The sequence below is a fragment of the Rhizobium sp. WYCCWR10014 genome (assembly GCF_001657485.1).
Classification (GTDB): Bacteria; Pseudomonadota; Alphaproteobacteria; order Rhizobiales; family Rhizobiaceae; genus Rhizobium.
Genome location: NZ_LXFU01000041.1, coordinates 167,587 through 222,283 on the forward strand (window position 1 = coordinate 167,587; position 54,697 = coordinate 222,283).

The 54,697-nt window shown below is 62.3% G+C and carries 56 protein-coding genes, 1 pseudogene and 1 other annotated feature (1 of these 58 cut by a window edge); of the genes and pseudogenes, 32 read left to right on the top strand and 25 right to left on the bottom strand.

Features of this window, described 5'->3' with window-relative positions:
• The first annotated feature begins 146 nt into the window (after positions 1-146).
• Positions 147-202, top strand: a sequence feature (sul1 is cis-regulatory element that is thought to sense ions involved in sulfur or methionine metabolism; They are found in Alphaproteobacteria).
• Positions 203-272: 70 nt separating this feature from the next.
• The gene (locus A6U98_RS22690) at positions 273-1,739 is read left to right on the top strand and encodes a SulP family inorganic anion transporter (protein WP_064652934.1); all 1,467 of its coding nucleotides are present in this window, start codon (positions 273-275) and stop codon (positions 1,737-1,739) included.
• 74 nt (positions 1,740-1,813) lie between these two features.
• On the opposite strand, the gene A6U98_RS22695 is transcribed toward A6U98_RS22690, so the two are convergent.
• Complete coding sequence (locus A6U98_RS22695) at positions 1,814-2,731, bottom strand: LysR family transcriptional regulator (protein ID WP_064652936.1); 918 nt, start codon at positions 2,729-2,731, stop codon at positions 1,814-1,816.
• A 100-nt stretch (positions 2,732-2,831) separates the two neighbouring features.
• On the opposite strand from A6U98_RS22695, the gene A6U98_RS22700 reads away from it, so the two are divergent.
• Complete coding sequence (locus A6U98_RS22700) at positions 2,832-3,713, top strand: NmrA/HSCARG family protein (protein ID WP_064652938.1); 882 nt, start codon at positions 2,832-2,834, stop codon at positions 3,711-3,713.
• A gap of 88 nt (positions 3,714-3,801) precedes the next feature.
• Here the strand turns inward: A6U98_RS22700 and A6U98_RS22705 are convergent, their stop codons facing one another.
• Entirely contained in the window at positions 3,802-4,881 is a 1,080-nt protein-coding gene (locus tag A6U98_RS22705) for a helix-turn-helix domain-containing protein (protein ID WP_064652940.1), read from the bottom strand.
• Positions 4,882-4,979: 98 nt separating this feature from the next.
• On the opposite strand from A6U98_RS22705, the gene A6U98_RS22710 reads away from it, so the two are divergent.
• The gene (locus A6U98_RS22710; RefSeq protein ID WP_064652942.1) at positions 4,980-6,029 is read left to right on the top strand and encodes a class I SAM-dependent methyltransferase; all 1,050 of its coding nucleotides are present in this window, start codon (positions 4,980-4,982) and stop codon (positions 6,027-6,029) included.
• A 92-nt stretch (positions 6,030-6,121) separates the two neighbouring features.
• Here A6U98_RS22710 and A6U98_RS22715 read toward each other — a convergent pair whose 3' ends face one another.
• Positions 6,122-6,859 (bottom strand): SDR family oxidoreductase, encoded by a 738-nt coding sequence (locus A6U98_RS22715; RefSeq protein ID WP_064652943.1) that lies wholly within the window; start codon positions 6,857-6,859, stop codon positions 6,122-6,124.
• A 93-nt stretch (positions 6,860-6,952) separates the two neighbouring features.
• Here A6U98_RS22715 and A6U98_RS22720 point away from each other — a divergent pair, with 93 nt between their 5' ends.
• The 6 genes from A6U98_RS22720 to A6U98_RS22745 all read left to right on the top strand — a co-directional run bounded on the left by A6U98_RS22720 (position 6,953) and on the right by A6U98_RS22745 (position 13,964).
• The gene (locus tag A6U98_RS22720; protein WP_064652945.1) at positions 6,953-7,861 is read left to right on the top strand and encodes an AraC family transcriptional regulator; all 909 of its coding nucleotides are present in this window, start codon (positions 6,953-6,955) and stop codon (positions 7,859-7,861) included.
• An 81-nt stretch (positions 7,862-7,942) separates the two neighbouring features.
• The gene (locus A6U98_RS22725) at positions 7,943-8,752 is read left to right on the top strand and encodes a class I SAM-dependent methyltransferase (RefSeq protein ID WP_064652947.1); all 810 of its coding nucleotides are present in this window, start codon (positions 7,943-7,945) and stop codon (positions 8,750-8,752) included.
• A 437-nt stretch (positions 8,753-9,189) separates the two neighbouring features.
• Positions 9,190-10,440 (top strand): MFS transporter, encoded by a 1,251-nt coding sequence (locus tag A6U98_RS22730; protein ID WP_064652949.1) that lies wholly within the window; start codon positions 9,190-9,192, stop codon positions 10,438-10,440.
• 269 nt (positions 10,441-10,709) lie between these two features.
• On the top strand, positions 10,710-11,057 hold the full coding sequence (locus tag A6U98_RS22735; protein ID WP_011652456.1) for a DMT family protein: 348 nt from the start codon (positions 10,710-10,712) through the stop codon (positions 11,055-11,057).
• 211 nt (positions 11,058-11,268) lie between these two features.
• Positions 11,269-12,780, top strand: a complete 1,512-nt coding sequence (locus A6U98_RS22740; protein WP_064652951.1) for a DUF1800 domain-containing protein — start codon at positions 11,269-11,271, stop codon at positions 12,778-12,780.
• 11 nt (positions 12,781-12,791) lie between these two features.
• A complete protein-coding gene (locus A6U98_RS22745; RefSeq protein WP_064652953.1) occupies positions 12,792-13,964 on the top strand; it encodes a DUF1501 domain-containing protein in 1,173 nt (390 codons plus the stop codon).
• Between the two features lie 224 nt (positions 13,965-14,188).
• Here A6U98_RS22745 and A6U98_RS22750 read toward each other — a convergent pair whose 3' ends face one another.
• The gene (locus A6U98_RS22750) at positions 14,189-15,178 is read right to left on the bottom strand and encodes an aldo/keto reductase (RefSeq protein WP_064653086.1); all 990 of its coding nucleotides are present in this window, start codon (positions 15,176-15,178) and stop codon (positions 14,189-14,191) included.
• A gap of 156 nt (positions 15,179-15,334) precedes the next feature.
• On the opposite strand from A6U98_RS22750, the gene A6U98_RS22755 reads away from it, so the two are divergent.
• From A6U98_RS22755 to A6U98_RS22775, 5 genes are all read left to right on the top strand, one after another.
• On the top strand, positions 15,335-16,234 hold the full coding sequence (locus A6U98_RS22755; RefSeq protein WP_064652955.1) for a LysR family transcriptional regulator: 900 nt from the start codon (positions 15,335-15,337) through the stop codon (positions 16,232-16,234).
• A gap of 141 nt (positions 16,235-16,375) precedes the next feature.
• Positions 16,376-17,464, top strand: coding sequence for an alpha/beta fold hydrolase (locus tag A6U98_RS22760; protein ID WP_064652956.1), 1,089 nt, complete (start codon positions 16,376-16,378; stop codon positions 17,462-17,464).
• A gap of 49 nt (positions 17,465-17,513) precedes the next feature.
• The gene (locus A6U98_RS22765; protein WP_197496428.1) at positions 17,514-17,906 is read left to right on the top strand and encodes a carboxymuconolactone decarboxylase family protein; all 393 of its coding nucleotides are present in this window, start codon (positions 17,514-17,516) and stop codon (positions 17,904-17,906) included.
• 70 nt (positions 17,907-17,976) lie between these two features.
• Complete coding sequence (locus A6U98_RS22770; protein WP_064652960.1) at positions 17,977-18,459, top strand: cytochrome P460 family protein; 483 nt, start codon at positions 17,977-17,979, stop codon at positions 18,457-18,459.
• Between the two features lie 33 nt (positions 18,460-18,492).
• Positions 18,493-19,191 (top strand): DUF4405 domain-containing protein, encoded by a 699-nt coding sequence (locus tag A6U98_RS22775; RefSeq protein WP_064652962.1) that lies wholly within the window; start codon positions 18,493-18,495, stop codon positions 19,189-19,191.
• Between the two features lie 120 nt (positions 19,192-19,311).
• Here the strand turns inward: A6U98_RS22775 and A6U98_RS22780 are convergent, their stop codons facing one another.
• Positions 19,312-19,899 (bottom strand): hypothetical protein, encoded by a 588-nt coding sequence (locus A6U98_RS22780; RefSeq protein WP_018447223.1) that lies wholly within the window; start codon positions 19,897-19,899, stop codon positions 19,312-19,314.
• A 19-nt stretch (positions 19,900-19,918) separates the two neighbouring features.
• On the bottom strand, positions 19,919-20,305 hold the full coding sequence (locus A6U98_RS22785) for an acyl-CoA thioesterase (RefSeq protein WP_003540707.1): 387 nt from the start codon (positions 20,303-20,305) through the stop codon (positions 19,919-19,921).
• Between the two features lie 289 nt (positions 20,306-20,594).
• Between A6U98_RS22785 and A6U98_RS22790 the strand changes: the two genes are divergently transcribed.
• The 3 genes from A6U98_RS22790 (at position 20,595) to A6U98_RS22800 (ending at position 24,352) form a co-directional block, all read left to right on the top strand.
• Positions 20,595-22,415 carry a methyl-accepting chemotaxis protein gene (locus tag A6U98_RS22790; RefSeq protein WP_064653087.1) on the top strand — a complete coding sequence of 607 codons (1,821 nt, stop codon included), beginning with the start codon at positions 20,595-20,597 and terminating at the stop codon, positions 22,413-22,415.
• A gap of 151 nt (positions 22,416-22,566) precedes the next feature.
• Positions 22,567-23,877 carry an extensin family protein gene (locus A6U98_RS22795; RefSeq protein ID WP_064652964.1) on the top strand — a complete coding sequence of 437 codons (1,311 nt, stop codon included), beginning with the start codon at positions 22,567-22,569 and terminating at the stop codon, positions 23,875-23,877.
• A 127-nt stretch (positions 23,878-24,004) separates the two neighbouring features.
• The gene (locus A6U98_RS22800; protein WP_012757920.1) at positions 24,005-24,352 is read left to right on the top strand and encodes a hypothetical protein; all 348 of its coding nucleotides are present in this window, start codon (positions 24,005-24,007) and stop codon (positions 24,350-24,352) included.
• A 17-nt stretch (positions 24,353-24,369) separates the two neighbouring features.
• Here the strand turns inward: A6U98_RS22800 and A6U98_RS22805 are convergent, their stop codons facing one another.
• Positions 24,370-25,167 (bottom strand): methyltransferase domain-containing protein, encoded by a 798-nt coding sequence (locus tag A6U98_RS22805; RefSeq protein ID WP_064652966.1) that lies wholly within the window; start codon positions 25,165-25,167, stop codon positions 24,370-24,372.
• Positions 25,168-25,448: 281 nt separating this feature from the next.
• Here A6U98_RS22805 and A6U98_RS22810 point away from each other — a divergent pair, with 281 nt between their 5' ends.
• From A6U98_RS22810 to A6U98_RS22820, 3 genes are all read left to right on the top strand, one after another.
• Entirely contained in the window at positions 25,449-25,844 is a 396-nt protein-coding gene (locus tag A6U98_RS22810; RefSeq protein ID WP_064652967.1) for an Ohr family peroxiredoxin, read from the top strand.
• Between the two features lie 118 nt (positions 25,845-25,962).
• Positions 25,963-27,030, top strand: coding sequence for a DUF3095 family protein (locus A6U98_RS22815; RefSeq protein WP_064652969.1), 1,068 nt, complete (start codon positions 25,963-25,965; stop codon positions 27,028-27,030).
• Between the two features lie 128 nt (positions 27,031-27,158).
• Positions 27,159-28,457 (top strand): epoxide hydrolase family protein, encoded by a 1,299-nt coding sequence (locus A6U98_RS22820; protein ID WP_064652971.1) that lies wholly within the window; start codon positions 27,159-27,161, stop codon positions 28,455-28,457.
• A 60-nt stretch (positions 28,458-28,517) separates the two neighbouring features.
• Here A6U98_RS22820 and A6U98_RS22825 read toward each other — a convergent pair.
• The 3 genes and pseudogenes from A6U98_RS22825 to A6U98_RS22835 all read right to left on the bottom strand — a co-directional run bounded on the left by A6U98_RS22825 (position 28,518) and on the right by A6U98_RS22835 (position 30,624).
• Positions 28,518-28,913, bottom strand: a pseudogene (locus tag A6U98_RS22825) (NUDIX domain-containing protein).
• Positions 28,914-28,945: 32 nt separating this feature from the next.
• The gene (locus tag A6U98_RS22830; RefSeq protein WP_064652973.1) at positions 28,946-29,419 is read right to left on the bottom strand and encodes a MarR family transcriptional regulator; all 474 of its coding nucleotides are present in this window, start codon (positions 29,417-29,419) and stop codon (positions 28,946-28,948) included.
• A 149-nt stretch (positions 29,420-29,568) separates the two neighbouring features.
• Positions 29,569-30,624, bottom strand: coding sequence for a helix-turn-helix domain-containing protein (locus tag A6U98_RS22835; RefSeq protein WP_064653090.1), 1,056 nt, complete (start codon positions 30,622-30,624; stop codon positions 29,569-29,571).
• 163 nt (positions 30,625-30,787) lie between these two features.
• On the opposite strand from A6U98_RS22835, the gene A6U98_RS22840 reads away from it, so the two are divergent.
• The 6 genes from A6U98_RS22840 to A6U98_RS22865 all read left to right on the top strand — a co-directional run bounded on the left by A6U98_RS22840 (position 30,788) and on the right by A6U98_RS22865 (position 36,392).
• Positions 30,788-31,666, top strand: a complete 879-nt coding sequence (locus A6U98_RS22840) for an ABC transporter substrate-binding protein (protein ID WP_064652976.1) — start codon at positions 30,788-30,790, stop codon at positions 31,664-31,666.
• 181 nt (positions 31,667-31,847) lie between these two features.
• Entirely contained in the window at positions 31,848-32,600 is a 753-nt protein-coding gene (locus tag A6U98_RS22845) for an amino acid ABC transporter ATP-binding protein (protein ID WP_064652978.1), read from the top strand.
• 7 nt (positions 32,601-32,607) lie between these two features.
• Positions 32,608-33,267, top strand: coding sequence for an amino acid ABC transporter permease (locus A6U98_RS22850; RefSeq protein ID WP_064652980.1), 660 nt, complete (start codon positions 32,608-32,610; stop codon positions 33,265-33,267).
• Complete coding sequence (locus tag A6U98_RS22855) at positions 33,264-33,926, top strand: amino acid ABC transporter permease (RefSeq protein WP_064652982.1); 663 nt, start codon at positions 33,264-33,266, stop codon at positions 33,924-33,926. The genes A6U98_RS22850 and A6U98_RS22855 overlap by 4 nt, the downstream gene beginning before the upstream one ends.
• 23 nt (positions 33,927-33,949) lie before the next feature.
• Complete coding sequence (locus tag A6U98_RS22860) at positions 33,950-35,179, top strand: Atu1372/SO_1960 family protein (RefSeq protein WP_064652984.1); 1,230 nt, start codon at positions 33,950-33,952, stop codon at positions 35,177-35,179.
• Position 35,180: 1 nt separating this feature from the next.
• Entirely contained in the window at positions 35,181-36,392 is a 1,212-nt protein-coding gene (locus A6U98_RS22865; protein WP_064652985.1) for an FAD-dependent oxidoreductase, read from the top strand.
• 188 nt (positions 36,393-36,580) lie between these two features.
• Here A6U98_RS22865 and A6U98_RS22870 read toward each other — a convergent pair whose 3' ends face one another.
• Positions 36,581-37,351 carry a siderophore-interacting protein gene (locus A6U98_RS22870; protein WP_064652987.1) on the bottom strand — a complete coding sequence of 257 codons (771 nt, stop codon included), beginning with the start codon at positions 37,349-37,351 and terminating at the stop codon, positions 36,581-36,583.
• Positions 37,352-37,612: 261 nt separating this feature from the next.
• Between A6U98_RS22870 and A6U98_RS22875 the strand changes: the two genes are divergently transcribed.
• On the top strand, positions 37,613-38,224 hold the full coding sequence (locus A6U98_RS22875) for a DUF1442 domain-containing protein (protein WP_064652989.1): 612 nt from the start codon (positions 37,613-37,615) through the stop codon (positions 38,222-38,224).
• A 122-nt stretch (positions 38,225-38,346) separates the two neighbouring features.
• On the top strand, positions 38,347-38,742 hold the full coding sequence (locus tag A6U98_RS22880) for a Rap1a/Tai family immunity protein (RefSeq protein WP_064652991.1): 396 nt from the start codon (positions 38,347-38,349) through the stop codon (positions 38,740-38,742).
• Positions 38,743-38,747: 5 nt separating this feature from the next.
• On the opposite strand, the gene A6U98_RS22885 is transcribed toward A6U98_RS22880, so the two are convergent.
• On the bottom strand, positions 38,748-39,440 hold the full coding sequence (locus tag A6U98_RS22885; RefSeq protein WP_064652993.1) for a GntR family transcriptional regulator: 693 nt from the start codon (positions 39,438-39,440) through the stop codon (positions 38,748-38,750).
• A 370-nt stretch (positions 39,441-39,810) separates the two neighbouring features.
• Between A6U98_RS22885 and A6U98_RS22890 the strand changes: the two genes are divergently transcribed.
• On the top strand, positions 39,811-40,593 hold the full coding sequence (locus tag A6U98_RS22890) for an alpha/beta hydrolase (protein WP_064652995.1): 783 nt from the start codon (positions 39,811-39,813) through the stop codon (positions 40,591-40,593).
• 66 nt (positions 40,594-40,659) lie between these two features.
• On the opposite strand, the gene A6U98_RS22895 is transcribed toward A6U98_RS22890, so the two are convergent.
• Both A6U98_RS22895 and A6U98_RS22900 read right to left on the bottom strand, forming a co-directional pair.
• A complete protein-coding gene (locus A6U98_RS22895) occupies positions 40,660-42,177 on the bottom strand; it encodes an epoxide hydrolase family protein (protein ID WP_156667879.1) in 1,518 nt (505 codons plus the stop codon).
• A gap of 42 nt (positions 42,178-42,219) precedes the next feature.
• A complete protein-coding gene (locus A6U98_RS22900) occupies positions 42,220-42,891 on the bottom strand; it encodes a TetR/AcrR family transcriptional regulator (RefSeq protein ID WP_064652997.1) in 672 nt (223 codons plus the stop codon).
• Positions 42,892-42,984: 93 nt separating this feature from the next.
• Here A6U98_RS22900 and A6U98_RS22905 point away from each other — a divergent pair, with 93 nt between their 5' ends.
• The 3 genes from A6U98_RS22905 to A6U98_RS22915 all read left to right on the top strand — a co-directional run bounded on the left by A6U98_RS22905 (position 42,985) and on the right by A6U98_RS22915 (position 45,373).
• The gene (locus A6U98_RS22905) at positions 42,985-43,605 is read left to right on the top strand and encodes an NAD(P)H-dependent oxidoreductase (protein WP_064652999.1); all 621 of its coding nucleotides are present in this window, start codon (positions 42,985-42,987) and stop codon (positions 43,603-43,605) included.
• An 83-nt stretch (positions 43,606-43,688) separates the two neighbouring features.
• Entirely contained in the window at positions 43,689-44,648 is a 960-nt protein-coding gene (locus A6U98_RS22910) for an acetylxylan esterase (RefSeq protein ID WP_064653094.1), read from the top strand.
• Positions 44,645-45,373, top strand: a complete 729-nt coding sequence (locus A6U98_RS22915; protein ID WP_064653001.1) for an alpha/beta hydrolase-fold protein — start codon at positions 44,645-44,647, stop codon at positions 45,371-45,373. The genes A6U98_RS22910 and A6U98_RS22915 overlap by 4 nt, the downstream gene beginning before the upstream one ends.
• A gap of 14 nt (positions 45,374-45,387) precedes the next feature.
• Here the strand turns inward: A6U98_RS22915 and dhaK are convergent, their stop codons facing one another.
• The 11 genes in view from dhaK to A6U98_RS22970 are tightly spaced (at most 54 nt apart) and all read right to left on the bottom strand, a layout consistent with a single transcriptional unit that may run on beyond the window.
• On the bottom strand, positions 45,388-46,380 hold the full coding sequence (dhaK, locus tag A6U98_RS22920) for a dihydroxyacetone kinase subunit DhaK (protein WP_064653002.1): 993 nt from the start codon (positions 46,378-46,380) through the stop codon (positions 45,388-45,390).
• A gap of 54 nt (positions 46,381-46,434) precedes the next feature.
• Positions 46,435-46,845: a hypothetical protein gene (locus A6U98_RS22925; RefSeq protein WP_064653004.1), complete on the bottom strand. Its 411-nt coding sequence runs from the start codon at positions 46,843-46,845 to the stop codon at positions 46,435-46,437.
• Between the two features lies 1 nt (position 46,846).
• Complete coding sequence (locus A6U98_RS22930) at positions 46,847-48,454, bottom strand: putative PEP-binding protein (RefSeq protein ID WP_064653006.1); 1,608 nt, start codon at positions 48,452-48,454, stop codon at positions 46,847-46,849.
• A complete protein-coding gene (locus A6U98_RS22935; RefSeq protein ID WP_017960902.1) occupies positions 48,438-48,782 on the bottom strand; it encodes an HPr family phosphocarrier protein in 345 nt (114 codons plus the stop codon). The genes A6U98_RS22930 and A6U98_RS22935 overlap by 17 nt, the downstream gene beginning before the upstream one ends.
• On the bottom strand, positions 48,782-49,180 hold the full coding sequence (gene dhaM / locus A6U98_RS22940) for a dihydroxyacetone kinase phosphoryl donor subunit DhaM (protein ID WP_064653008.1): 399 nt from the start codon (positions 49,178-49,180) through the stop codon (positions 48,782-48,784). The genes A6U98_RS22935 and dhaM overlap by 1 nt, the downstream gene beginning before the upstream one ends.
• The gene (gene dhaL / locus A6U98_RS22945; protein ID WP_064653010.1) at positions 49,177-49,797 is read right to left on the bottom strand and encodes a dihydroxyacetone kinase subunit DhaL; all 621 of its coding nucleotides are present in this window, start codon (positions 49,795-49,797) and stop codon (positions 49,177-49,179) included. Before dhaL ends, dhaM begins: the two co-directional genes overlap by 4 nt.
• Before the next feature lie 46 nt (positions 49,798-49,843).
• Complete coding sequence (locus tag A6U98_RS22950) at positions 49,844-51,487, bottom strand: dihydroxyacetone kinase subunit DhaK (RefSeq protein ID WP_064653012.1); 1,644 nt, start codon at positions 51,485-51,487, stop codon at positions 49,844-49,846.
• A 53-nt stretch (positions 51,488-51,540) separates the two neighbouring features.
• Entirely contained in the window at positions 51,541-52,548 is a 1,008-nt protein-coding gene (locus A6U98_RS22955) for an ABC transporter ATP-binding protein (protein WP_064653014.1), read from the bottom strand.
• On the bottom strand, positions 52,541-53,638 hold the full coding sequence (locus A6U98_RS22960) for an ABC transporter ATP-binding protein (RefSeq protein ID WP_064653016.1): 1,098 nt from the start codon (positions 53,636-53,638) through the stop codon (positions 52,541-52,543). The genes A6U98_RS22955 and A6U98_RS22960 overlap by 8 nt, the downstream gene beginning before the upstream one ends.
• A gap of 3 nt (positions 53,639-53,641) precedes the next feature.
• A complete protein-coding gene (locus A6U98_RS22965; RefSeq protein ID WP_003560267.1) occupies positions 53,642-53,854 on the bottom strand; it encodes a hypothetical protein in 213 nt (70 codons plus the stop codon).
• Positions 53,851-54,697 carry the 3' portion of a carbohydrate ABC transporter permease gene (locus tag A6U98_RS22970; protein ID WP_064653018.1) on the bottom strand. 107 nt of this gene lie beyond the right edge of the window, so only the last 847 of its 954 coding nucleotides appear in the window; its start codon lies off the right edge, out of view; its stop codon occupies positions 53,851-53,853. Before A6U98_RS22970 ends, A6U98_RS22965 begins: the two co-directional genes overlap by 4 nt.

A 54,697-nucleotide genomic window follows, 5' to 3' on the forward strand; every position in this document is an offset into this window, starting at 1 on the left:
GGGCTTCCGGTTCCTCAGCGCCGAAGCGAGGGGGTGAGCAGAGTGCCGTCCGGTGAGAGGCATTCGGCTCGTGCGTTGTCGCTTTCGTCCTTCGCAATTGAATGTTGCGCTGCAGTAAAGATCTCGTCTATACCGCAGGCATTCACCACGGACCCGGTGAGACCCCGGGTGGCTCTTCTGGCCGCCGATCCGCCAGACAACGCAAAACCTGCATGCCATTATGCGACCTCTCGACCGAGCGGGTCCGGCTATGCTTTGCGAGAATCCATCCTATGCTGCTTTCTTCCATCCGTCGTGATTGGTCCGCCAATCCCATGCGCGAAATGCTTGCCGGAGCGGTGGCGACCTTCGCGCTGATCCCCGAGGTGATCGCCTTCTCCTTCGTGGCAGGAGTGGACCCAGAGGTCGGGCTGTTCGCCTCTTTCGTGATCGGTATCGTCATTGCCTTTACCGGCGGACGCCCGGCGATGATCTCGGCCGCCGCCGGATCGGTGGCGCTGGTCGCGGCACCGCTGGTGCATGCCCACGGCTTGCCCTATCTCTTTGCGGCCGGGCTGCTGGCGGGGCTGCTGCAGATCACTTTCGGCCTGCTGCGGCTTGGCGTGCTGATGCGTTTCGTGTCGAAATCCGTCCGCACCGGCTTCGTCAATGCACTCGCCATCCTGATCTTTGCCGCGCAGATGCCGCATATTATCGGTGCCGGCTGGATGGAATATGCCGTGCTGATTGCCGGGCTCGTCATCATTTACCTCACGCCCCGCATCACCACGGCGATCCCGTCGCCGCTGATCTGCATCCTGATCCTGACCGTCGCTTCGCTGGCGCTCGGGCTTCCCGTTCTCACCGTCGCCGACCTTGGCAAGCTACCGGATTCGCTGCCTGTTTTCGGCTGGCCGGCGGTGCCGCTGACGCTGGAAACGCTTCGGATCATCGCCGGACCTGCATTTGCCATCGCTATGGTCGGGCTGCTGGAATCGATGATGACAGCGAGCGTCGTCGACGATCTCACGGATACCCCCAGCTCGAAGAACCGTGAATGCACCGGTCTCGGCCTCGCCAACGCGGCCGCCAGCCTGTTCGGCGGCATCGCCGGCTGCGGCATGATCGGCCAGACGGTGAGCAATGTGAAATATGGCGGCCGCGGCCGGCTCTCGACGCTGTTTGCCGGCGCGTTTCTGCTGATCCTGATGGTGCTCCTGAAGCCTTGGGTCTCCGAAGTTCCGGTCGCCGCGCTGGTGGCGATCATGGTCATGGTATCGATCGATACGTTCGACTGGTCGTCGCTTCGAGCTGTCATCATCCATCCCAGGATGTCGAGCGCCGTCATGGTGGCGACCGTCCTCGTCACCGTCTTCACCGCCAATCTGGCTCTCGGGGTGACGGTCGGCGTGCTGCTCAGCGGGGTGTTCTTCACCTTCAAGGTCGCCCGTCTGCTGCGTGTAGACGTGGCGCCCGACCAAGCCGCCGGGCGGCTGACCTATCGCGTGTCCGGCCAGGTGTTCTTTGCCTCCGCCGACGTCTTCGTCGAAGCCTTCGACGTTCAGGACGCGGTCGGCAAGTCCGTGCTGATCGACGTGTCCGAAGCGCATTTCTGGGATATCACCGCCGTTGCCGCACTCGACAAGGTCGTCCAACGGTTCGGAGCGCACGGCATCGCGGTGGAGGTCGCGGGCCTCAACCAGGCGAGTGCGACGTTGATCGGAAGCCTCGACAGCAAGGTGGTGCTGAAAGAGGTGTGACGGCGCGAGAGCGGGCGGATTTCCTGGAGCATGATGCCGAAAGAGCAGTTTTCGGACGACATTCTGTTCTAGCGCTAGACGATTGCGAAATCATCGCCCCCGCCGGTTCCTGTGGCGTTCAGCCGTCTGACGGCCAGTTCAATGAATGACTTGACCAAAGGCGGCAGGTGTCGGCTGCTGGGATAGACGACATGCAAGCCGCCGGCAGGGGTCGTATAGCCGTCGAGAACGCGGCCCAGCCGCCCGTCCTTGATGCAGGCTTCGGCAAATCGGTGCGGCAATTGGGCGATGCCATGGCCGGCGATCGCGGCGGCCATCACCGCCTGCATCTCGTTGGCGGCGAAGCGGCCCGAAACCGCGACCGTTTCCTGACCGTTCGGACCTTCCAGCACCCATTGCGTATGGGCGGCCTGGCCGGCGATGACGCAGTCGTGGCGGACGAGATCTTCAGGCGCAGCGGGCGGGCCGCAGCGGGAGAGATAATCCGGGCTTGCGCAGAGAAGGCGGTGCATCGAGCCGAGTTTGCGGGCGACCAAGGTAGAATCTTCGAGGACGCCGGTGCGGAAGGCGAGGTCTATACCGCTTTCGACGAGGTTCAGCCTGTCGTCGGTCAAGCGCAGTTCGACCCTCGTCTTCGGGTAGGTCGAAAGAAATTCGAAGATCGCATCCTGGAGGAAGTGGCCACCGAAGCCGACCGGCGCCGATATACGGATCGTGCCGGCAGGTTCCGCACGCGCTTCCGCAAGCCGCTGGTTGGCTCCCTCGATCGTGCGCAGCGCCTGGCTGCCTTCTTCGTAGTAGAGACGCCCTGCGGCCGTCAGGTTGAGGCTGCGGGTGGTGCGCTGCAGCAGCCGTACACCGAGTTCGCGTTCCAGCGCGGCGATGCGGCGGCTGACCGTCGTCTTCGGCATGCCGAGCAAGCGCGCGGCGGCGGTGAAGCTGCCCGCTTCGACGACGCGGGCGAAGATCATGATATCGTTGAGATCGAGCATTATATCCTGGGATGGCACGATGTTTTCCAATTATATGCCATTATGGTTCAATGTGACAGGCCCTAACTTTGCTGCATCAGTCACAATAAGGAGCAGGCAGATGAGCAACATACGAAGCGTACTGGTCACAGGCGCCACCGGCCAGCAAGGCGGCGCGGTTGTACGCGCGTTGATGACGCGGGGACACCGCGTCAAGGCGATCACCCGCCGGCCCGAGAGCGACAGCGCAAAGCGGCTGACCGCGGCAGGAGTCCAGGTCGTCGCCGGTGATCTTGACGACGCGGCATCCGTGGCAGCGGCGGCAGAGGGCGTCGACGCGATGTTCCTGATGGGCAACAGCTACGAGGCCGGAACGGACGCGGAAACCCGTCAGGGCATTGCCGCCGCTGATGCGGCAAAGGCCGCCGGCATCGGCCACCTGATCTATTCCTCCGTCGCCGATGCCGACAAGAAGACCGGCATTCCGCATTTCGACAGCAAGTATCTGGTCGAGAAGCACGTGGCTGGCCTCGGCATCCCTTACACGATCAGCGCACCCGTCGCTTTCATGGAGAACACCGTGGCGCCCTGGGCGATCGACGGGCTGCGCCAGGGCGTCTATGCCGCAGCGCTGCCGCCCGCCCGCGTGCTGCAACAGATCACCATCGATGACATCGGCGCTTTCGTCGCGACCTTGGCCGAGAGGCGTGAGCAGGTGTTCGGCAAGCGTTTCGATATTGCCGGCGACGAATTGTCGGGCGAGCAACAGGCGAAGATCCTATCCGAGGTGGTCGGCCGCCCAATCACTTACCGGGAATTGCCGATCGCGGCGATACGGCAGCAGAGCGAGGATACGGCGCTGATGTTCGAATGGTTCGATCGTACCGGCTACGACGCCGATATCGCCGCCCTGCGCCGCGATTTTCCTGAGGTCGGCTGGCACAGCTATGCCGACTGGGCGAAGGGCTTCAACTGGAGTGTGCTCGACAAGACGGCCGGTTAAGGCGCAGCGACGTCATCGAGTGGTGACATCCTAATGGAGGCGGGCCGGTCGCGTCCGCTTCCCGATCTCGTCGAGCGAGGCATCGTGTTTAGGCCCGCGCTGCCGGCGCCACTGCCTGTAGCGCCGCCTCGACATTGGCGGGCAGCCGGAAGCGGCGGCGGTATTCGCCGGGCGTCAGGCCTGCCAGCTTGCGGAACAGACGGCGGAACGAGGCGAGGTCGGAATAGCCGACTTCAAGGGCGATCTCCTCGATCGGCCCATCCTCCATCTCGAGCATTTGCTTGGCTTCCTCGACGCGGAGCCACTGGACATATTCGAGCGGCGAATAACCCGTCGCCTTCCTGAAGCGGCGGTCGAATGACCGCTTCGGCAGGCCGGAAAGCTTGAGCAGCTCGGCGACGATATCCGCGGACTGGTAGTGCAGGGGGGCATATTCCTGACATTTCTTCACCACGGCGTCGCCGTGATCGGCATTGGCGATCATCGAGGCGTAGGGAAGCTGGCCATCGCGATGCCATTGATAGAGGAAGATCTTCGATATGCGGATGGCTTCGGCCGTTCCGGCATGCCGGGCGATGAGGAAGAGCGTCAGGTCCTGCCAGGATGATGCGCCGCCGGCGCAGACGATGGAATGACCAGCGCCGGCCTGCACCAGGATGCGCTCTTCCTTAAGTTCCACATTCGGAAACTGGCTGCGAAACAGCGGCGCGTACATCCAGTGCGTCGTTGCCGACTGCCCTTCCAGCAGCCCCGCTTCGGCGAGCACGATCGAGCCGCCACAGGCCGCCAGTAGCCGCGCGCCGCGCCGATGCATCTCGACAATCCAGTTCAGCAGTCGCCGGTCGAGTGCCCGGATGGTTTCGGGCGTGTCGACAAGCACGTTCGGAACGAGGACGTAATCGGTCTCTTCGATGTCTTCGATCGTTTCCTGCGGCATGATCGTCACGCCTGTTATCAGCCTCAACGGACCGGGCTCGGCGGCGACCAGGCGTGGCGCGAACATCACCTCGCTCGTCGGCTCGTTCGAGCTGCTCTTCCAGTTGGCGCCGGCGATCCACAGCGTGTCGAAGATGCCGTACATGATCGAGGGGTCGCACTCCGGAAATGCGACGATGCTGACCCGCAAGGGGCGCTTCACATCGGCGGAATGTGGCTCTATCGGCTTCATAGCGGCCATCCTGCCTCTGCTGCGAACCATTGGCAACACGTAAAAGGCGCTTCGAAACGGGTGGCATGTCGCTGCCTGATGGAGAGGGTATCGCATCCATGGAACTGAATATCGAGAAATTGCAGACGCTGCTCGGCGTCATGGTGAATGAGCTCGGGGCGGCGCAGAATTCCGCCCTGGTCATCATCGGCGAGGAGTTGGGTCTTTATCGCAAGATGGCGGAGAGGGGAGCGATCTCATCGATCGAACTTGCCGAAGCGACCAATACAAAAGAACGCTACGTCAGGGAATGGCTCGCCGCCCAGGCAGCGTCGGGATTTGTCGACTTTGACGCGGCGACCGGTCGGTTCACGCTATCGCCGGAACAGGCGGCGGTCTTTGCCGTCGAGGATAGCCCGGTCAACATGATCGGAGGCTTTGTCGCCCTCGACGCCATCTATGCCGATCGCGCCAAGCTCACCCATGCCTTCCGCCATGGCGGCGGCGTTTCGTGGACGGACCGGTGCAACTGCATGTTCTGCGGCACCGACCGTTTCTTCCGGCCGGGCTACAAAGCCAATCTCGTCGACAGCTGGCTTCCGTCGCTGGAAAGCGTCGTCGAGAAGCTCGAGCGCGGCGCGCGGGTTGCCGATATCGGCTGCGGCTTCGGCTCGTCGACCCTGCTGATGGCCAGGGCGTTTCCGAAGTCGCAGTTTACAGGCATCGACTTCCACGCCCATTCGATCGAGCATGCGAGCGGCCACGCAAAGGGCATGAGCAATGTCCGGTTCGAGACGGCGCGGGCGCAGGATTTCGGGGGGGCGGGCTTCGACCTCGTCACCATCTTCGATGCGCTACACGACATGGGCGACCCGGTCGGCGCCGTCAGACATATCGCCAAGGCTCTGAAGCCGGAGGGCACGCTGATGTTGGTCGAGCCGATGGCGGGCGACAGCCTGGCCGAAAACCTCAACCCCGTCGGCCGCGTCTTCTATGCCGCCTCCGCCAACACCTGCGTCCCGGCCTCGCTCGGCCAGGAGGTGGGCGCCGCTCTCGGTGCGCAGGCCGGCCAGGCGAAGCTGACCGAGGTGCTCAAGGCGGGCGGCTTCTCGAAGGTGCGGCGCGCGACGGAGACCCCGTTCAACATGGTGCTGGAGGCTCGGCTCTGACGTCTGCGGAGGCAATTCGAGACGCGGGTGGCGGATGGCCACCCAACGCGCTTGAGATGCGTCCGACTTTTTCAACCGCCGTCGCCCACGCCTCACGCCTGAGCCGTCGGCCGCACCACGATGTCGCTGATATCCACATCGGCGGGTTGCTCGATGGCGAAGGCGATGGCGCGGGCAATGGCATCGGGTGAAATTGCCATCTCGTCCATACGTTTAGCCATTTCGGCCTTGATCCCTGCGTTTGTCATGGAGTCGGCGAAATCAGTCCTGATGAATCCCGGAGAAATGTTGGTGACGCGCAAATGTTCGCCGGCCTCCAGCCGCAGGCCTTCGGCGATGGTGCGCATGGCATTTTTCGTGCCGGCATAGACGGCCATGGTCGGCTTGATGATGAGGCCGGCGGTCGAGAGCGTGTTGACGAAGTGGCCGGAACCCTGCCGGCGGAACACCGGCAAGGCCGCGGCAATGCCATAGAGCGGCCCCCTGATGTTGACGTCGATCATCTCCTCCCAATCCTCGACCCGCAACTCGTCGAGAGGCGAGATCGGCCCGATGCCGGCATTGTTGATGAGGACGTCGATCCTGCCATAGGTGTCGGAGGCAAGCGCGACGAGGGCTGTGAGATCGTCGCGCTTCTTGACGTCCATGGCGAGGCAGACGGCCTCGCCGCCCTTGTCGGTGATGCGTCGCGCCAGCGCTTGCAGCCGATCGGCGCGGCGGGCGCCGAGCACGATCCTTGCGCCGCGCTCGGCCAGGAGCAGTGCGGTAGCTTCGCCGATGCCGCTGCTTGCTCCGGTGATGGCAATAACCTTATCCTTGATATCAGGCATCTTCGTTCTCCTTTGTGTGCTGAGGATTGCAGGCGTTGCCTGGAGAATCTATGCTGTGGGCTCCATGATTTCGTCGAGATCGTCCAGGTTCCCATGATCGATCCTTTATCCGATGTGTTTTCGCTACTCGAGATAGAGCGCGCGCGCTGCACGCGTTTCGAGGTCGGCGGGCAATGGGCGTTTCGTTTTCCGGCCAAGCCCGCGCTCAAGTTCGTCGCGGTCCTCCGTGGCGCCTGCTCGATCGTTCTGCCTGACGAGCCGCCGTTTGCGCTTGTTGCCGGCGACACCTTCCTGCTGGCCAATGCGCCCGCCTATGTGATCGCCAACGATCTCGACCGCGAGCCGGAGGACGGGATCGCCTTCTTCGACTGGGAGCATTCCAATATCGCTCGCCACGGTGGCGACGAGACGGCGCTGATCGGCGGCAGCTTCGTCATCGAGGGCGGCAATGCCCGGCTGCTGCTCGATGCGCTGCCGCCGTTCATTCATATCCCGGCCAGCGACCGCGGGGCAGCGATCCTCAGCGCCACGCTCGCGACCCTCGACGACGAACTTGGGGCCGGGCAGATGGGCTCGACGCTGATGACGCAGCGCATGGGCGACATCCTGCTCGTGCAGGCGCTGCGGGCCTATGTGGGCGGGGGTGCTGCCGAAACGGGATGGATCGGTGCGCTGACAAATCCGCAGATCGGCGCGGCGATCAGCCTGATCCACAACAGCCCCGGCCATCGCTGGACGGTCGAGGCGCTGGCGACCCGGATCGGCATGTCGCGCTCCGCCTTTGCGCAACGTTTCAAGGAACTGGTCGGCGTTGCACCCCTCGACTATCTCACGCGCTGGCGCATGCATCGCGCCCGCGAAGCCCTGCGCCGGGAGGATGTCTCGGTCGCCGGCCTTGCCGCGGCACTCGGATATTCCTCCGAAAGCGCCTTCGGAAACGCATTCAAGCGTGTGTTCGGGCGCGCACCGAAGCGCTACTGGTCGGACGCGAAGGTCGGGTGAGAAGGCTGTTCCGCTTGCGAGGGTTGCTGGGGAATCCTATTGTTCGTCGGCAGACCATCGTCCTTGAAGGGGGAGACTTCAATGCCGTCGAGTTTCAATGTCGAAAGTGCCGATGGTTATGAACGGCTGATGGGGCGCTGGAGCAGGAAGCTGGCGCCGATGCTGGTCGATTTCGCCGGTCTCGCGGATGGCGATCGCGTCCTCGATGTCGGCTGCGGCACCGGCAGCCTTGCATTCACGCTGGCGGAAACGCCGGGTCTGCAGGAGATCGTCGCCATCGACTATTCGCCTGTCTTCGTTGAGGCGGCAATGCGGCGCAACACTGATCCGCGCGTATCGATCCAGCAGGCCGATGCCTGCGCGCTTCCCTTCGAGGATAATCGCTTCGACAGGGCGATGTCGCTGCTCGTACTGCATTTCGTGCCGGAGGCGGGAAAGGCGGTGTCCGAGATGCGCCGTGTGGTGCGCCCGGGCGGCGTGGTCGCGGCCGCCGTCTGGGACCATTATGGCGGCATGTCCTTCATGCGGATGATGTGGGATACGGTGGCGGTTCTCGACGAAAACGCTCTACCCCTGCGCCGCAAATATTGTTTCCAGCCGATGATGCGGCCGGGAGAAATGCAGGAGAGCTTCATCGCGCAAGGCCTGGCTGACGTCGAGGAGACTTCGCTGCTGATCCGGATGGAATATCTTTCCTTCGAGGATTACTGGGATCCGATCGCCGCCGGCGAAGGACCGCTCGGTAAATATGTTGCCGGTCTGGACCCGGCGAAGCGAAAGGCGGTCGATGCCGCGGTCAGGGCCGCTTACGAGGCTGGCGAGCCGAATGGGCCGCGGTCGTTTGCGTCGGTAGCGTGGGCGTGTCGGGGCAGGGTGCCGGGCAAGAGCTAGGCATAGCGTTTTCGCTGTGGCTGCCTGTGGTGCCTATGGCGGCAACATCCAAGGGAGCCTCATCCTGAGGCGCCCCGTAGGGGCCTCGAAGGACGAGGCGGGTGCTTCGACTTCAAATAGACACAAGGAGCAGCGTTGCAGCGTGTCCTTCGAGGTTTCGCCCTGTGGGCTCCGCTCCTCAGGATAAGGGAAGTTGGAGGATGCCGCGCCCGAGGGCAGGGCGCTGGACGGTCGTATGCCTGCGACAAGGAGCCGCGTGGGACGCCACCCGATCACGGCATTCGTGATGGAACACGGGCAGCATTGCTGACGTTATTGCCCGCTGTCTCGGACTGCAAACGCAGCCGTAACAGCATCACCCGCCCGTTTCGGGCACCCCTTCCGACGGCATCCGGAATTGCCCGCCTCGCCGCCGCTTTCGGACGGAGGAATATCAGATGTCCGCTTTGGAAAGCCTGCGCCGGCTGACGCCGCAGCAGCGCAACACCGTCATCGCCAGCTATCTCGGTTGGACGCTCGACGCTTTCGATTTTTTCATTCTCGTCTTCGTTCTCAAATATATCGCCGCGGAATTCCACACCGACGTTCCCGCCGTTTCGGTGGCGATCTTCCTGACGCTTGCCATGCGGGCCCTCGGCGCGCTGGTCTTCGGGCTTGCGGCTGACCGTTACGGGCGACGCATCACCCTGATGGCCGACGTGCTGCTTTATTCGCTGTTCGAATTCCTCACCGGCTTCTCCACAGGGCTCACCATGTTCCTTGTGCTCAGGGCACTCTACGGCATCGCCATGGGCGGTGAATGGGGCGTCGGCGCCTCGCTGGTCATGGAGACAGTGCCGGAGCAGAGCCGCGGCATCGTTTCCGGCATCCTGCAGGCCGGGTATCCCTCGGGCTATCTGATCGCCTCGATCGTGTTCTTCCTGCTTTTTCCGGTCATCGGCTGGCGCGGCATGTTCTTTGTCGGCGCGGTGCCGGCGCTGCTGGTGCTCTATATCCGCCGCAATGTCGAGGAAAGCCCAGCCTTCTTGAAGCGGCAGGCCGAGAGGCGCCGGCCGTTCCTGACGGTTTTGCGCGAAAACATTCCGCTGTTCATCTGGGCGGTGTTCCTGATGACGGCGTTCAACTTCTTTAGCCACGGCACGCAGGACATCTATCCGACCTTCCTCGAAACCCAGCGCAACTATTCGAGCTATACGGTTGGTGCGATCGCCATCGTCTACAATATCGGGGCGATCTGCGGCGGGCTGTTCTTTGGCGCGCTGTCGCAGCGGATCGGCCGGAAGAAGGCCATCGTCATCGCCGCACTGATTGCGGTACCCGTCGCACCGCTCTGGGCCTATGCGCCGGGGCCGGTACTGCTCGCCATCGGCGCCTTCCTGATGCAGTTCTTCGTCCAGGGCGCCTGGGGCATCGTACCAGTGCATCTGAACGAACTGTCCCCAGACGAGGTGCGCGGCACCTTTCCCGGCTTCGCCTACCAGCTCGGTAACCTGCTGGCGTCAGGCAATGCGACGCTGCAGGCGGGGCTGGCCGCCCGCTGGGACGGCGACTATGCCTATGCGCTCTTGATCGTCGCGGCCGTGGTGGCTCTCATCGTCGCGGCCCTTGCCGGCTTCGGCTACGAGAAGAAGGATGTCCGCTTCGGCACGGAGGAGGCCGAGGAACCGCATGGCGCGATGCGAATCTAGCGCTGCCTGCGGTTATGAAGGCCGGCGGCAGTGTCGCCGGCCTTTCAGCTCTTGAGCACTTCGCAACCGCAGATGCGATCGTAAAACGTCGACCGCAACAGGGTGATGCTGGAAGGCAAGTCGCTGCGCAAATTGCCGCTGATCCCAATCTGTCGCGTGAGACGATTGGTCCGAGTCTTGAGGGCTTGCCGTCGGATGGCGGCGTGCTAGGTAAAGCCCGCTGGCATCTCGTCGGCTCGATCCTTTCCTCCACAGCCCCGAGTTTTTCCATGCCATTTTCTCCTGCCGCCCTCTGGCCCGTCGTCATGCTTTTTGCCTCCAACATCTTCATGACATTTGCTTGGTACGGGCATCTCAAGCACAAGAGCAGCGCCATCTTCCTCGCCATCATCGTCAGCTGGGGCATCGCCTTTTTCGAATATTGCCTGGCGGTGCCGGCCAACCGTATCGGCTCGGCGGTCTATACGACGGCGCAGTTGAAGACGATGCAGGAGGTGATCACGCTGATCGTCTTTGCCGGCTTCTCGATCTTCTGGCTCGGTGAGAACCTGACCTGGAACCATGCGATCGGCTTCGCCCTGATCGCAATCGGAGCATCCTTCATCTTCCGTGCATAAACTTTAGCCTTTTCAATAGATTACAAATCGTCCATGTCTAGATATCGCCACATTTCCTACAGATTGGCGTCGCAATCGGCTGGCAGCCTGTCACCTCAAGCATTTCCGGGCCACGGAAATGCTCTGACTTTTGTTTGACGCAATTCCGGACGCAAAACCGCTGTGCACTTTTGCTGGAATTGCTTTAGCAGTGATCAGGAGGTGATCCGCCATGAGCCTGTCTTTCCCGACGATGGCGGCGATCCGGTTCGGTTATGGTTTCCGGCCAGGCGAGGTGCCGCCGAGCAGCAAGGACGAGCTCATCGGCCAGCTGCGCAAGGGGGTGGCGGCGATGCCGGACTTTCCCCTCGGCGGCCCAGACATGCGCCACCAGGCGATTCTCAGCCTGCAGCAGCAGCTCAAGCAGATCCGGCAGGACGCCAAGACGGTGACCGACGATACGACGCAGCGCGAGATACGCAAAGGGGTGCAGCGTCAGGCGCAGCAGCAATTCCAGCACGATGCGAACCTGCGGCTGATGCAGGCGGTGTTGTCGCCGTACGGCTTCTACGAGCGGCTGGCGACCTTCTGGACCGATCATTTCTCCACCAGCGCCAATAAGAGCCTGCCGATGCGCCTCATCGTGCCGCTCTACGAGGCCGAGGCGATCCGGCCGTTCATATCAGGCAGGTTCGGCGATCTGCTGCGCAATGCCACCGCCCATCCGGCCATGCTGATCTATCTCGACCAGGCGGATTCGCTCGGGCCGGATTCGGCCGGCGGCATCAAGCGCAACAAGGGGCTGAACGAAAATCTCGGCCGCGAGCTGCTGGAGCTGCATACGCTCGGCGCCGGCAGCGGCTATAGCCAGGCGGATGTGACCGCGGCGGCCATGGTGCTGACGGGGCTCACTATCGACCGCAAGGAGATGGACATCGCGTTCCGGCCGAATATTTCGGAGCCCGGGACACATGAGGTGCTCGGCGTCAGTTATGGCGGGCGCAGGCGCTCGCGCGACGATTATCTCGACATGCTCGACGATCTCGCGCTCCATCCGAAGACGGCGGCGCATATCAGCCGCAAGCTCGCGGTGCATTTCGTCTCCGACCAGCCTGACGAGGGGATGGTGTCCGATATGGCCGAAACCTGGAAGAAAACGGATGGCGATCTGACTGCCGTCTACACCGCCATGCTCGACCATCCCGCCGCCTGGCGCGACGAGGGCGCCAAGGCGCGCCAGCCCTTCGACTATATCGTCACCGGCCTGAGGGCGCTGAATGCGGGGCCGGTCAACGGCGTCGTCGGCAGTTTCCTGGCGGCGAACCAGCAGGGCACGGACGAGGGCGACATGGCGGCGAACACGCCTGGCATGGCTGGATCGCCGGTGACGACCGATCCCGCCGGCGAGGCAAGGGAGAAGCGCCTCAAAGCCTTCCAGACGGCGCGGGCGCTGGGGCAGGGGGCACTCAGGCGCATGGGCCAGCCGACCTGGCTGCCGCCGAGCCCGGCCGGTTTCGAGGAAGGCTTCTCCGCCTGGATCACCGGCAGCCAGCTCGCCGAGCGGTTGGCCTGGGCAAGGCGGGCCGCGGCACAGTTCGGCCGGGACGAGGATCCGCGCGAATTCCTGAAATCGACGCTTGCCGATGCCGCCCGCGACGAGACGATCCGCGTGGTGTCGCAGGCGCCGAACAAGATCAGCGGGCTGACGCTGGTGCTGGCATCGCCCGAATTCAACCGCCGATAGGAGCCTCTGTCATGAACCGGATTTCGCTCTCCCGCCGCGGCTTTCTGACGTCGGCCTGCTGTCTTGCCGCTGCTCCCATCTTCACGCCCGTTACTTTCGCGGCGATGCCGGGTGACAACCGTTTCGTCACCATCGTGCTGCGGGGCGCGATGGACGGGCTGGATCTTGTGCAGCCCTATGGCGATGCCGGCTTTGCGGCGCTCAGGCCGACGCTGGCGCTGACGCCCGATACCGGGCTTCTCGATCTCGATGGCCATTTCGGCCTCAATCCTGCGGCGGCCGAGCTGATGCCGCTGTGGAAGAGCCGGGAGCTTGCCTTCGTGCATGCGGTGTCGACGCCCTACCGCGACCAGCGCAGCCATTTCGACGGGCAGGACATGCTGGAATCCGGTGGCGAGCATGTCGCCGAGGAAAAGACGGGTTGGCTGAACCGGGCGCTCGCCGTCATTCCGCGCTCGGATGCGCGCAAGGCGATCGACATCAACACTTCGACGGAGCTGATCCTCTCCGGACCCAACAATGTCGATGTATGGGCGTCGGATTCCAATCTGACGCCTGCGCGCGACGAGATGCAGTACCTGGCGCGGCTCTATGCCGGCGATCCGCCGTTCGCCGAGGCGCTTGCCGAGGCGACGCGGGCCGACACCGCCTCGATTATAGTCGAGCTGGAGGGCCAGCGCGGCGCCAAGATCGCCGATGTGGCGGCGCTCGCCGGCAACATGCTGAAGGGCGATTACCGCATCGCCAGCTTCTCGATATCAGGCTGGGACACGCATATCGGCCAGGCCGGCCAGTTCAAACGGCCGGTGCAGGACCTTTCGCAGGCGATCAATACCCTGAAGACCACGCTCGGGCCTGAGATCTGGGCAAAGACGGTGGTGCTTGCCATGACCGAGTTCGGCCGCACCGTGCGCCAGAACGGCTCAGCCGGCACCGACCACGGCACCGGCGGGTGCGCGCTGCTTGCCGGCGGCGCCATCAACGGCGGCCGCATCCTCGGCCGTTGGCCCGGCATCGGCGACGGCCAGCTACTCGACGACCGCGACCTGATGCCGACCGCCGACGTGCGCGAGCTTGCGGCGGCGATGCTTTATCGGCAGTTCGACGTCAGTGCCGATGATTTGACGGCGAAGATTTTTCCGGGGCTGGGGTTCGACAAGGGGTCGCAGTTTCTCAAGGCGTGAGGCTTGGCCCACTTCTCCTCCTCTGTGGCAGCACAGTAAGGAGGGGAGGGGCGGGGCGGCGCGGCACGCCGGCCAGCCCTCGTCCTGAGGTGCGCAGGCCGCAGACTGGAGCCTCGAAGGACGGGGGCGGGTGACTTCGGCGACATCGGCATTTTGCCGAGGCGGGTGGCCGGCCTCTTCGAGGCCCCTGTGGGGCACCTCAGGCTGAGGCTGGAGAGAGGGCCTTAGCGGCCGGTCATCTTCAGCGCTGCCTCGGGTAGCCGCTCGCCTTGGACCTCGATCTCCGACAGGGCTGCGTCGATTTCGGCGAGGTCCTCGGGCAGCAGGTCGACGTCTACCGCCCCGAGATTTTCTTCCAGCCGATGCTGCTTCGTTGTTCCCGGGATCGGGACGATCCATGGCTTTTGGGACAGTAGCCAGGAGAGAGCGATCTGTGCGGGTGTTGCGCCCTTGCGATCGCCGATCCGCCTGATCAGGTCGACGAGCGCAAAATTGGCCTTGCGGGCTTCAGGTGAAAAGCGCGGCACGCTGTTGCGGAAATCGCTAGGATCGAACTTGGTGTTCTCGTCGATCTTGCCGGTCAGGAAGCCTGCGCCGAGCGGGCTGAAGGGCACGAAACCGATGCCGAGTTCCTGAAGGGTGGGCAACAGTTCCGCCTCGGGGCCGCGCCAGAAGAGCGAATATTCGCTCTGGACGGCAGTCACCTTCTGGACGGCATGGGCGCGGCGGATTGTCTGAACGCCGGCTTCGGAAAGGCCGAAATATTTCACCTTGCCGGCTGCGATCAGCTCCTTGACGGCACCGGCCACATCTTCGATCGGCACGTCGGGATCGACGCGATGCTGATAGAAGAGGTCGATACGGTCCGTCTTCAGGCGGCGCAGACAAGCATCGGCAACCGCCTTGACATGATCGGGGCGGCTGTTGGTGCCGCCGCTGCGTTCACCGGTTTGCTGATCGATATCGAAGCCAAATTTGGTGGCGATGACCACTTGGTCGCGGATCGGTGCGAGCGCCTTGCCGACAAGCTCTTCATTGGCAAAAGGGCCATAGGCTTCAGCCGTGTCGAAGAAGGTCACGCCCTGATCATGGGCGGTGCGCATCAATCTGATCATGTCGGCTTCGTCGGCGGGCGGGCCGTAGGCGACGCTCATGCTCATGCAGCCGAGGCCAAGTGCCGAGACTTCGAGATCGCCGATAGTGCGCTTCTTCATGGTCGTATCCATTCCTGGTTTTGTTAAGGCTCGGGGCAGTCCGCTCCGCGGCGCGGGAGCAGCCAGTCTCGCAGTCGAGTTGACGTGAACTTAGTCCTCGTGTCAGCTTTCGATTAGATGCTGTAATGCGCATGGACCTATAAGGCGTACTAATGAATGCCCCAGGACAACAATTTCAATGAACTCGTCGCCTTTCTCACCGTCGCGAGGGAACGGAGCTTCACCAGGGCCGCCGCCAAGCTCGGCGTGTCGCAATCAGCGTTGAGCCAGACGGTACGTGGTCTCGAAGAGAAGCTCGGGCTTCGGCTTTTGACCCGCACGACCAGAAGCGTGTCGCCGACGCAGGCAGGAGAACGCCTGCTGGAGCGGGTCGGGCCGAGATTTGAAGAAATCCAGTTCGAGATCGCCGCCTTGAGCGAAATGCGCGAGCGGCCGGCCGGCACCATTCGCATCACGGCAGGCGAGCATCCTGCGATTTCCGTTCTCGCCCCGGCATTGGCGCGGTTTCTTCCTGATAATCCTGATATCAATGTCGAGGTGATCGTCGACTACGGCCTGACCGACATCGTCGCCGAGCGCTACGACGCCGGCATCCGGCTCGGCGAGCATTTGGCGAAGGACATGATCGCGGTTCGGATCGGCCCCGAGGTATGCATGGCGGTCGTTGGAGCGCCTTCCTACTTCGAGGACCATCCGCGCCCTGATGTCCCGCAAGATCTGACGGCTCACAACTGCATCAATATGCGGCTGCCTACACACGGGACGATATATCCCTGGGAGTTCGAGAAGGACGGACGTGAACTGCGCGTGCGTGTCGAGGGCCAGACGGTGTTCAATAACATCGCCATGCGGATCGGCGCCGTGCTGGACGGGCTGGGATTGGCCTACATGCCCGAGGACCAGGTTCAGTCCTACATTGAAGACGGGCGACTGACCCGGGTTCTCAAGGACTGGTGCCAGCCCTTCCCTGGATACCATCTCTACTATCCGAACAGGCGGCATGCATCTCCCGCCTTCACGCTATTCGTCGATGCGCTCCGCTATAGAGGAAAGTAATGCCGATTTTATTCCATCACAACTTATCAACAGCTTGTGATTAATTAGTCTGTCTAATAGACCCTAGCTGTCCGAGGCGTCTAATCCTTTCCGTGCAATGCCGCTACTTTCTCGCCATCTGAAACGAAGCGAGAAGCCGACATGCGATGTGGATTGTCCAACACCCTGGCCGCATTGCTGCTTGCCTCAGCGCAGCTTGCCGCGCCATTGGCGACAGCTGCCGATGCGGTAAAGCCGGAGCCATTGGTCGTCCAGGAGCAGGGCAGCTTTGCCGTCGGGGGAACCAGCACGACGGCGCCCGGAACCTTCGACCCGCTGAAACCTCTCGATCCCTCAGGACAGACCTATCACGGCGATCATGCCTTTGCCTTCTATCAGGTGCCGGCAAACCCGCGTCAGTACCCGATCGTGATGTGGCACGGTGCCGGACAATTCTCCAAGACCTGGGAGACGACGCCCGACGGTCGCGAAGGCTTCCAGAACATCTTCCTGCGTCGAGGCTTCTCCACCTATCTCCTCGACCAGCCGCGCCGGGGCGGGGCGGGGCGGAGCATGACCGAGACAACAGTGAAGCCGACGTCAGACGAGCAGCTCTGGTTCAACCAGTTCCGTGTCGGCATCTGGCCGAACTATTTCGACGGCGTGCAATTCTCCCGCGATCCGGAAGCGCTGAACCAGTATTTTCGCGCGATGACGCCGAACACCGGGCCGTTCGACATGGACGTCGTGTCGAATGCGGTGGCAAAGCTGTTCGAGAAAATTGGTCCCGGCATTCTTTTCACTCACTCGCAGGGTGGCGGACCGGGCTGGCTAACAGCCATCAAGAGCGACAAGGTTAAAGCCATCGTCGCCTTCGAACCTGGCAGCAGCTTCGTGTTCCCGGCAGGCGAGGTGCCCGCCGATATGCCGAGCGCCTTCGACACGCTGAAGGGCGTGCCGGTGCCGATGGACGACTTTCTCAAACTCACGAAGATCCCGATCGTGATCTATTACGGCGACAACATCCCCGACCAGCCGACAACGATGCCGGCGCAGGACAGCTGGCGGGTGCGCCTGGCAATGGCCCGCCTATGGCGGGACACGGTGAACAAGCATGGCGGCGATGTCACCGTCGTGCACCTTCCCGAGATCGGCATCCGCGGCAACACCCACTTCGCGTTCTCCGACCTGAACAACATCCAGATCGCTGACCTGGTCTCGGCTTTCCTTAGCGAGAAGAAGCTCGACTGATCTCGGAAACCATGAGGTGAAGTCCGTGAAACAACTGTTGGGAAACTTGATGCTGTCCGCCAGCATGATGCTGGCCGTTCTGCCGGGCGTCGTCAGCGCTCAGACGCCGGCCGAAGGCGACGACAAGTCCCGGCGCTCGCGCGCCCAGCAACTGATGGGCGCGACCGCGCCGAAGCTGGCTGAACTGACAGACGACGTCCTCTATGGCGACATATGGGAGCGCCCGCAGCTGTCGAAGCGGGATCGCAGCCTCGTCACTGTTGCCGCTCTGATCGCTATGAACCGGCCCGACCAGCTCAGATCCCATCTTGCCATGGCCCGCCAGAACGGTGTGACCGAGGACGAACTGATCGAGACTATCACCCATCTTGCCTTCTACGCCGGCTGGCCGAATGCGGTCTCGGCCGTTGCCGTCGCGAAAGACGTGTTCGGACGTGAATGAGACGAGCGGCCTTCCGCTTTTGCCGAAGCCGGTCGCCCAAATCTTCCGCACAAAACCAGGAAAGACATCCATGCGTCATCTCATCAAGCGCCTTTCCATCCTCTTTGCCATGGCCGGCGCCGTAGTTCTGGTCGGCTGGAAGGTCGACGCCGAGCCGAACCGGACGACGCTGCCCGAATTGGCAGGCCTCGTTCATTACACGACCGTCAGGCGCGGCAACGTGACCGAGCATATCATGACGACGAATGAAGCCATCCAGGCGGTGAAGAACGGGCAACCTGTTCCCGACGGTACGCACTTCGTGCTGGTCGATTACCGCGATGGGGAAGTCTATCGCACCTTCGTTATGGAAAAGGGCCGCGGCTGGGGCGGCGATTATGACGAAGACCGTCGCACCGGCGACTGGCAGTTCCAATGGTTCAAGCCGGACGGCAGCGTCAACATGGCCGAGAACACGGCGCGGTGCCAGTCCTGTCATTCGTCCAGGGCCGACGAAGACTTCCTCTACACCCTCGACGCTCTCAAGGAATTTAACGGAGCCGTCATTGACTAGGCCGGACCGAATCTCCGGCGAGGGCATCGCATCGTGAGTCCTTTTTTCGTGATCCGCCTTGTGCTCGACTTCACCGCCGCCGGGCTGCTTCTGGCCGCGCTCGCCTACTGGTGGCTCGATAACACCTCGCATGAGTTGATCGGCACTGGCATGTTCGTCCTTCTCGTCTCGCACAACGTCTTCAACAGGCGATGGTGGGCGCGCCTTCCAAAGGCGGTGCGCGGCAGGCCGAGTTTTCTGACAATCGCTTCGAATATCTCAATCGCCTTGGCGATATCAGCATTGCTGGTGACCAGCGTGCTGATTTCCCGCACGGTGTTTGCTTTCCTCCCCTTGAGCGGCGGGCCGACGGCACGCGAAATTCACATCCTCGCGGCGTACTGGGCATTCATTCTCGCAGCGGTTCATCTTGGCCTTCACTGGTCGATGATCATGGTGGTCATAGGCAGGCTGTTGCGGGTCGGTGCGCCAAACGCGATCCGGACCGCATGCCTTCGTGCCGTTGCGGGCGCAATTGCCGCATACGGCATTCACAGCCTGTTCGTCATGGGAATTGGAGACAAGCTCATGGCTCTGCCGTCGATCGATTTTTGGGACTTCCAGGAGTCGACCATCGGGTTCTTTTTGCATCACATCGCGATACTGGGGGCGTGCGCATGTGCTGCCTATTATGCGGCTGTCTGGCTTCGATGGGCAGGTGCGGTGCGGCGGGTGGCGGATGCCGGCGAGTGATGTTGTGACGGCTGTGGGGATATGGAGTTTGCGGCTGCCCGGCCCTTCGCTTGGGCTCAGGGCGTTCGACGTTGCAATCGATTCACTGGATCGATTGCTCCCGCTTCGCGGGACCACGTCTCACCCCAGCACATCATAAAGCCGGAAGATGAAGCTTATCTGGTAGATCAGGTTGGCGATGACGAAGGTGGCGTGGAAGCGGCGGTTGGGTGTCCAGGCGGCGATGGTGCAGAGGATGATGTAGACAATGTTGCGCGCGGGATATTCCCAGCCGAGAGAGAGGATGCGTTCATGACCTTTGATCGCCGTATCGAGAATATCGACGGCGTAGGTCAGGCCGAGGATGCCGAAGAACCATTTGCGCCGGGAAATGAAATATTCTTCGTAGCCGCCATATTCGTCGAGCGAGGCAGGAAAGAGCAGGGCGCAGAGCAGGAAGAACAGGCTGCAGAAGCAGATCAGGAAGAGATAGATGCCAAAGCCGATGGCCGGCACGGCCTGCAAGCGATATTCCCACCACCAGATATGGATGATGAACAGGAACATCGACAGCGCCCAGCCAAGATGGATGGGGTAGACCTTGGCCTTGGCTGGATGCTGGACGATGCCGGCAACGCCGGTCAGCACCCTGGCGAGCGAAAGGCTGATGACCATGCCCATCACCACCTTGATGTGAAGGAAGACCTCCGGTGAGCTGACCGTTTCCATGCTTTCGATCCTTGGTCTGTCACTCCTCGGGGACTTGCTTCGGTTTGCCCTCTTCGTCGAGCGCCACCATGATGAAGGTGCCCGCCGTGACCTTTTCCATCTTGGCGTAACGCGCGCGGTGTGCCCAGGCTTCGACGCAGAGGGTGATCGAGGTGCGGCCGACGCGGTCAATATCGGTATAGACAGAAAGCGTATCGCCGATCTTGACCGGCAGCTCGAAGGCCATCTCCTTGACAGCGGCGGTGACGACGCGACCCTTGGCACGCTCTGCAGCGCGGATGCCGGAGGCAAGGTCCATCTGCGCCATGACCCAGCCGCCGAAGATATCGCCAGCCGGATTGGCATCGCCCGGCATGGCAAGCGTCCTCAGCGTCAATTCGCCTCTCGGCTTGGCGGCATCGGTCATCAAGGGTTCTCCATCTGGTGCGGTCGTGAGCGGGTGATTCACTGGGAAGCACCCTAGTGCAAAGGCTGAGGGCTGTAAAAGACGGCAAGGCCAAGCGCTACGGACGGCCGGCGGGAAAAATGTTGCTGCCGTTGCCGATTGAAATTTCATTCGATTTCAAATGGTTGAATTTTACCGATGTCACCTTCCCTTACGTTATTTAATCTTCTTCTAATTAAGCTTTACGCTCCAGTAATTCCGGCAATTCAGAATGCGATCGATCTCAAATACAAGAATCGCCGGGAACCTCATGCGCAACGTCAAGATTTCCACCCGACTTTACTGCCTCGTCGCATTCACGCTTGCCGTGCTCGCGGCGACGATGGTCTTCTTTCTGAACTATTCTTACTCCGAGCTGGAAGACGAGCGGAAGGCAGGGCTGGCGCAGTTGGATGCGACGGCGCTCGGCATCTTCGAAAAATATTACAAGATGGAGCAGGCGGGCACGATGACCCGCGAGCAGGCGCAGGCGGCCGCGAAGGACGTGATCGGCGCGATGCGCTACGGCGCCGACGGCTATTTCTGGATCAACGACATGCATCCCAAAATGGTGATGCACCCGATCAAGCCGGCGCTTGATGGTACCGATATCTCGCAGATGAAGGACCCGACCGGCAAATTCCTATTCGTCGAGTTCGTCAACAAAGTGAAGAAGGACGGCAAGGGTTTCGTCGACTATCTCTGGCCGAAGCCGGGCGCCGATGAGCCAGTGCTGAAATACTCCTATGTCGCCGGTTTCGAGCCCTGGGGCTGGATCGTCGGCACCGGCGTCTATGCCGACGACCTTGCCGCGCTTTATCGCCAGAATTTGCTCTGGGCCACGATGGCGTGCCTGATCGGCGCTGCGGCGACGGTCGCGATCGCCTTTGCCATCGTGCGCAGCGTGACGGCGCCGATTGCCCGGCTGAGGAAAGCGATGAATGCGATTGCAGCCGAAGAAGCGTCGGTAGAGATCGCCGGCAGCGAGTATCGCGACGAGGTCGGCCAGATGGCCAAGGTGCTGCTGGTGTTGCGCGACTCCGTCGATGAGCGCAGCGCGCTGCGCGGCCGGGAAGACGAGAGGCAGCGGCAGATCGAAGAAGAGCGCCGTGGCAACGAGGCGAGTCTGCGCGCTGCCTCCGAACGGCAGACCCATGCGATGCAGGCGCTCGGCGTCGGCCTCGAAAAGCTTGCGAGCGGCGATTTGACGGTCGCGATCGGCGATATCGGCGACGATTACGCCAAGCTCAGGAACGACTTCAATGCGGCGGTCGACGCGCTGAACGGCGTCATCCACGCGATCGCCGAATCGAGCCGTGTGGTCAACGACAGCGCGTCCGATATCAGCGAGGCGACCGGCAACCTGTCGAAGCGCACGGAACAGCAGGCGGCGGCACTCGAAGAGACGGCGGCAGCGCTCGACGAGATCACCGCGACGGTCAAGACGGCATCCGAGCGGGCGAACGAAGCACGCGAGATGGTGGCCGAGACCAAGGCGAGTGCCGGAAAATCCGGCGAGATCGTTCGTAACGCGGTGACGGCGATGGGCCGGATCGAGGATTCCTCCAACCGCATCGGTCAAATCATCTCGGTCATCGACGAGATCGCCTTCCAGACGAACCTTCTGGCGCTGAATGCCGGCGTCGAGGCTGCGCGGGCGGGCGAAGCGGGCCGAGGCTTTGCCGTCGTCGCCCAGGAAGTGCGCGAACTCGCCCAGCGTTCCGCCAATGCGGCCAAGGAGATCAAGGAACTGATCAGCCGGTCGGCGACGGAGGTCGAGGGTGGGGTGGCGCTGGTGCGCTCGACGGGCGAGGCACTGCTGGAGATCGAGGCGCTGGTCAACCAGGTCAACGATCACGTCGCATCAATCGCGACGGCGGCGCGCGAGCAGTCGACGGGGCTGAACGAGATCAACGGCTCCGTCAACCACATGGACCAGATGACGCAGCAGAATGCTGCGATGGTCGAGGAGACGACGGCGGCAAGCCGCACGCTCGCCGACGAGAGCACCCAGTTGAAGACGCTGCTTTCGAATTTCCGCCTGCGCGGGGCGGAGCAAAGAGCCGGGGCTAGATACACACGGGCAGCGTGAGTTAAGCCACTGAACAAAGGTCGGGAAACCGGCCTTTTTCATTTCCGTCGCGTGCAGATTGTGCCGGTAAGTTTTCATTCACCGTTTTTAATTAAAATTGGAGTGAGTTTTTTCGGTCACTGCCCAGCAAGCCTGCGGAAGCGATAAGAGTATGGCGTTTGTTTCCTTTCCTTGGCGATCCCTTTTGCCCTTGCTGCTTTCGGCGGCGCTGACGACCTGTTCGATCAGCGACGGGCTGGTGCCGCCGGCGAATGTCGACAACGGCACCAGGGTCAGCTCGATCTCGCCGTCGCGCGGGGCAGCGCGCATGGCCCCTGCCGTGCGCATGGCGCCGGTGGAGAGCCAGGCCTCCTATCCGGTTTCCAGTGCGCCCGTCGGCACGAGCCAGGGCTCGGTCGATTATCTCGATACGCCAAACCTTGCCGGGACCGGTCAGGCGGCGCCGGCCGCACCGGCGCAGGGGGGTAGGCTGCCGATGATCGACAGCGACGAGGCGCTGGCGGCAGGCCAACCGAGCGGCAAGTGGGGCGGCACGCAGGATCTTGCGATCCCATCCGGCGGCGTCAACATGGATGATGAGCTTGGAGCCCAGCCGGTCGTCGGGCTGGCGCAGGAACAACAGCAGCAGATCGCCGAGGGCAATGCCACCGAGCCGGTTGTCGACGGCATCGGCACCGACAATCCGACACAGCTCAACCAGCCCATGCGCCAGCCCCCGCAGCAGCCAATGCCGCAGCCGGCGGCCGAGGCACAGATGAGCCGGGCGCCCGCCTGGAACGACGGCAGCCCTGTGGTGGCCCCGACCCGTGTTCCCGAAGAGGACGAGAGCGAAGAGGTCGCGATGCTGCGACCGAACAATCCGATGATGAGCGAGCCAGCGGCGCCCGTCGATCCCAGCGTCATGCCGTCCTCCGAGCTTGCCTGCCGGCGTGAGCTGAAACGCATGGGCGTACTCTTCGACAACAAGCCGCCGATCTCGAACGGGCCGGCCTGCCAAGTACCCTATCCGGTGTCGCTGAAGGGGCTTTCCGGCAATATCGGCGTCCGCCCGGCCGTGACGCTGAACTGCCAGGTGACGCTTGCCTTCGCCAAATGGGTGAAGAACGAACTGGCGCCGTCCGCCCGCTACCGCTACTGGTCCGGCATCAAGACGATCCAGCCGCTCGGCGGCTATTCCTGCCGGCGCATGAACAACAGCCGGCAGAAATACAATCCGATGTCCGAACACGCCAAAGGCAACGCCATCGATGTCGGCAAATTCGTGCTGAAGAACGGCCACGAGATCGACGTGCGCAAGAAGGGCCTGTTCTCGCTGCGCGAAGGGCGGCTGCTGAAGGCGGTGCGCAGCGATAGCTGCCGCTATTTCAACACGGTGCTCGGCCCCGGCAGCAACCCGGAGCACTGGAACCACTTCCACTTCGATCTTCGCTCCCGCAAGAGCGGCAAGGCCTATTGCGACTGATGCATGCTGGCTTAAAGGTGCGGCCGGAGTCGCAGCAATCGGGCCTGGCTGCGAGAAAACGGTTCATCCCCGCCGCAGGGCACGCTATAGATCGGCGCGACGGATTGCCGTTTCGAGAGTTTGATCCATGAGCTATGATTTCCACGTCGGCCAGAAGGTCGTCTGCATCAACGATACCTTCAAGCATGTCAGCATCGACCAGCTCATCCGCAAAGGCGAGATCTATACGATCCGCTGGGTGGGGGAATATACCCATTATATCGACGGCACCTTCATCGGGGTGAAGCTCGCGGAAATCAATCGCGGCAATGACGACGGGCCGGAGGGTTATGGTGCTGCCGACATGCCCTATCGCGCGACGCGCTTCCGGCCGCTGGTGAAGGACAAGATCTCGTCACTGCGCAAGCTGTTGGCGCCGACGCCCGATGCACCGGTGGAACCGAAGGAAAAAATCAGGAAGAAAGAGAAGGTCTGAACGCCCCACGACACCGATCAGATCATCTTTCTGCTCAGGAACAGCGCGGTCTCCCTGCGGACCTCAAGCACGCCGCTGCACTGCCTGAACGCATCGGCAATGGCATGACGGAACCTGGTGAGCTGCAGTTCGTCGGCGCCATCGCCGGGTGGATAGGAGGTGAGCGCCAGGAATACATCCTCGGGCTCAGTGATCCGCAGGCTGGCCGGATGCTGCGACATGGTCACGTTTCCAAACTGCGACCGCATCGATCGTTCGGCAGCGTCATATCCCAAGGCTTCCGCAGCCGGATCGGATGGGGCACTGCCGAATACGGTCGTCAGCGCGTAGATCTCAAGCATATTGCCGGCGCCGTTGGTTGTGACCGCAAGAAAGCCACCCGGCCTCAGCACTCTTGACATGTCCGTGATGCCGGCGGCCGGGTCGGGCAGGTGATAGAGCATATGCATCGCCACCACCAGATCGAAGGCGCAATCTTCGAAGGGGAGCGCGGCGGCGTCGGCCTGGCAGCCCCTGACGGAGCCGAATGGCAGTGCGCTGCAACGCGCCACTGCCTCGTCGACCATGCCTTGCGAAAGGTCGGCGAGCGTCAGGTCGAGGTCCGCCGGCAGCAGACCTGCCGTTGCCGCCCAGAACCAGGCCGGCCCGCAGCCGACGTCGAGGACACGAGCGCCTGGCTTCAGGGGCAACCGCGCGGCAACCCATGGAAACCAGGCTGTCTCGGCGATGGTGTATTGGCTATGCAGTCGAGCCCGCGCGGCGAGCTTGCGGCTGTCGCCATACTGTCCCGCATTGTCTGCTGTTATGGAGGGCATGGCATCTCTCTAGGTTTCTTCACAGGATGCGCCCCGGCTCTCGTTCGCCGGCAGAGCCTATAGATGGCCCCATTCCCCGACAAGAGTTGGCCCTGCGCAGCGGGCCAGCTTGTTCACATGGCTGCCACTGAGGGTTGCCTGGATATGGCGCGTTTCCGCCTACAGAAATAAATCGCATCCGATTAAATCGGAATGGTGTTGACATCGGTTTTGGCTGAGCGTATTAGATCGCATCCGATTTAATCGGATGAGAATAAAACTCAAACCGAAAGGATATCACCATGACCGAGAAGCTTCTCTTTACCGGCAAAACGCACATCTCCGGCGGCCGCGACGGCTCCGCACGCAGCAGCGACGGCACGATCGACATCAAGCTGCCGCAGCCGCATCCGGCCGCCGAAAACCTGTTCGGCATCGCCTGGTCGGCCTGCTACATCGGCGCCATCGAACTTGCCGCTGCCCAGAGAAAGATCACGCTGCCTGATGGCCCCGAGGTCGACGCGGAGATTACTCTCAACGCCGACAACGGCTCCTTCTTCCTGAGGGCGCGCCTCAATGTCAGCCTGCCCGGCATCGATCGCGACATCGCGCAGGAGCTGATCGAGGCAGCCCATGGCATCTGCCCTTATTCCAAGGCGACACACGGCAATATCGACGTCGAGACCAAGCTTGTCTGAGCGGGCGAGGGCAAACCTCATCGCCGGAGGATTTGATGCGGAGGGCCTGCCGGTCGGCCGGCAGACCTCCTTCTGAGGTAGCAGGCACCGGAAACCTTGCCGATCTGGAGGATACGCCATGATCAATAGCCACGCCCAGCCGCACCGGGCTTATGACGAGTTTTCACTAGTGCTCGATCCTGATGTCTATGAGCCATTGCCCGATGACTGGCTGGTCGGCATCACCGATGTCGTCAACTCGACCACGGCGATCCGCTCGGGGCGCTATGAAGACGTCAACTATGCGGGCGCATCTGTTATCGCTGCCCTCGGCAATGCCTGGGGATCGTTCGATTTCCCCTTCGTGTTTCGCGGAGACGGGGCAGCATTCGCCTTGCCGCCACAGGGCATCATGGCGGCGACATCGGCATTGCGGCAGGTGGCGAGCTTTGCAAGAGCCGATCTCGATCTTACCCTTCGTATCGGGCTGCTGACCGTACGCGAAATTCGCGCCAATGGGCGCGACGTCAGAATTGCCCGCTATGCCGCCTCCGAGAACGCGACCTATGCGATGTTTGCAGGGGGCGGGCTCAAATGGGCGGAGCAGCAGATCAAGAGCGGCCGGTATCTGGTCAAGCCGGGCCGCTACGCGACGAAGCCTGATCTGACCGGCCTCAGCTGTGACTGGACCCCGTTCCCAAGCAAGCGCGGCGAGATCCTGTCGCTGCTGGTCGAGTCTCGCGACCATATCAGTCCCGAGGTCTTTGCGGCGCTGGGGAAACGTGTGCTTGCGGTTTTCGATGCCGCGCCGCGCCAGTCTCATCCGCTTCCCGGCGGCGTTCCCTTGTCAGGAGACAGCGGGAAGCAGGTCGATGCGAAAGGCTGGTCGGAGGTTGCCGCCAATTCGGATTTTCGCAAGTTCGACGACGGTTTGCGCCTGACGCTGGATTGCACGCCGGAACAGATCGACAGGGTCGAAGCGATCCTCGTTCCGGCAAGGGCTCGCGGCCAGATCAACTTCGGACTGCATCGCCAGTCGCATGCGCTGATGACCTGTCTCGTGCCGTCCGGCCGGCCGGATTCGCACCTGCATTTCCTTGATGGAATGGGTGGCGGCTATGCCAGGGCCGCCGAGAAGATGGAGGAAGGCGCGTTTGCCATCGTGCCGTCGCGCCAGCCCGGGAGACCGTTCGCGGCCGAGGCTTAACCTGACCGGGTAAATTGACCCCTGCGTCTGGCCGGGTGCATAGTCTCGGCCAGACGCGAATGACCTGCTGCAAACGAGGTCGGTCAGTCGATCCTCGTTCCCATAGATCGAACGAAGAGGAAAGCGTCATGTCACCGATATCCCTACTATCGCCCACCCGGCGCGAACTGCTTGCAGCCACCGCCGCCGCCGGAGCCATCGGCCTGCTGGCGGGAACGCGCAGCGTGTTGGCGAACGGCGAGGGGATTAGCCCCTTCAGCGTCAATTTCCCCGAGGAGGCGCTTGCCGAACTGCACCAGCGCGTCGCAGCGACCCGCTGGCCTGACAAGGAGACCGTCACTGACGACACGCAGGGCGTGCGACTTGCGACAATCCAGAAACTCGCGAAGCATTGGGAGACGGAATACGACTGGCGCAAGATGGAGGCACGGCTCAATGGGTTGCCGCAGTTCATCACCGAGATCGACGGGCTGGATATCCATTTCATTCACGTCCGCTCCAAGCATGAGAATGCCTTGCCTGTCATCGTCACGCATGGCTGGCCCGGCTCGATCATCGAGCAGCTGAAAATCATCGAACCGCTCACGAATCCTACGGCGCATGGCGGCAGCCCAGAGGACGCGTTTGATGTGGTGATCCCGTCGCTGCCAGGCTACGGCTTTTCGGGCAAGCCGACGGCGCCGGGGTGGAATCCTCCCCGCATCGCAAAGGCCTGGGCAGTGCTGATGCAGCGCCTCGGCTATACGAAATATGTGGCCCAGGGCGGCGACTGGGGGAACGCGGTTACCGAGCTGATGGCTTTGCAGGAGCCGCCGGGATTGCTCGGCATCCACACGAATATGGCGGCCACGGTTCCAGCAGACATCGCCAAGGTTCTCTCAGCCGGTAGTCCTGCACCAGTCAGCCTTTCGCCCGATGAAAAGCGTGCTTACGACCAGCTCGACGATTTCTACAAGAACGGACTGGGCTACGCGATCGAAATGAACAATCGCCCGCAGACGCTCTACGGGATCGTGGATTCACCCGTCGGGCTTGCCGCATGGATGCTCGACCACGACATCCGCAGTTACCAGATGATTGCTCGCGTCTTCGACGGAAAGCCCGAGGGGCTGAGCAAGGATGATATCCTCGATAACATCACGCTCTATTGGCTGACGAACACCGCAATCTCCTCGGCGCGCCTCTATTGGGACAATGCGCATTTCCCGAGCGGAGGTTTCTTCGATCCGAGAGGCATCAAGATCCCGGTAGCCGTCAGTGCTTTTCCCGATGAGATCTACCAAGCGCCGCAGAGCTGGGCGGAGAAAGCCTATCCGAAGCTCATCCACTACAACAGGCTCGACAAGGGCGGCCACTTCGCCGCCTGGGAACAGCCGGTGGTTTTCACTGCCGAGCTCAGGGCGGCGTTTCGGACGCTGCGCCAGTAGAGAAAAAAGCGCGTCGCGCCGAACCGGTTCGTGCGACGCGCTTCAGTCTTTGGGGCTCCGCTACATGGCGAGGTTTGCGAGCATTTTGCAGAGCTGAGGCAGCGCCAGCTCGGCTTCGCTTTCTATCGCGGCGGCGCCAAACCATCTGAGCTCAGTGTGTTCGTCATCGATCAGTCGAGGATCGCCGTGCCACTGATCGACGCGATAGAGATGAAATGTGACGGATGCCCCGGGCCGGCCTTCCAATACGAACTTTCCCGCAAACTGCCAGCGCTGCGGCGTCACGCCTATTTCTTCCATCAATTCCCGGCGCATTGCCGTCTCGGCGTCTTCGCCATCTTCAACGTGGCCGCCCGGCAGGCTCCAAAGATCCGCGTGTGTTCTGCGCGTGGAACTTCACTTTGCCAGGAGAACGGTACCATTCTGAGTCAAGGCGCCCATCGCGATCTCGGGCATCTCGTTTTCTCCGTTATGTCATGATGCCGGGATCACGATTTTTCCGGTTCGGGCTGCGTCGATCGCAGAAGGTTGTCGCGTAGCCGCGTCACCGATTTTTGTACGACGGGAAAGTCGTCGCCGAGCCCGGTGGCGGCAATCATGGGAGCGACGGGATCGCCGTCGAGAAGAGTGCGCCCTGCCGGCGTCAGGCTCACCCGCACCTGCCGCTCGTCGGCGGGATCGCGACGACGCGTGATGTAGCCGACCGATTCCAGCTTCTTGAGGATGGGCGTCAACGTATTGGATTCGAGAAACATCTTTTCTCCCAACGCCCCGACCGTCTGATCATCCTCTTCGGAAAGGGCGACGATGACGATATATTGGGTGTAGGTCAGGCCAAGCTGATCCAGGATCGGCTTATAGGCGCGGCCGAAGGCAAGATTGGCCGAATAGACCGCAAAACACAGAAAATTGGAAAGCTTGCGACCGCCCTTGCCCGGCTGCGGAGAGGCGAGTGCAGGCATATCCGGCCCCTTAGCTGCTTTAGATGTCGGCATAGGTCCATCCTGTCCAAGTTTTCTGACGATGAAATCTATATAAATCGCATCCGATTAAATCGCAATAGTATCGAAGTCGGTTTTTGATCCTGCCGTTGGTGGTGACTCGACAAAGATTAGCGGAAACTCCTGGGAGGCTTCCCATACTTCTTGCGAAAAGCGGTTGCGAAATGGGCGGAGTCGGAGAAACCGGTTTCAAAGGCGATCGCCGTCATGGGCAGTGTGCTGTTTTCGACCAGAAACCGGCCATAGCGCAATCTCGTCTCGACGATAAAACGCTTCGGAGTCATGCCGATATTGTCCTGGAAGAGACGTGCGAACTGACGTGGTGACAGGCCGACCAGAGAGGCCACCTGTTCCGGTGAGACGTCGCGGCCCTTCCGACTCTCGATGAGAACGACGGCTCGCTGTATGCGCGAATCTTCGGTGCGGCGAAATGTTGTGGCGCGGCCGTGATCGAAGGCGCTCATGCGCTTCTGTTCCGTGAGCGAAAGCTGGTGCACGGCCTTGGCCGCCCGATCCGGTCCGCAATGCGTGCGGATGAGCTCCGTCATCAGCGACAGGATCGATACGCCGCCAGGCACGGTAATGCGGCCGTTTTCGATCAGGAAGTCATCGCGCGTGGAGAAGGCAAGACGCGGGAAGGCAATCCGGAAATCTTCCGCGTGAAAGGGATGGACGCACGCCTTGCGCCCAGTGAGCAGTCCCTCCTGCGCCAATATGAAGGCGCCCGTACAAACACCAATGACCGGGACACCTGCCGATGCCGCCACCCTCAGATAGTCGCGATGTTTGCTAGGTGCGGCGCGCAGATGTGGCAGGAGGCCACCGATAACCACGACGTAGTCGAAGTCGGTCGGGTTGATGTAGGGCGCATCGGCATGAACCCGGATGCCGCAGCTGGCGACCGCTGCATGGCCCGGAGCCCCCATGATCGACCAGCGACAATGTAATGGACGGGAATTGTCGGCAAAGTCCGCCGCATGTCTTAGAGGCTCGACGATACCTGTCAGCGACATCATCGGGAAGGTCGGCCAGAGGAGAATGCCTACGGAGAGATCGGCCTTTCGGTCGCGTGCGACCAGAAGCCGCTCGGCCCAAAGATCGTCGAGCCAGCGCACATAGTCCGGCTCGTTGGCAGATATTTCGGAAGGTTCCTCGGATGTGATCATGGCGTAAGGCGATGATAGAGCCTTCATGTCCTTTTTTCAAAGAAAATGTCTGATTTATAAAATTCAGCAGCAGCTTTCAGTGTCAAGTTTTCTCTCGTCGAACGCGACATCCGGGGAGCAGAAACCACCGGACCGGGGAACCAACAAATCAAGGATCAGAACAATGGCACTTTCTCTTTCGAGAAGGATGGTGACGTGCGCTCTGCTGGCAGGCAGCTTCATGTCCCTTTCATCTATCGCCAATGCTTTCGAACTTGCCGAGCAGGGCAAGCTGACGGTTGCCTTCACCGGCGACATGCCCGGCTCCGGCTGGCAGGACGGGAAGCTGGTAGGCTATGACGGTGAAATCATGCAGCGCATTGCCGACAAGCTCGGGCTCAAGATTCAGCCTGCCCTCATGGAATGGTCGGGTACGATCGCCTCCGTTCAGTCGGGCCGCGTCGACGTCATGCTCGGCACCATGGGCTGGACTGAAAAGCGTACGAAGATCATGAGTCTGTCCGAGCCGATCCACTACTTCAAGAACGGCATCATGCAATCGACGAAGACGAGCTGGGACAAGCTTTCTGATCTGGAAGGCAAGAAGATCGGAACGATCACCGGCTTTTCGTTCGTCCCGGAATTGAAGAGCATCAAAGATCTTCAGCTCTCGCTCTACGACACTTCCGATGCGGCCGTGCGCGATCTTATCGCCGGGCGCATCGACGCTGTTATCGGCGATCCGCCGGTGGTCTCCTATGCCATCAAGCAGAACCCTGATTGGAATATGCACTTCCTTGCCTTCACCGACAACAGTCCGGATTTCCCGCTGCTGACCGGTCTCGGGCAGGTCGTCTATGGCCTCAATCAGAAGAACGACGATCTGCGCCAGAAGATGGACGCCATCATCGCCGACATGTGGAAGACTTGCGAGATGAAGGAAATCGGCGCCCGCTACGGATTGTCGTCGGATGTCTGGTTCAAGCCGGTGGGCCAAAACTTCCGCGCCGGCGTCGATCGCCCGGCAGATTACAAGCTGCCGTCTTGTGCAGCTGGCGGCTGAACGGCCGTGCGGACGGAAGCTGCACGGCAGCTTTCGTCCACCCTCTTCGCCTACTGCATAATTCCTTAAATCGGAATCGATTTCAGGAGAAAATTATGCAGCAATTCAAAGTGCTACAGCGTCCTTGGCGCGTCTGAAAAGACGCGCGGCGCTGTAGATATGATCGCATAAGGAAACGGCGATGAATGCGCTTCTCAGCGTTGCAGGCCTACGCAAGAGCTACGGTCCTATCGAAGTTCTCAAAGGCATCGATTTCGATGTCGCGCCAGGTGAGAAGATTGCCCTGATCGGTCCGTCCGGCTCCGGGAAATCCACCTGTCTGCGCTGCATGAATTTTCTGGAAAAGCCCAGTGCCGGCGAGATCCGCCTCGATGGCGAGCGGATCGGCGTCCGCAACGGCCAGGTTATGAGCGACCGGCAACTTGCACCGCAGCGCGCCGAGATGGGCATGGTCTTCCAGCTCTTCAATCTCTGGCCGCATCTGTCGGTGACGGAAAACGTGGCGATCGCGGCGCGCAAGGTGCGCGGCCTGCCTGCTGCCGAGGCACGCGAACTGGCTTTGGAGATGCTGGCCAAAGTCCATATGACGCACCGCGCCGAAGCCTCACCACTCGAGCTGTCCGGCGGTCAGCAGCAGCGTGTCGCGATTGCGCGGGCGCTTGCCCAGAAGCCGAAGCTCATGCTGTTCGACGAGCCGACATCGGCACTCGATCCCGAACTGGTCCAGGAGGTCCTGAAAGTGATGGAGGAGCTGGCGGGCGAGGGGCGCACGATGCTGATCGTCACGCACGAGATCGCGTTTGCGCGCGACATTGCCGACCGCGTTCTGTTTCTCGACGGCGGCACGATCGTGGAATCCGGCCCGGCACGCCAGGTCATAACCGCCCCTCGGGAAACGCGCACGCAAGCGTTTCTCAACAAGATCCGGCACTAGGCGTGTCATGACCGGATTTTCTCTATTCCTCTCGGTCGTCCAGGGGCTCGTCGCCGGGCTTGGTGTAACCGTTTTCGTCACGATCGCCTCACTGGTGTGCGCAGCCGCCTTCGGGTTCCTTCTCGCTCTGCTCAGGCAATTTGCCGGGATCAAGTTCATCAATCTCGCGATCGATGCCAGCTGCGAAATCCTCTGCAATGTGCCGGCCTTGACGCATCTGTTCATCCTCTACTTCGGGCTTGCCAGCCTCGGCGTGAAATTGACGTCGATCACGGCGGCCATCCTGGGCCTCGGGCTCATCGGGGCGGCGATCACCTGCGCAATCTTTCGCGCCGGTTTCGCTGCGCTGCCGAGCGGGCAGGCGGAGGCGGCGCTTGCTGCAGGGCTGACCCCATTCCAGACCATCTTTGGGATCCTGACGCCACAGGCCATGCGGATAGCGCTTCCGGGGCTCGGAAACTACGCGGTGCAGCTTCTCAAGGATACATCCGTCGTCTCGGCCATTGCGGCGCCGGAAATCATGTTCTTCGCCCGTTCAATGGTGACGTCGTCCTTCCAGACAACAATGATCTACGCGACGGCGGCGGCACTATACCTGTTTCTGAGCCTGCCATTGATGCAGGTAACGCGGTTCCTTGAAAGACGTTACGGGAGGTTAAAGGGATGAGTGCTTTCCTGGCGCCCTATGGCGATTATGGTGCCGAATGGCTGCCTCTGCTGCTGCGGGCGATGGTGAATACGGCCCTGCTTTCCGTTTGTGCCTTTGCCCTGGCATTCGCTTTCGGCCTGCTGCTTTCGCTCTGCCAGAAATCCAGTTTCGCAGCGCTGCGGTATTTTGCGGCTCTTTATGTGACGATCGTGCGTGGCGTGCCGCTGCTGGCGGTTCTGTTTCTGCTTTATTTCGGCTTGCCGGGCATCGGGGTCGTCTTCGATGCTTTCGGTGCGGCGATCGCCGGCCTGGCGTTGTGTTTCGCGGCCCAGGTCGCAGAGCTTTTCCGCGCCGGCCTGAAGGCTATACCGGCCGGGCAGAGTGAGGCAGCGCTGGCCGCGGGCTTCACCCCGGCCCAGAGCTTCGTCTGGATTATCCTGCCGCAGGTCGCGCGTGTCATTCTGGCGCCGATGATCATCACCTTCGTCTCGCTGCTCAAGGATTCTTCGCTCGCTTCGCTGATTACCGTCAACGAACTGGTCCTCACCGGGCGGTCAATGGCGACCGAGTATTTCCTGCCCTTGCAAATCTACATTGCCGTCGGCCTCTGCTATTTCGCGATAGCGTGGCCTTTCTCGGTCCTCTCGCGCCGGCTAGCCCTTCCGGCCACCCGCTAACTCGTCATCACAAGGCCAAGACCATGACCATTGAAACGACCGTTGCCACCGGCGACGCCCGTCGGCATGCAACGCAATCGCATGAACCTCGTTGGCCGGTGATCCTTATGACGCCCGACCTTAGCGAAGCGCCTGATGCGCCGACCGAGAAGGAGTATGTGGTACGCGCCAACTACGCGGACGCCATAGCCGAGGCAGGGGGAATTCCGTTGATCCTGCCTTACAATACCCGGAACCTGGCACCGGCCTTGGCGCTCGCCGATGGAATCGTCCTCACCGGTGCGCGGCCGGGGACTGAGGTGACAGGCGCGCGCAGGCAGTTCGAAATTCAGCTGGTCGAGCAGGCCTTGAAAACTGGCAAGCCGCTCCTTGGCATATGCCACGGCATGCAACTGATCGGTGAATGCCTTGGAGGCAAATTTCAAACCGAACTGCCGGCCGCCGCCGTATCCCACATCCCGCAAGATATCCCCGACGTTTTGGCGCACGAGATCATCGTCGAGCAGGGCAGCGTGCTGATCGATTGGGTGGGGAAGGGCCCGGTACGCGTCAATAGCCTGCACCGGCATGCTTTGGCTGGCCACGGGCGCTTCCGTATCGCTGCAAGGGCGCCGGACGGCACCATCGAAGCATTCGAAGGGGAAACGGACGGCTTTTGCCTCGGCATCCAGTGGCACCCCGAATACCGGCTGACCGAACTCGACAGGAATATCATAGGGGCCTTCGTCGACCGCAGCGCAGAAGCAGCAGTCCGCAAGGTACGCGATGCCTCATCGGCTGGAAGCAATCGCGTACGCGAGCGGCTGGCACAGCTCGCGCTTGCCTTGCCGGAAGCATCCTCGCCGCCAGGCGCATTTTCCGGGGCTGTGCGGACCGGCAATGTCATCACCGTTTCCGGTCAGGTGCCGCTGAAGGACGGCGAAGTGCTGCAGACGGGACATCTCGGAGTGGACGTCTCCATCGAAGAGGGACTGGAATGCGCGCGCTGGGCGCTTCTCAATGCGCTTGCGCAGTTGGAGAGGGCTGCGGGTGGCTTTGACAACATCCTGGGCTTCGTCCGCCTGGCGGGCTATGTGGCGGCGGATGCTGCTTTCGAGCGCCACGGCGCCGTCATCGATGGCGCTTCGGAACTACTCCGAGAGCTTTTCCCGGATCGATGGGTGCATGCCCGCATCGCGATCGGCGTAACGTCCCTGCCGCGCGGGGTTCCCGTTGAGGTCGAGTTGACGGCCGTCGTCGGCGACGAGGCTTGAGATGGCGCGCATTGCGGTGATCGGCGCGGGCGTCATCGGCGTATCGTCGGCCTATCTTCTGGCCCGAGCGGGGCATGATGTGACACTTATTGACGCGGCAAGCGAGCCGGGCAGGGGCGCGAGTGCAGGCAACGCCGCGCAGCTGTCCTGGGCCTACGGTGACGCTATGGCATCGCCAGCCCTGCTGAAGCATCTGCCAGCCATCGCGATGGGCCGCGATCCGGCCTTCCGGATCCGCTGGCAACTCGACCGGGACTTTCTCTGCTGGGGCCTGAAATTTATTGCCAATACCCGGTTCAGTTGTTGGTGGAACAATACGCAGGACATCCTGCGCCTTGCCGAACAATCCCGTCACGAGCTCGCAATCCTGCTTAGGGAAACCGATGTCGAATTCGATTACCGTGTCGCTGGAAAACTGCATCTCTACGCCGATCGGCAAAGTTTTGCTGCCGCCGATTCCGGTGTCGCGCGCAAGAACGCCCTTGGCTTCGAGCAGCGCCTGCTGACGCGGGTGGAGGCGGAAAACATCGAACCTGCGCTCGCCGCGTATCAGGCAGAGATTGCCGGGGCCGTTTACACTCCAGGTGATGCCCTCGGCGATGCGGCCGGATTTTGCCGCCAGCTCACCGCCTGGATGATCGAGCGCCGGCAGGTGTCGGTGCTTTTCGGCAGGAGGGTCTCGAGCTTCGTCCAAACGGGAGGCGTGCTGACAGGATTGAGGTTCGAGGACCGCGACGAGCTTCGCGTCGACGCGGCCATCGTTGCCGCAGGACCGCAGATCCGTTCCCTCATATCCGATTTGCCCGAGGCTCGCGACATACGCCCCGTCAGAGGCTACTCGCTCACCATTCCAAGAACTGGCCTTGCACCAAGTATCAGCCTGACAGACGTCAAGCGAAAGCTTGCCTTTGCAGCCATCGGCGATAGTTTTCGTGTCGCCGGACTGGCAGACATCGAGCGTCCGGGGGCCGGTTTTAATGCCAGACGTTTCGACACGCTCAAGCTGGCCGCGTCTGCAGTGCTGCCCGACCTTTTCGAGCGATCGGACGAACTGATGAGATGGTCGGGCGAGAGGCCGATGACTCCGACCTCCAAGCCCATTATCGCTGCCTCCCGACGCATCAAAGGTCTCTACATCAATGCCGGTCACGGCATGTTGGGGTGGACGCTTGCATTAGGCTCTGCCCGCCGCGTGGTCGATCTCTTTCAATAGGTCGGTGGCTGGCGCCCGGTGCTTATCGTTGCTGACGCTCTCCACCTGCCGCAGCGTTCCGGCAGAGGCTGCCGAGACTTCGCTCAATTCATACCTCTTCACATCCATCTGATCGTTCCGGATCATAAAATCCGGAACGAAGGAAGTCAGAACTCATCACCAAATGGAATCCGGAATGCGGGTTGGTCCTAGCCGAATTTCTCGGTCGTATCGGCCTTGCCGAACACCCAGTAGCCGGATGCCTTGATCCAGCTGAGCGGGCAACCTCGATCCAGCAGGTAGGCGCGGATATCGCGTGTCACCGAGGCTTCCGCCGCCACCCAGATGAAGGTTTCCGGTTTGATATCGACCGTGCTCAACAGTTTCAGCAGCGCGGTGGCATCGGTTGCCTGAGACAGAGGCCGGTGCACCCAGTGGGCGTGCAGTTCAGCTGATGTCTCGAAGACTTGTTCTTCCAACGGGCCGGTGACGGCTGCGATTGTGGTGATGAGGGTTCCGGCACTGCTCTCCTCGATCCGGCGGCCGATCGCCGGCAGCGCGGTTTCATCGCCGATCAGCAGCCATCGTTTTACGGTCTTCGACACTACGGCGGAGCCCCTTGGTCCGCCGATCTCGAGCCTGTCGCCGGGGCGCGAATTGATCGCCCATTGGGTTGCCGGCCCTGCCTCATGCAAGGCGAAGTCGATGGTCAGTTTTCGTTCGGTGTTATCGTAGCGGCGCGGCGTGTAGTCACGGCGTTCTTCGCTGCCATCGGCGGCCGGTACGAAAATCTTGATGTGGTCGTCGGGCGCAAGGCTGATGAAATCGGCAAGATCATCGCCGGACAATGTGATGCGGCGCATGCCGGGGGTGATGTCGACAATGCTTTCGACCATGAGGGTGCGCCGCCGCGTGTCGTGGCGGACCCGTTCGACGCCGGGGGCCGGTGAAATCTGATCTTTGAGTTGATTGTTATCCATGTGTCCTTCCGGGGCTTTAAAGCTCGATCCGCAGGACACAGTCGCGCAGATCGAAGCCGCAAAGCCGTTCGATCATACGCGTTGAGTGACGTTAACGCTTACGTGGCCGGGTGACCCGACCATTGACGGCATGATGTAGCCGACGACGGCGGCATGTGCAACCGCAAGGGAGCCAGCAATGGCGATGATTGCCAAAGTTTAACTTTCCGGCGGTGTTCCGGTTGGGCAATGATCGGCCGATCAGCGGTTATGGAGAAGACAATGGATAGCAGAATCCAGGACGTGCTCGAGATCTATCACGCGATGATCGAGACGGAGCATAACAGCCCGCGCGAACTGCCTCCCGGCGGGCGCGATGGAGGGGAGGATCAGCGGCTACGCGTGGTCGGACCTGCGACCGGACAGTTTATCAATATCCTCGCCAAGAGCCTCAAGAGCCCGACCATTCTCGAACTCGGCACCTCCTTCGGTTATTCCGGGATATGGCTGGCGGAAGCCGCGCGCGCTTCCGGCGGGCGGCTGATCACCATGGAAATGCACGACTACAAGTCGGCCTACGCACGCGACATGGCCGTCAAGGCAGGGCTCGCAGAGCATGTGGAATTCAAGGTTGGCGACGCCGTCCAGATGATCGGCGCGCTTTCCTCCGGCATCGACTTCGTGCTGGTGGATCTCTGGAAGGATCTTTACGTTCCATGCCTCGAGGCTTTCTATCCCAAGCTCAATCCGGGCGCGATCATCGTCGCCGACAACATGCTGCGCCCGGGAGGTGACGATCTCAAACGCTATGGTGAGGCTGTCCGTGCCAAGCCCGGGATATCAAGCGTGCTGCTGCCAGTCGGCAGCGGGCTTGAGGTCAGTCGGTTCGATTGAGGCTGAGGTGAAATTAACGGCCATTTTGTTTTTAGTTGCAGCAAAAAAGAAGACACGTTTTAAGCTAACTTCCGACACGGTCCCGATCAAAGCTCTGCGTTATTGCGAGCTTTGGAGATGTGATGTCGGGCATTCTTATCGCCACCCTTTTAGCAACGGTTTCTGCAAAGATTCCTGCCGGATTTTCCAGCGGTGACCTCCTTTATTCTGATTGCGGCGGCTCACGGCAGTTTGTCGTCGGATATGTCGCGGGTTGGTTGGACAAGTGGAACCGGGACGAGTATCTGGCCCGCCGAATTTTCACCGAAGTCGTTCCCGCGCCGAAAGCAATGGTGAACTCGGCGTATTTTGCCAACTCCGTTGGGGTAAACGTCTGTGTGCCGGTTGGAACGACGGCGGAAGCAATCAGCAATACGTTGTGTACATTCCTGGAAGAGAATCCCGGCATACGCGAGGCCACCGGCGACGAGCTGATGACGACGTTGATCGCCTATAAATACCGCTGCCCCGTGCCGTAGGAACGTCAAACTCCCCCCGGCTTGTTGGTTTCGATGAAACGGCTGAGCGAGGTGGCGGCATTCAGCATGTGGGCGCGCATGCGCCGAGATGCCATCTCGCCGTCGCCTTCGGCGATCGCCTGCATGATCGCCTCGTGTTCGTCCCGGGATCGGCGCAGCCGTTCGCCCTGGCGCAATTGCGTGCGCCGGAAGGCGTTCAGGCGGTTGCGCACGGCGATCGCCTGTTCGGCAAGGAAGCCATTGTGGGTGGCGTGATAGATGGCTTCATGGAATTGGCGGTTGAAGCTGTCATAGGCATCGAAATTTCCGGCTTCTACGATCGGCTGGGAGAGATCGTGCAGTTCGATCAGACGGCTGCGCTCCAGCGGCGTCATGCGGTAGGTGGCGAGCCTGACGCAGACGGCCTCGATTTCGGCCACCGTCTCGAACATCTCCATGATGCGTTCCGGCGTCATACGGGCGACGACGCCGCCGCGCCGGGCGCGTAGCTCGACGAGGCCGCCCGCCGCCAGCTGACGCAACGCTTCGCGCACCGGCGTGCGGGAGGCGCCGAAGCGATCGGCAAGCTGCTGTTCGTCCAACGCTGCGCCCGCCGCCAGCGTGCCGGTGGCGATCTCGTCCGTCAGGGCGTTGCGAATGCGGTCGGAGAGCAGCCCGCGATCATCGCCGTCATCCTCGGTTTCGAAACCATTCGCCATTCCGTTTTCTCCGATCTGTTTCAGCATCGACGGCTCGATCGATTGTGTATGCAAATGTGATTGACGTACCGCCTCGCGTATACACTGATGACATCACGAAGGTGTTACGTATTCAATAATTGACTTTATGTCGGATGGGAATACATAAATCTCCAGCGAGTAGGCTTCTGCATACACGAAGCCGCTTCAAATACCGATTTGAATACGACGGGAGCCGCAACGCGACGAAGGCCAGCGCCTCGCGCCGGGCAAAGCGAACCGTTCCGACACGGCATCACAGACCAACCAATTTTGACTTGGCTTCGGTTCTTCGGTCCCGAGCCGACATGCTTTCGATCCTTCAATTCCTGGACGCATAAGGAACCAGATCATGATGATGAACAGACGGACATTCTCGGCCGCCCTTGTTGCCGGCGCCGCCGCTTCTCTGCTTGCCACCCGCGGTATGGCCGCGACATCCTCTCCCGTTAAGGCGCGCAACGTCGTGCTGGCGCACGGGCTGTTTGCCGACGGCTCGTGCTGGACCGAGGTGATCGCCCGCCTGCAGGCGGGCGGGCTCAATGCCACGGCGGTGCAGAACCCGCTGACGACGCTGCCCGAGGCCGTCGCTGCCGTAAAGCGGGTGCTCGACCGGCAGGATGGCCCGACGGTTCTGGTTGGGCATTCGTTTTCCGGCATGATGGTCACCGAGGCAGGCGTGCACCCCAATGTTTCGGCGCTCGTCTATGTCGCGGCGCGGGCGCCGGATGCAGGTGAGGATTATACCGCTCTCGCCAAAACCTTCCCGACGCCGCCGGCTTCGGCCGGCATCGTCTTCGACGGCGACGAGGGACGCCTCAGCGAGGAAGCATTCCTGCGTGATTTTGCCGGCGACCTGCCGGAGGCGAAGGCGAAAGTTCTTTACGCCGTGCAGCAGCCGTTTCAAAAGGCGCTGCTGACCGGCAAGACGACACAGGCTGCTTGGCGTTCGAAGCCGAGCTGGTATGCCGTCTCGACCGAGGACCGGACGATCAATCCCGATCTCGAACGCTTCATGGCCAAGCGCATGGGGGCGAAAACCATTGAAATCCAGGCTAGCCATCTGTCGTTGATCTCCCACCCGGACGAGATCTCAAAGCTGATCCTCACGGCGGCGGGGCAGAATACGGACTGATGCCGAGGCCGGGAAGCGGCAGGGCCGCGGCAGCATCCCTGGAGCGGCGAGGGGCCGCCGCTCCTCTCATATCGGTCGGCGCAGCGGCCTGAACGCTGCTCGAAGCTCGGCGGAGAAGAGTTCCGGCTGCTCCCAGGCGGCGAAGTGGCCGCCCTTGTCGACCTTGTGGAAATAGATAAGGTTGCGATAGGCGCGACGGGCCCATGTCTCCGGGGCCTGATAGCTCTCCCCAGGAAAGACGGTGATGGCGACCGGAAGCGCGATCTTGGAGGTCTTCTCCCCGGCCGCAAGGACGGGACTGCGCCCGCCGCCATATTCCCAGTAGATCCGGGCCGAGGAAGCGGCGCTGTTGGTCAACCAGTAAAGCGTGATGTCGTCGAGCACCTCGTCGGGAGACTTTTCGGGATCACTGCTGTCGTAGGTCCAGTGCGCGAAGCCTGGATGACCGAGCGTCCATGCCGCAAGGCCGGCCGGGGAGTCCGATATGACGTAGCCGATCGTCTGCGGCCTCGTGCCCATCATCGTGGCATAGGACCTGTTCCCCATCTTGGCTGCGGCGCTGAGGGCATCGAACGCCGCGCGTTCCTCGGTGGAGAGTCGCTGCGGCGCCGGCCCGCCGGCGGCGAGCACCGCGGCAACTTCGGGCGGCACGACAGCCGGCAGGTTGATGTGGATGCCGAGCAGACCTTGTGGCGCGAGCCGTGCCATCGCGCCGGAGACCGGCGAGCCCCAGTCGCCGCCCTGGGCGACGTAGCTGCTGTAAGCGAGGCGCTTCATCAGTTCCGCCCAGGCCCGTGCGATGCGGTCCGGCCCCCAGCCGGTGCCGGTCGGCTTGCCGGAGAAGCCGTAGCCCGGCATCGACGGAATGACCACGTCGAACGCATCTTCGGCGCGTCCGCCATGAGCGGTCGGATCGGTGAGCGGGCCGATGATCTTGAGGTTCTCGAATACCGATCCCGGCCAGCCATGGGTGATGATGACGGGCAGGGCATTCGGATGTTTCGAGTGGACGTGAATGAAGTGGATGTCTAGGCCGTCGATCTCGGTGATGAACTGCGGCAGCGCGTTCAGCTTCGCTTCCGCCTTTCGCCAGTCGTAGCCGGTGCCCCAATAATCGACGAGCGGCTTGATCTTTTCGAGCTGTATGCCCTGCGACTGGTCGTCTACCGTCTCGCGTTCGGGCCAGCGTGTTGCCAGCACGCGCCGGCGAAGGTCGAGGAGGTCCGCCTCGGGAGTGTCGACGCGAAACGGGCGGATCGCATCTCCCGTAGCAGCCGATGCCTGATAGGACGGAAACAGGCTGGTCGCGCCCGCGGCGGCGATCCCGATCGCCGCGGTGGTCAGGAACCTGCGCCGGTCGCGGTTCAGGGATTCCGAGCCGGCACTAGTGAGCAGTTTGAAGAGCATGGTCATGGCATTGTCCTTTGAAGCAGACGCCTTGGGCAAGACTTCGATAAGTTCGGCCATCGTCAGAATAGCATGGGCGTAGGTCGGGCCGTTCAGCTTGTGCGCCGCACGCATCATTAGGTGCGAGAAGGCGGCCGTCGCGTCGCTCACCAGGGTCGCGAAATAACCGAGTTCCATGGCGAAGCGGGCGGTGGATTCGATACAGCTATTCCCGCCGGATCATCTCGATGCGAGGCCGGCCGTACTGCGCAGGTGATCGGGATGCGTGCCGCCGCCCATACTTCTCGCCACCATCGCAACGATGGTTTCGAAGAGTTCGTTCTTTGCCTCGACGGCGGTGATGTCGCCCGACGCGGCGGCATAGGAGAGGGCTTCGGCGGCGCCGAGCATGGCCCAGAGGCCGGCTGCGGCGATCGTGCCGGCACCGGTAAAGGGCGAAAGCGCGATGCGGCATTTCTCGATGAAGGCAGCTTCGTATTCGCGCTTGATCCTTTCGAGTTCCGGCGAGCCGGCAAGTGCTGCGATCACACCGGGGATTTCGCGGCCCTGAAGCAGCACGCAGTCGACATAGGAGGTGGCGATGACTGTGGCCCGGTCGGCAAGCGACGGCTGGCTTGCCGCAAGGGCTGCGTCCATCACAGCCGTCTGGCGGGCGTCGAATTCGCGGTAGAGCGCTGCGAGCAGGCCGGGGCGGGTTTCGAAATGATCATAGACCACGGGTTTCGTTACACCCGCCCGCTCGGAAAGCCGGCCGAGGGTCAGCGCTTCCGTTCCCTCGTCACGGGCGATCTGCCAAGCGACGTCGAGCAGCTGGCGATGCCGATCCTGCCGCGATAGGCGGCGGCGCGGTTGCGGATCGGTCGGCTGACCTGTTGTTTCGGCGCTTGACATCACTATATACCAAAAGTAACTTACTGAAAGTAGCTTACCAAAGGTATACAGCCCGCGCCTTCCGTCCGCAATCATTCAATAGGAGTTTTCTGCATGCACGCGCTCATCGTCGTCGCGCATCCCGATCCCCAGTCGCTCACCCACGGCGTCGCCGCCCATCTTGCCGAAGGCGTCACACTTTCCGATGCCGGCCATTCCGTCGAGTTTGCCGATCTCGCGGCCGAGAGCTTCGATCCCCGGTTCACCGCAGCCGATATTGCTCGGCATCTGAGGAAAGGGGTGCTGCCCGCCGATGTCGCCGCCGAGCAGGCAAGGATCGACCGCGCCGATGCGCTGGTGCTCGTCTATCCCGTCTATTGGTGGTCGATGCCGGGCCTTCTCAAGGGATGGATCGACCGGGTGTTCACCAATGGCTGGGCCTATGACGATCGCTCGGATGCCGGGCTGGTGAAGCTGCTCGGCCGTCTGCCGGTGCATCTGGTCGGCCTCGGCGGCGCCGATGCCGGCACCTATACGCGGCGCGGCTATTTCGGTGCGATGAAGACGCAGATCGATCACGGGATCTTCGATTATTGCGGCGCGCCCGTCGTGACATCCGAGCTGCTGCTCGAAACCGGAGAGGATCATGCGACCGCTCATCTGGAAGCGGCGCGCGCCATCGGGCGCCGGCTCTTTGATACATCCCAGCGACACGAGGCGACTGACGCCGCGTAAAGGGGTCCAGCGTTCAAGCAAGGTTTATCGGCCGGCGCATGCAGAACCTTGCGCCGACGGCGTTTTCACTGGACAAAGTCTGGATGAGTATTCCGAAGACACACCCTTTTGATTTCGACCCGACCTACGGCATGCAGATCGAAGAGCTTATGGCGGTCAAGCCGCCCGAGGCGCCTGCGGGTTTCGATGATTTCTGGGAGGCGCGCTATTTGAAGGCACTGACGGTTGATCCGCAGCCGGTGCTGCGCCGGAGCAAGATCACCCATGCCGACTGGCACGTGCTCGATCTCGTCTATATCTCGACCGGTTCATTCAGGATCGGCGGCTGGCTCATCCTGCCGCGTCAGGGGGAGGTGCGGCGCGGCCTCGTCGTCGGGCATGGTTATGGCGGGCGGGATCGGCCTGAAGTCGATCTGCCGGTCAAGGAAACGGCAGTGCTTTTTCCCTGTTGCCGCGGGCTATCGCTTAGCGCTCGTCCGCCGATCTCGCAGAATCCCTCCTGGCATGTGCTGCACGATATCGACAAGCCCAAATCCTATATCATCGGCGGCTGCGTCGAGGATATCTGGCTTGCCGTCTCGACGCTTGTTGCACTCTATCCCTGGCTTTCAGGGCATATCGGCTATAGCGGCATCAGCTTCGGCGGCGGTGTCGGGGCGATGGCGATCGCTTACGACCAGCGCATCGATCGCGGCCATCTGGCGCTGCCCAGCTTCGGGGATCAGCCGCTGCGGCTGACGCTTCCGACAGTCGGCAGTGCGCAGTCGGTGCAGGAGTATCATAAGAAACATCCGGATGTGCTCGAAACGCTTCGCCTCTACGATGCGGCAACGGCCGCTGCGCGGATCAAGGTGCCGATGCTGGTTGCCGTCGCTTTGTTCGATCCTTCCGTCGCGCCGCCCTGCCAGTTTGCTGTCGCAAATGCGCTACCGAAATTTAATGAAATCTTCATCCTGGATGCCGGGCATTTCGATTACCTTGGAAGTGCTGAGCAAGAGGCGGTTCTCCGCGACAAGATCGGACAGTTTTTCAGGGTGCCATGAACCGCGAATATCTGCGCTGGTACAGTCAGCGTCTGCATCGAGACATGGAGATGCTGGTGTTCGGCCATGCCGGCGCCAAGGTGCTGGTCTTTCCGACGCGGGACGGGCGCTTCTTCGAATATGAACAGCTCGGGCTGGTCGCAAGCCTCGCAGACAAGCTCGAGGCCGGCCATCTGCAGCTTTACTGCATCGAGGGTCTGGCGGCCGAGACCTTCTATGCCTTCCACCATCACCCGGCCGAGCGCATCCGCCGGCACGGCGCCCTGGAGGATTATATCCTGCACGAGGTGCTACCGCTGATGGCGGCGAAGAATTCGCATGACTGCACCATCGTGCATGGCTGCAGCCTCGGCGCCTTCCAGGCGGCAAGTCTGTTCTTTCGTCATCCGCATCTCTTCCGCAAGCTCGTCGCCTTTTCCGGCCGCTACGACCTGACGATGAGGGTGGAATCCTTCGGCGACCTGTTCGACGGCTATTACGACGACAGCGTCTATTTCCACATGCCCGCGCATTTCCTGCCGGGACTTGGCGACGACTGGCGGCTCGACAGGCTGCGTCAGCTCGACATCGTTCTCACCATCGGCGATGCCGATCCTTTCCTCGACAACAACCGCTATCTCAGCCGGCTGCTCGCGGACAAGAATGTCGGCCATCAGCTGCATGTGTGGGATGGTCGCGCCCACCGTGCCGGCGCATGGCGGAAGATGGCAGCGCTTTACCTCTGACGCCTGGGGAACTCTTACGGCCAATTTAGCGCTGCGGTCGCCACCGGGGCATCCCACAGCGCGATCTCCTCGTTGGTCAGGAGGGCGAGGGTGACGGACAGTCCCTGCATGTCGAGCGAGGTGACGTAGGTTCCGACCAGCGAGCGCTCGATAGGAATGCCTCTTTCCTCGATGAAACGGCGGGCGCTGTTATAGGCGAGGTAGAGTTCGGCCGGCGGCGTCCCGCCGAGGCCGTTGATGAAGAGCAGTGCCCTTGCGCTAGATGCTACTGCGATGTCGTTGGCGATGGTCTCGCAGAGATGCTCGATGATGGCGTCGGAGGCGGCTAAGGGCTGCCTGGCATGGCCGGGCTCGCCATGAATGCCGACGCCCATCTCCATTTCGTCGGGTCCGAGCGAAAATGTGGTGCGCTCGGTCTGCGGCACCGTCACGCCGTTCAGCGCCACACCCATCGAGCGGATGCGCGTATTCAATCCTTCCCCAAGCTGTTTCAACGCGGAAAGCGTCATGCCGCGTTCGGCCGCAGCGCCGAGGATCTTTTCGACGATCAGCGTTCCGGCGACGCCGCGTCGGCCTCTGCCTTCGCCGATCCGCGACGTTTCGATGTCGTCGCTGACGACGACCATGTCGATGTTGTGGCGGTCGCCGGCCATCTCGATCGCCATTTCGAAATTCATCAGATCGCCGTCATAGTTCTTGACCACGAGCAGGCAGCCGGCGCCGGTATCGGCCTCTTCGATGGCGGCGATGATCTGGCTCGGTGTCGGAGAGGTGAAGATATGGCCGACGCAGGCGGCATCCAACATGCCGTGGCCGACGAAGCCGATATGCATCGGCTCATGGCCGGCGCCGCCGCCTGATATAAGCGCCACCTTGCCAGGCGTGAGATGGCGGCGGCGGATGCATCTGCGCTCGGTCCCGAACACCACCAAGGTCTCATGGGCGCGCACGAAGCCTTCGACGCTTTCGGCGACCATGGTTTCCGCAGTGTTCATGAACTTCTTCATCAAGCCCCTCCCAAGGCCAAAGACATTACGTTACGTCAACCTACCTACTACTCACTATTCACTCGCCCCTGAAATCGCGACGATCTTCTGCACCAGATCGGAGATCGCCTCTTCCAACAGCCGGTTTTTCCTCTCGTCGCCGAAGTCGGGCACCATCAGCGACAGGTGCCGCAATTTCTCGGAATGGCCGAGGTCCGGCAGCTTGCCTGGATGGGCCGCCTGATAGGCTTCGAGAAAGCGCTCCTGTTCGGCGGCGCTGAAATGGCAGACGCGGACGATCGTCGCCAGATGGCGCGCCGGCAGCGGCGTTGCATAGGTCGGGCTGGTGATCTGGGTGACGAAGCTGCGATGTTTTCCAAGCGCCGTCGCCAGGCGCTGGCGCGTACCGGATGGCCTGTTGTCGATAATCTGCGCCAGAATGGACTTGTAGGCGATAATGGCGTCTTCGGTGTCTTCGCGCGCCATCCTATTCTCCGGCTGCCCTTGTGCCATCGGCGTTGAGGCCGATGATCGCCGATCTTATCGCGGGACGCCGTGCCGGCGCCACGGAAAAATGCCGAAGGCCGGCGGCGAGCAGCCCTGGCAGATAGCTGGGATTGCCGGCCATGTCGCCGCAGATGCTGACCGGCTTGCCGGCGGCAAGCTTCACCGCCTGGGCAAGCAGCCGGAGTACGGCGGGCGCTGCCTTGCCGGCATCGGCCTCGATGTCGTCGCGCGTGGAGGCGGCGAGATATTGGGTGAGATCGTTGGTTCCGAACGAGAAGAATGCCGCGGACCCGAAGGTGTCGAGCATCAACGCCGCAGCAGGCACCTCCACCATCATGCCGATGGGCGGCATTCGGTGGGGCATGGCGCGGCGGCCGAGCTTTTCGGCTTCCTCGCGGAATAGCTCGCGCATCCTGTCGACCTCGTCGGGAAAGGTCACCATCGGCAGCATCACCGACAGCCTGCCGAAGACGGCGGCGCGCAGCAGGGCGCGGGCCTGCACGCGGGCGATTTCCGGCTGGGCAAGCAGCAGCCGGATGCCGCGCGGGCCTGAGGCGGAGAGAGCCGGCAGATCTGCCAGGCCGGCGAGCGGCTTGTCGCCGCCGATATCGAGCATTCTTATGATCACCGGTCTGTCGCCCGCCTGCTCCAGCACGCGGCGATAGATCGCCAGCTGGCGCTCCTCGTTGGCGGCATCGGCGACCGAAGTGACTGAAAATTCCGAGCGCATCAGGCCGACGCCTGCCGTTGCCGGATCGAGCGCGTCGATCTCGGCGGGATCGTTGATGTTGATGGAGAGCAGGATCGGCACGCCGTCCGCCGTGCGCGGCTCACTGCCGCTGGTTTGCGTGTCGCCGGCGGGCATTTGTGCAGGTGCGAGCGGCGGGCTCAGCATGCCGCCCGCCTGCAGGACGACTGCACCGGCGTCGCCGTCCACCCTGACCGGATCTCCGTCTACGGCCGAAAAGCGGCCTGTGCCGACCACCATCGGCACCGATTTCGCCCGGGCAAGCAGGGCGACATGGCCGGCGGTGCTGCCTGCAAACAGCGCGATGCCGCCGCCTTTCGACCAGTCATGGGCGAGAAAGCGGCTCGGCTCCATGTCCTTGCCAACGAAGACCGAGCCGGGCGGGAAATCAGCGATCGGGGTGCCGGCCAAGGCACCGAGCACGCGGTTCTTGATGTCGAGAATATCGACAGCGCGCGCCCGCATCTGTTCCTCGTCGGCTGCTTCGAGTTCGCCGATATAGGCGTCGAGGGTGGCGACCCAGGCGAAGACGACATTCTCGTCGGCTTGCATGCGTGCGCCGGTCGCTTCCGCGATCGTCGGATCGCGCAGCACCTCGATCTGGAAATCGATGATATCCCGGCTTTCGGCATCGGTTCCCTCGGCAAGGTGCTCAAGTTCGCCGATCGAGATATCGATCGCCTTCTCCAGCGCGCTGTATCCACCGACGGCTCGGGACGCAGGGGCAGCGCCCGGCCGCTCGGCAGCGGAAGGAGCCTTCGGCTCCTCCGCGAGAAAGGCCGGGCCGGATGCGATGCCCGGGGATGCGCTCTTCGCTTTCAGTCTAAGCGGTTCGGCCATGTTTCTTTTCCTCATCGAAGTTGCGCTCGATGAGTTCCTTCAGCGCGCGGATCGCCTCTTCGGCGAGAATGCCGTCGGCGCGGATCCTGAGGATCGACCCTTTTCGGATTCTCGCGCCCATGATCTTGATGATGCTCTTGCCGTTCAGCCAGACGTCGCTGCCGTTGACAGCAATCTCAATCGAACAGGGGAAGGACTTGGCAAGCCGCGTGAAGGTGACGGAGGGGCGGGCATGCAGCCCGACACCGTGCTTGACTTCCACCTCCGTCTGGCAATTCACGTGCAATGGATCGGGTTCCTGTTTTTCACTACGCAATCCTGGTGTCATCAGGGGGACAGTTCCTCGGCTGTGGCGACGACCTTGGCCAGCGACGCGCCCCCCGACGCCTCGGCGGCAGCGATGACGGCGCCTTCGACGAGCGGCGCGTTGCAGATGGAGACGAGGGCCGAGCGGGGAAGGCCCAGCATTTCGATCGCCATCTCGCTATTGGTTTCGGCGCCGCCGAGATCGACGAAGACGGCGACGCCGGCTTCGGACCAGGCGGCCTCGATCGCTCTCAGGATGCCGCCGGCATCGGTCCCGAGTTCGCCATGGACATTGCCGCCTGACCAAGAGAGCGGTACGCTGTCGCCCACCATCTGCCTGACCATGTCGGCGATACCCCTTGCCACCAGCGGCGAGTGGGAGACGATCACGATACCCACATTTGCGGTCTTTCCATTCATTGCGGACGATGCTCCCCGAGATAGCGGCAGATCGCCGTGGTCAGCAGCGCGCAGCTCGACGCGCCGGGATCGACATGGCCGATCGAGCGGTCACCGAGATAGGCGGCGCGCCCGCGCATTGCCTTCATCGCGGCGGTTCTGTTGGCCGAGCGTTCGGCCTTGCGGGCGACGTCACCGAGTGGAGACTGCTTCGCCAAGGCGGCATGGACGGGATAGAGCACGTCGAGCAGGGTCTTGTCGCCGGCATGCGCCCGCCCGCGTCTTGCCACGGCGTCGATCGCCTGTTTCAGCACGAAGGAAAAATCGGCCTTCTCCTCGCTTTTGCGAAGTTCGCGGCCGATCTCCATCAGCAGCGTGCCATAGAGCGGCCCGGCCGCACCGCCGACATTCATCACCAGCGTCAGGCCGATCTTTTCCATGGCCTCGGGGAAGGGCAGGCCGGACAGGCTTTCGCCTTCGGCGCTGACTGCCTCGCAGCCGCGCCGCATATTGGTTCCGTGATCGCCATCGCCGATGGCGCGATCGAGCGCGCAGAGGTGATCGCTGTTTGCCGCGATCGTCGCGCGGCACACCTCGATCAATCCTGCCACAAGCACCGGTTCCGCCCGCACTGTCATCCTCCCTGTCGCCGCGTCTCCCGCGCAGCTCTCAAACTTCACTCGGTCAAGCGAGGCTTGCCGCCACTCCGAACGCGCCGGCAACCGCGACCGCGCCGGGATCGGCGACACCTGCCAGATCCCTTTCGCCGACATAGGAGGCGCGTCCGGCTCTCGCCTTCATCATCGTCTTCGTCGACTCGGCACCCGCTGCCGCTGCCTTCGCCGCTGCGATGACATCGCCGGATGCAAGCGCCTGCAGGGCAGGTGACAACGCATCGACCATCGTCCGGTCGCCGACTCCGGCTCCGCCATAGAACGTCATCCTGTCGAGCCCGGCAAGAAGGGCTGCTGATATATCGGCTTTGTCAGCCATCGCCTTGGCTGCGGCGGTGAAGAAGATCGACAGCAGCACGCCGCTCGATCCGCCCATGCTGGTGCCGAGGATGTCACCGAGCGAGGCAAGCGTTGCCGCCGGCCGGTCGAGCGGCAGCGTGTCGAGGCGGGCCAGCACGCTGCGAGCGCCTGTCGCCACCGTCGAGCCGGTATCACCGTCGCCGACGCGGCCATCCAGCCGGTTGAGTTCGCTTTCCTGGGAGATCAGATGCTCGCAGAGCGCCGTGATCAGGCGCCGGTTGCGGGCGTCATCTCCGGCCGCGCCATTTGCACCGTTCAAGGCGGCTGATGTTCTTGGTGCGGCGATGATCCTGATCTCGTGGCTTTCGACGGTCGGCATCCAGGCATGCGGCTCGACCGCCGCCGTCAGCGCCGCCTCGCGAACGCCATCCAGCCGGATCAGCGACAGCGAGAAGCCGTTCATGTTGAGCGCGGTCATCATCGGCGCGGGGCCGATGATCAGCTTGACGCGATCGGCAAGCGACGAGGACAGCACGGCATTGGCGATGACGGTCATTTCGAGCGGCGGCACGGCGCCGAGATTGTTGATCAGGAGGGCGTGGCTTCCGCCTTCGCGGAGCGTCGGGGTGAGGCGCGCCACCATGGTGGCGACGATATCGGCGACCGGCTGTAGCGTGATGCGCTCGACACCCGGTTCGCCATGGATACCGAGGCCGAGTTCGCCTTCGTTCTCGCCGAGACGATCCTCATGCGCCTGGCCGGGCACGCTGCAGGTGGAGAGCGACATGCCGAGCGAGACGATGTCGCCGGCTGCGGCGGCGGCATGGCTTGCCACCGTCTTCAGATCCTCGCCCCTTTCGGCGTGATAGCCTGCGATCTTGTGGATGAACAGCGTGCCAGCCACGCCGCGCGGCTGGTTGATCTCGGGGATGGCGATGTCGTCGGCGACGATGACCATCTCGACGTCGAAACCTTCGGCGCGCGCCTTTTCGGCGGCGAGGCCGAAATTCAGGCGGTCGCCGGTATAGTTCTTGACGATCAGCAGGGCGCCCTTCGGGCCTGCCACGACGCGGATCGCCGTCAGCACGGCATCGACGCTCGGCGAGGCGAAGATTTCGCCGGAGACGGCTGCCGTCAGCATGCCCCTGCCGACGAAGCCGGCATGGGAGGGTTCATGGCCGGCGCCGCCGCCTGAGATGATCGCCACCTTCGACTTGTCCCAGTCCGCGCGCAGGATCACCTTGATGTCGGGAAAGCTGTCGAGGCGGGCAAGACGGCCGGCACCGCTCGTCAGAAGCAGACCGTCCAAGGCTTCGGTGACGATGTTTTCCCTGCGGTTGAAGAAGTGTTTCATCGATTGAGACCCGTCTGTTTGTTTTTCATGCCATCATCATGTCTGTTTGGCGGTCAGGAAAGGCGCTGTCCAGCCGCATCGAAATAAAGCGGATCGCGCAGCGTCAGGCTGATCCGGTCGCCCGGCGCGATCGCCAGATATGGATCTGCAAGTGTGACGAGCTTGTGATTGCCAGCCCTGATGTGCAGATGGTTTTGGTCGCCCAAATGTTCGATCCAGTCGATCTCGGCGTTGGCATCCTTGCCGACAATGATATCGAGATGCTCGGTGCGGGCGCCGACGGTCTTGGTGCCGGCGGGCGGCTGGCCGCCGGGCAGGAGGTCCGCTGGCAGAAGATTGATATGCGGTTGGCCGAGGCGGGCGGCGACATGCAGGTTGGCGGGATTGCCGTAGATTTCGCGCGGCGTTCCAACCTGCATGAGCCGTCCCTCGGCGACGATGCCGATGCGGTCGGCCATGGTCATGGCTTCCACCTGGTCGTGAGTGACGTAGAGCAGCGTCGAGCCCAGTTCTTTCTGGATGCGCTTGAGTTCCAGGCGCAGTTCCGCGCGCAGCTTGGCGTCCAGTGAGGAGAGCGGCTCATCCATCAGATAGATCGCCGGCCGGCGCACCAGTGCCCGGCCAATCGCGACACGCTGCATCTCGCCGCCGGAAAGCCTGGTCGAGCGGTTCTCCAGCTTGTGGTCGATCCTGACCATGCGCGCGACCTCGCGGACGCGGCGGTCGATTTCTTCGGCGCTCAGTTTGCGGACCGGCGCCTTCAGCGGGAAGGCGAGATTCTCGTAAACCGTCATATGCGGATAGAGCGAATATTGCTGGAAGACGAAGGCGACGTCGCGTTCGGCGGGGGCTTCGGCGGCGACATTGCGGCCGCCGATTTCGATGCGGCCGCTATCGGGCTTTTCGAGACCGGCGATCAGCCGCAGCGTCGTGGTCTTGCCGGCGCCGGTGGGACCGAGCAGCACGACGAACTCGCCGTCGCGGATCGAAAGATCGAGGTCAGCCAGAGCCTGGGTGTCGCCGAAGCGCTTGGTGAGGTTCCTGAGGACGACATCAGCCATGCCGGGTCTCCTGATAGAGCGAGGATGGCACCGCGCGGCCGGACGTGCAGTCGAAGAGCGCGAGTTTCGCCGGATTGAATTCCAGGCCGACCCTCTCGCCGATCTGGAAGCTGCGATTGGCGGGAACGCGGGCCTTGATCAGTCCACCAGGGGTTTCCACAGCCACGACCTGGTTGGTGCCGAGATATTCGCTGCCATAGACGGCGCCGCGAAGGGCTGAGGCGTCGTTGAAGCGGATATGCTCCGGCCGCACGCCGAGCGCCAGCTCGCTTTCGGCCATGTCCTGGTGGATCTCGGGAACGGCGACGTCGACGCCGTCGAGCAGGATGGAGCGGTCGCCGCTTTTCAGGCCCGAGGTGAAGCGCATGAAGTTCATCGGTGGTGAGCCGATGAAATCGGCGACATACATGGTCGCCGGCTTGGCATAGATCTCCTGCGGCGTGCCGAACTGCTCGATGACGCCATGGTTCATGACGGCGATCTTGTCGGCCATCGCCATCGCCTCGTGCTGGTCATGGGTGACGTAGACGGTGGTGGCGTGGATGCGGTTGTGCAGCTCGCGAAGTTCGTGGACCATGATCTCGCGGAACTCGGCGTCGAGCGTGCCGAGCGGCTCGTCCATCAGGAAGCATTTCGGACGCCGGACGATGGCGCGGCCGAGCGCCACGCGCTGCCGGTCGCCGCCGGCAAGGCCCGATACCGAGCGGTCGAGAATATGGTCGATCTGCAGCAGGCGCGCGGTTTCTTCGACGCGCTGACGGATTTCGGCCTTAGGCATGCCCTGCGACAGCAGCGGGAAGCCGATATTCTTGCGCACGTTCATATGCGGATAAAGCGCGAAGAGCTGGAAGACGAAGGCGATGTCGCGGGCGCTGGCACGGTTGAAGGTGACGTCCTCGCCATCGAGATAGATCTTGCCGCTCGACGGCAGCTCGAGGCCGGCGATCATGCGCAGCGTCGTCGTCTTGCCGCAGCCTGATGGACCGAGCAGCGCCAGGAACTCGCCGTCATGGACGGTGAAGCTCGAATCCTGGACGGCGACGAAGCTGCCGAATTCCTTGCGGAGATTTTCGATCCTGATATCCGCCATGGTTCACTCCGGAAATTTCGAAACGATGATGAACATGACGGTGCCTGCAAGCAGGGTGACCAGCGAATAGGTGTAGAGCACCAGCAGGAAGGGCTGGAACAGCATCAGGAAGCCGAGACCGATCAGTACGGTAGCGATGGTCTCCATCGGGCCGCGGCGCAGGAAGAAGGGCCGTTTCGGGCGGGCAGGGGTGCGTGTCTCGATCAGGTGGCTCATTTGCGGACGGCTCCGAAGGTGATGCCGCGCAGCAGCTGCTTGCGCAAGAGAATGGTGAAGACCAGGATCGGGATCAGGAAGATCGTCGTGCCGGCGGCGACCGCCGGCCAGTCCTGTCCGCCTTCGCCGATGATCGTCGGGATGAAGGGCGGCGCGGTCTGGGCTTCACCCGAGGTCAGCAGGGCCGCGAAAGCATATTCGTTCCAGGCGAAGATCAGGCAGAAGATCGCGGTCGCGGCAATGCCCGTCGTTGCCTGCGGCAGCACGACCTTGCGGAAGGCCTGCAGTCTCGTATAGCCGTCGATCATCGCCGCTTCCTCGTATTCGCGCGGAATTTCGTCGATGAAACCCTTGAGCAGCCAGACGGCGAGCGAGACGTTGACGGCGGTGTAGAGCAGGATCATGCCCAAGGCCGTATCCGACAGGCCGAGCTCGCGATACATCAGGTAGATCGGGATGGCGACGGCGATCGGCGGCATCATCCGCGTCGACAGAATGAAAAACAGCAGATCGTCGGCGAGCGGCACTTTGAAGCGCGAGAAACCGTAGGCGGCGAGCGTGCCGAGGAAGACCGCGAGGAAGGTGGAGCCGAAGGCGATCACCAGCGAATTGACGAAGCGCGGCACGAAGTTCGACGGGCCGGCAATCACCATGTTGCGCTTGCGCGTTACCTCATCGCAGGCGCCGGCCGGCGCCGGCAGCGAGGCGATATAATCCGGCGTCTGCCGCGTGCGGGTGGTGAACAGGTTGCAATAGCCTTCGAGCGACGGGGTGAAGACGATCTTGGGGGGATAGCTGATCGAATCCGGCGGCGATTTGATGCTGGTCAGGAAGATCCAGACG

Excerpts from the sequence above, each read along its gene's own strand:
- A6U98_RS22965 (WP_003560267.1), bottom strand. The coding sequence starts at position 53,854 with ATGAGCCACCTGATCGAGACACGCACCCCTGCCCGCCCGAAACGGCCC.
- A6U98_RS22925 (WP_064653004.1), bottom strand. The coding sequence starts at position 46,845 with ATGGCGCGCGAAGACACCGAAGACGCCATTATCGCCTACAAGTCCATT.
- A6U98_RS22955 (WP_064653014.1), bottom strand. The coding sequence starts at position 52,548 with ATGGCTGATGTCGTCCTCAGGAACCTCACCAAGCGCTTCGGCGACACC.
- A6U98_RS22705 (WP_064652940.1), bottom strand. The coding sequence starts at position 4,881 with ATGAAGCCGATAGAGCCACATTCCGCCGATGTGAAGCGCCCCTTGCGG.
- A6U98_RS22910 (WP_064653094.1), top strand. The coding sequence starts at position 43,689 with ATGAGTATTCCGAAGACACACCCTTTTGATTTCGACCCGACCTACGGC.
- A6U98_RS22790 (WP_064653087.1), top strand. The coding sequence starts at position 20,595 with ATGCGCAACGTCAAGATTTCCACCCGACTTTACTGCCTCGTCGCATTC.
- A6U98_RS22710 (WP_064652942.1), top strand. The coding sequence starts at position 4,980 with ATGGAACTGAATATCGAGAAATTGCAGACGCTGCTCGGCGTCATGGTG.
- A6U98_RS22820 (WP_064652971.1), top strand. The coding sequence starts at position 27,159 with ATGTCACCGATATCCCTACTATCGCCCACCCGGCGCGAACTGCTTGCA.
- A6U98_RS22870 (WP_064652987.1), bottom strand. The coding sequence starts at position 37,351 with ATGGATAACAATCAACTCAAAGATCAGATTTCACCGGCCCCCGGCGTC.
- A6U98_RS22905 (WP_064652999.1), top strand. The coding sequence starts at position 42,985 with ATGCACGCGCTCATCGTCGTCGCGCATCCCGATCCCCAGTCGCTCACC.
- dhaL (WP_064653010.1), bottom strand. The coding sequence starts at position 49,797 with ATGACAGTGCGGGCGGAACCGGTGCTTGTGGCAGGATTGATCGAGGTG.
- A6U98_RS22960 (WP_064653016.1), bottom strand. The coding sequence starts at position 53,638 with ATGGCGGATATCAGGATCGAAAATCTCCGCAAGGAATTCGGCAGCTTC.
- A6U98_RS22730 (WP_064652949.1), top strand. The coding sequence starts at position 9,190 with ATGTCCGCTTTGGAAAGCCTGCGCCGGCTGACGCCGCAGCAGCGCAAC.
- A6U98_RS22885 (WP_064652993.1), bottom strand. The coding sequence starts at position 39,440 with ATGGCGAATGGTTTCGAAACCGAGGATGACGGCGATGATCGCGGGCTG.
- A6U98_RS22795 (WP_064652964.1), top strand. The coding sequence starts at position 22,567 with ATGGCGTTTGTTTCCTTTCCTTGGCGATCCCTTTTGCCCTTGCTGCTT.
- A6U98_RS22770 (WP_064652960.1), top strand. The coding sequence starts at position 17,977 with ATGCGTCATCTCATCAAGCGCCTTTCCATCCTCTTTGCCATGGCCGGC.
- A6U98_RS22930 (WP_064653006.1), bottom strand. The coding sequence starts at position 48,454 with ATGGCCGAACCGCTTAGACTGAAAGCGAAGAGCGCATCCCCGGGCATC.
- A6U98_RS22850 (WP_064652980.1), top strand. The coding sequence starts at position 32,608 with ATGACCGGATTTTCTCTATTCCTCTCGGTCGTCCAGGGGCTCGTCGCC.
- A6U98_RS22835 (WP_064653090.1), bottom strand. The coding sequence starts at position 30,624 with ATGATCACATCCGAGGAACCTTCCGAAATATCTGCCAACGAGCCGGAC.
- A6U98_RS22840 (WP_064652976.1), top strand. The coding sequence starts at position 30,788 with ATGGCACTTTCTCTTTCGAGAAGGATGGTGACGTGCGCTCTGCTGGCA.
- A6U98_RS22845 (WP_064652978.1), top strand. The coding sequence starts at position 31,848 with ATGAATGCGCTTCTCAGCGTTGCAGGCCTACGCAAGAGCTACGGTCCT.
- A6U98_RS22895 (WP_156667879.1), bottom strand. The coding sequence starts at position 42,177 with ATGGAACTCGGTTATTTCGCGACCCTGGTGAGCGACGCGACGGCCGCC.
- A6U98_RS22900 (WP_064652997.1), bottom strand. The coding sequence starts at position 42,891 with ATGTCAAGCGCCGAAACAACAGGTCAGCCGACCGATCCGCAACCGCGC.
- A6U98_RS22735 (WP_011652456.1), top strand. The coding sequence starts at position 10,710 with ATGCCATTTTCTCCTGCCGCCCTCTGGCCCGTCGTCATGCTTTTTGCC.
- A6U98_RS22755 (WP_064652955.1), top strand. The coding sequence starts at position 15,335 with ATGCCCCAGGACAACAATTTCAATGAACTCGTCGCCTTTCTCACCGTC.
- A6U98_RS22890 (WP_064652995.1), top strand. The coding sequence starts at position 39,811 with ATGATGATGAACAGACGGACATTCTCGGCCGCCCTTGTTGCCGGCGCC.
- A6U98_RS22750 (WP_064653086.1), bottom strand. The coding sequence starts at position 15,178 with ATGAAGAAGCGCACTATCGGCGATCTCGAAGTCTCGGCACTTGGCCTC.
- A6U98_RS22780 (WP_018447223.1), bottom strand. The coding sequence starts at position 19,899 with ATGGAAACGGTCAGCTCACCGGAGGTCTTCCTTCACATCAAGGTGGTG.
- A6U98_RS22715 (WP_064652943.1), bottom strand. The coding sequence starts at position 6,859 with ATGCCTGATATCAAGGATAAGGTTATTGCCATCACCGGAGCAAGCAGC.
- A6U98_RS22725 (WP_064652947.1), top strand. The coding sequence starts at position 7,943 with ATGCCGTCGAGTTTCAATGTCGAAAGTGCCGATGGTTATGAACGGCTG.
- A6U98_RS22830 (WP_064652973.1), bottom strand. The coding sequence starts at position 29,419 with ATGCCTGCACTCGCCTCTCCGCAGCCGGGCAAGGGCGGTCGCAAGCTT.
- dhaK (WP_064653002.1), bottom strand. The coding sequence starts at position 46,380 with ATGAAGAAGTTCATGAACACTGCGGAAACCATGGTCGCCGAAAGCGTC.
- A6U98_RS22880 (WP_064652991.1), top strand. The coding sequence starts at position 38,347 with ATGTCGGGCATTCTTATCGCCACCCTTTTAGCAACGGTTTCTGCAAAG.
- A6U98_RS22815 (WP_064652969.1), top strand. The coding sequence starts at position 25,963 with ATGATCAATAGCCACGCCCAGCCGCACCGGGCTTATGACGAGTTTTCA.
- A6U98_RS22915 (WP_064653001.1), top strand. The coding sequence starts at position 44,645 with ATGAACCGCGAATATCTGCGCTGGTACAGTCAGCGTCTGCATCGAGAC.
- A6U98_RS22935 (WP_017960902.1), bottom strand. The coding sequence starts at position 48,782 with ATGACACCAGGATTGCGTAGTGAAAAACAGGAACCCGATCCATTGCAC.
- A6U98_RS22950 (WP_064653012.1), bottom strand. The coding sequence starts at position 51,487 with ATGAAACACTTCTTCAACCGCAGGGAAAACATCGTCACCGAAGCCTTG.
- A6U98_RS22745 (WP_064652953.1), top strand. The coding sequence starts at position 12,792 with ATGAACCGGATTTCGCTCTCCCGCCGCGGCTTTCTGACGTCGGCCTGC.
- A6U98_RS22700 (WP_064652938.1), top strand. The coding sequence starts at position 2,832 with ATGAGCAACATACGAAGCGTACTGGTCACAGGCGCCACCGGCCAGCAA.
- A6U98_RS22690 (WP_064652934.1), top strand. The coding sequence starts at position 273 with ATGCTGCTTTCTTCCATCCGTCGTGATTGGTCCGCCAATCCCATGCGC.
- A6U98_RS22875 (WP_064652989.1), top strand. The coding sequence starts at position 37,613 with ATGGATAGCAGAATCCAGGACGTGCTCGAGATCTATCACGCGATGATC.
- A6U98_RS22810 (WP_064652967.1), top strand. The coding sequence starts at position 25,449 with ATGACCGAGAAGCTTCTCTTTACCGGCAAAACGCACATCTCCGGCGGC.
- A6U98_RS22785 (WP_003540707.1), bottom strand. The coding sequence starts at position 20,305 with ATGACCGATGCCGCCAAGCCGAGAGGCGAATTGACGCTGAGGACGCTT.
- A6U98_RS22805 (WP_064652966.1), bottom strand. The coding sequence starts at position 25,167 with ATGCCCTCCATAACAGCAGACAATGCGGGACAGTATGGCGACAGCCGC.
- dhaM (WP_064653008.1), bottom strand. The coding sequence starts at position 49,180 with ATGAATGGAAAGACCGCAAATGTGGGTATCGTGATCGTCTCCCACTCG.
- A6U98_RS22800 (WP_012757920.1), top strand. The coding sequence starts at position 24,005 with ATGAGCTATGATTTCCACGTCGGCCAGAAGGTCGTCTGCATCAACGAT.
- A6U98_RS22720 (WP_064652945.1), top strand. The coding sequence starts at position 6,953 with ATGATCGATCCTTTATCCGATGTGTTTTCGCTACTCGAGATAGAGCGC.
- A6U98_RS22695 (WP_064652936.1), bottom strand. The coding sequence starts at position 2,731 with ATGCTCGATCTCAACGATATCATGATCTTCGCCCGCGTCGTCGAAGCG.
- A6U98_RS22860 (WP_064652984.1), top strand. The coding sequence starts at position 33,950 with ATGACCATTGAAACGACCGTTGCCACCGGCGACGCCCGTCGGCATGCA.
- A6U98_RS22760 (WP_064652956.1), top strand. The coding sequence starts at position 16,376 with ATGCGATGTGGATTGTCCAACACCCTGGCCGCATTGCTGCTTGCCTCA.
- A6U98_RS22740 (WP_064652951.1), top strand. The coding sequence starts at position 11,269 with ATGAGCCTGTCTTTCCCGACGATGGCGGCGATCCGGTTCGGTTATGGT.
- A6U98_RS22765 (WP_197496428.1), top strand. The coding sequence starts at position 17,514 with ATGCTGTCCGCCAGCATGATGCTGGCCGTTCTGCCGGGCGTCGTCAGC.
- A6U98_RS22855 (WP_064652982.1), top strand. The coding sequence starts at position 33,264 with ATGAGTGCTTTCCTGGCGCCCTATGGCGATTATGGTGCCGAATGGCTG.
- A6U98_RS22865 (WP_064652985.1), top strand. The coding sequence starts at position 35,181 with ATGGCGCGCATTGCGGTGATCGGCGCGGGCGTCATCGGCGTATCGTCG.